Genomic DNA, 55,902 nt, shown 5'->3' with positions numbered 1-55,902 from the left:
GATGTCGTCAGTCAAGAGACGCGCAATGACGCGGTCTTGAGTCGGTGCACTGTCGTCTTCGGTCTTCGTCGCGCCCATTTCTCTCCGTTCGGCTTTCCCTGCTACCGGCACCATCCTAATCGGACAGTGCACGCGAGCAATCGATGATTGCGAATGAAATTATTATCGATAATATCGAGAATGACAAGCACCAGAAAATGGGAGTCGGAACTTGAAGCGCACCATCCTCTTTTTCGCAGCAGCCGTTGCGGCACAGCCGGCCACGGCAGGCGAACCCGCTCCTCTTCCCGGCTGTGCCGCGGCGATCGCCTATTCCGAGGCAAACTCTGGCGTGGCGCTGCTGATCCTTGAGGATGGCGAGGTTCGATGCCGTTCTGCAGATATTGCGACACCGCAGGAACTCTGGTCGGGCACCAAGAGTCTTGTCGGGCTGATGGCGGCGGCGGCCGTACAGGACGGGCTTTTGACGCTCGACGAGCGGGCATCAGAGACGCTCGCTGAGTGGAAGGGCGACGCCGAAAAGGAACAGATCACGCTTCGCCAACTGCTGTCGATGACAGGTGGTCAGGCCTCAACCGTCGGGAGACCCCAAGGGTATTTGGACTCGGTCAAGGCACCGCTCGCGGCGGCACCGGGCGGGAAATTCCAGTATGGCCCTGCTCCGATGCAAGTCGTCGGCGAAATCATGCGCCGAAAGCTCGTCGCCAAAGGCGAGGACGGCAACCCTCGCCATTATATCGAGCGTCGCATTCTAATGCCGCTAGGCGTAACGGTCGGCGATTGGCGCAGCGGCCCCGATGGCGCACCGCTCATGCCGCAGGGCCTAGTGCTGGCCGCATCCGAGTGGGCGAAGATCGGCGAGTTCGTCCGCGGGGGCGGAAAGCTCGAAGGCAGGCCACTTGTCGACGAAGCGACATTCGGCGAGATGTTCCAGGGTAGCCAGGTCAATCCTGCCTACGGTCTCACTTGGTGGCTACCCCGTAGCACGCCGGCTGTCGATATTGTTACTCGGTCCACCGATATCACCAGTCATGCCGCCGAACTACCGGCGGATATGGTCGTCGCCGCCGGCGCGGGCGATCAACGCCTCTATATCATTCCGTCGCTTCGGCTTACGATCGTGAGGCAGGCGAAACTCGACATTGCCGCCTTAGCGGCGGGGAAAAAAGGTGATTGGTCCGATTGGCGGTTCCTGTCGCTGTTGCTGAAACCAGCGAGTGAATAATTTGAAACGCGGGCGAGAACATCTCGGGGGCGATCGAACCTAAGCCGTGCCGCTGCAATATGATCATTGAGAATTGCTGGCTGAATGCAATCGCGGCCCGTGGAGTTTGCCCATGGGCCAGCATGATGACGGTCATTGACAGCCAGCGCGGCGATCGGAACCGAGAGGCGGAACCGTGCGCGCGACGGCGCAGTGGGGCGAAGAAGGATGCAGCATGTTGCGGGGATTGATGCAGGACGCGCCGCTGCTGATCAGCGGAATATTGGAATATGCAGCGCGCGCGCACGGCAAGAGGGAGATCGTCTCGAAGGCTGTCGTGGAGCCGGTTTGGCGGTATGACTGGCACCGCTGCGATCAGCGTGCGCGTCAGGCTGCGCAGGCCCTTGGCGTCCTCGGGATTGCGACGGGCGACGGCGTCTCCTCGCTCGCCTGGAACACTCCCACCGCCACCTCGAACTCTTCTATGCGGCGCCGGGCATGGGCGCCGTATTGCACACCGCCAACCCGCGTCTCAGCGACAAGCAGATCGCCTTCACTATCGCTCATGCAGGGAGCCGCATTCTCTTCTTCGAGCCCAATCTAGCCGAGCTCGTCGCACGGCTGCGTCCTCTCCTTCCGGGTATCGAGCGCTATGTCCTTCTCGCGGAGCGCGGAACGATCGCGCCAGATGTTGCCGACACGTTGAACTACGAAGCGTTGCTGGCAAGCGAGGACGGAGCCCTCACCTGGATGAGCTTCGATGAAAAGGCAGCCGCATTTCTTTGCTACACTTCGGGGACGACGGGCGACCCCAAGGGCGTCCTATACAGCCACCGCTCAATCGTTCTTCACGGGATGGCGGCCGGTCTAAGCAGTGCCTTCGGGTTCAGCGCTTTTGATGTCATCATGCCCTGCTCGTCCATGTATCATGCAACGGCATGGGGACTTCCCTTCACGGCAGCGATCAACGGCTGCAAGCTAGTGCTTCCTTGTGACAGGATGGACGGTGCCAGTCTTGCCGACCTGATCAACGAAGAGGGCGTCACCTTTTCGGGTGGTGTGCCGACGATCTGGACCTTGTACCTCGCTCATCTCGACACTACGGGGACGGGGGTCGGCAATCTCAAGCGCCTCGTGATTGGGGGCTCGGCCGTCCCCCGGGCGATGGCCGAGACATTCCGAGCCAAATATGGTGTCACTGTGCTGCAGCTCTGGGGCATGACCGAAACCAATCCGCTCGGCGTGATTTCGACGCCCTCCCCGCTCCTGATGGCCGAAGGCGAGGATTTCGCGAACGACCTCCCGCTGACGAAGCAGGGTCGCATGCAATTTGGCATCGAACTGCGCATTATCGACGGCGATGGCACGCCGCTCCCCTGGGACGGTGAGCAGGCGGGTGCGCTCCAGGTCCGCGGACCGTGGGTCGTCGATCGCTATTTCCCCGATATTGAGGGCGCCGGGAGCGATGGCTGGTACGACACCGGGGACATCGGTACGATCGATCGCTTCGGCTTTCTCCGGCTGACCGACCGCGAGAAAGATGTGATCAAGTCCGGGGGCGAATGGATCAGCTCGATTGATATCGAGAATGCGGCGGTTGGGTACCCCGGCGTCCGGGTCCCGGCGGTCGTTGGCGTATATCATCCAAAATGGGAAGAGCGCCCCCTTCTCGTGATCGAAACGCATGAAGGTCAAGCCGTCACAGCCGACGCAATTCGCGCGCATCTGGAGACGAAGGTTGTTCGTTGGTGGCTGCCGGACGACATCCTGTTCGCGACAGTACCGCTCACTGCAACGGGAAAGATCGACAAAAAGGCCTTACGCGAAGCGTATCGTAACCAACTCGCCTAGATGAGATCACACTGCGTCCATTCCGTGCGAATGGCAGCGATCCTTTCAGGCGGGATAATTTCAGCGGGCCTCGTGAGTCTTGCATAAGCCCGGGCAATCTCGGTCGGGCTGTCCAAGGCAAAGCGCTCTACGCTTGCAGCGCGGTCAAGGTATGGCCAAGATGAGGCATGGCGTCGACCCAAAAAACCAAAGAACCAGCTTCCGGACGAACAGGGAGGCCCACTCGACAAGCCTCGCAAGCACTTTCGAGGAAAATTCTCCGTGTCGCCCGCGATGTCTTCTTTGCCGACGGATTCGGTCGTTCAACGGCTGAACGGATTGCTGCAAAAGCAGGCATCTCCAAGCGCACGTTGTACGCCCGTTACGGGGACAAAAAGCTGCTTTTCGAAGCGGCAATACTCATGGAAATCGAGGATCGGCTCTCCTTCCTTGAACAGCACGTTCCCGAACATGGCGACGTTCGGCTCGAGCTTGAAGAGCTGTCCGATGAACTGCTATCCTGGATGCTTACCGACATTCACGTCGCGTTGGAACGCGTTGTAATGGCTGAGGCTGCACGTTTTCCCGCTTTAGCGCGAAACCTTTACGAATTCGGCGTAGGACGCACGACGAGATTGGTGGCAGAGGTCTTGCGCAAAGCCGAGGAGAGGGGAGAAATCAGGGTGTCAGACGCGAATTTTGCTGCGGAGCAGTTTATCTCCAGCGTCATTTTGTCACCTTTTCGTCGGGCCGCTCTTGGAGTGGGAGTGACCAGTCACAATGAAACCTCTTCAGCCCGAATGAGGCAAGCTGTCGATCTATTTGTGTACGGCTGCCGCCCCTCCCTGAAGGGGAGCCACCCATAACATTCCCGCTTCATCTTGGGCTGGGCCGTTGTCCCGACTAAGTTTCCATTGGCTTCACGCTAGTTGATCGCCGCAGCCGTCCAACTCGCGATTTCGTCGGCCATTTCAAGGCTCGCGCGATCAAAGGCTTCGACGATACTCGAAACGCTATTTGCACTTGCTGACCTATCAAGGACGATGCGCGTGACTGCCAGTGGTTCCGATTCTTTGGATCGGCTTAGTTCCACTTGCGCGGCGATGCGAATGATCGGGGCCGCGTCGGGCCCCTGGTCGTAATAGGCTGCAAAAGAAGAAAGCCGTGCGGATAGGACGTAATGATCGGAAGCAACGCTCTGGACAGGGATATATGCGTGATCGATTTTGCGCGCTACGCTTCCGGCAATAGCCTCGCGGATCATCTCGGGCGCAGGCCTCATCCACCGTGCTTTGGCCAGATACGTGACTTCGCGATTCTCGATCGTGAGGATCCTGTCTCCATCGGCCCCAGGCGGAAGCGTCGGTCGCGTAATATACACCGGAATCCACTGTCGTGCAATTTCACGCTCCGGTACGGGCGTGCTACTGATCCGGTACAACGTCGATTTGCCGCCAGTTCCCAGAATATTCCCGCAACCAGAAAGGCAAATTAGCGCGCCCATCAGCAAAAACATTCTTGCAGAGATCGTTTTCATTGGGGGAGCTTCCTTTCACGAGGGGTCCGTCGTAGCTGGCCGGCGAGCTGCTCGATTTCCTGCGCCGCGCTATCGAGCGATTTCAAAGTTGCAGCAATCCCGGAGCCGTCGGGCGCCGCCAATCCACTCGCGGCGTCATCAAGCCTGTGAATGACCACCCTCGCCTCGGCGATCCCCTCTCGAAGATCTCGAGCGGCTGCCGAGACATCGGCAAACGTCTTGCGACCGTCGCCATCGATCGCCGTGCGCGCCGATGCGGCCGCGGCCTCGATATCGGCCGCCGCCCGGTCCAGGCGTGCAAACGCTTGTTCAGCCTTGCTGAACATTCCGCGACTAGATCGCAATTCCGCCGTGGTAGCTGTTACATTCGCAATAGCAGCCGAAACATTTTCGATATTCTCGTCGGACAAGGTCCGGTTGACCCTTTCCAGGGCCTGCGAAGCATCCGCCAACAATGCGCCACCTCCATCCATCAGGGATTGTAGCGAACTTTTTTCCGCCTTAATCACTGGGAGCGCTTCCTTGGAAACCTCCTTCAACAACGGCTTAGAGGGCGTCCCCGCACTGATCTGGATGTAGCTTCCGCCGGTTATGCCTTGCGACTCCGTCGCGGCGGTAGAATCGACGCGCACAGGCGTATCCTCGCGCAGGCGCACTCCTGCAAGCACCCTGTTTGGATTTCTGGGATCAAGACTAATACGCGTGATTTCTCCCACCGGAATTCCGTTGAACTGCACCTCGCCTCCCTCGCTCAGCCCGCGGACAGGACCATCGAAAATGATCCGATACTCGTCGAAATCACGCGCGAATTGGGATTGACCGAGCCAGAGGATGAAGCCGAAAGCCGCCGCTAGCAGAGCCAGCGTCAGGCCCCCAATCAGACCGTAGTTCGCGTCGCGTTCCATTAGCGGTTCCTTTCCTTGGCGCGCTCCGCCCGCCCTCCCAAAAACGCCCTGATCCAAGGATGGTCAGACCTCTCAAGTTCCGCGATTGGCGAAACCTCGACAATTTTCTGATCCGCAACCACGGCCACGCGGTCGCTGATGGAATACAGGCTGTCGAGATCATGGGTCACCATCACGACAGTAAGCCCCAGCGTGTCGCTCAGCGTCCGTATCAGCTGGTCAAATTCCGCGGCTGCGATCGGGTCGAGGCCCGAAGTGGGTTCGTCAAGGAACAGCAATTCTGGATCGAGCGCCAAGGCCCTCGCTACGCTTACACGTTTTCGCATTCCGCCTGAAAGTTCAGCGGGCATTTGCCGGCCCACCTCGGCATCGAGTCCGACAAGGCCGATTTTCATCAGAGCCACGGCCTCGAGCCACGGCTCTCTAAGACGGGTATGTTCGATGAGAGGAGCCTCGACATTTTCTTGCACACTAAGAGAAGAAAAAAGCGCGCCATTTTGAAACATGACGCCAATTCGGTGATTAATTTCCGTACGATCAAAGCGACTCCCAATTTTTTTCTGAAAGATTTCGATTGTCCCATGGCTAGGCGCAATCAGGCCCAAAATGGTGTTCATCAGGACGGATTTTCCACTACCGGACCCTCCGACGACACCAAGAATCTCGCCACGATGGACTTCTAGGTTCAAATCCTGGTGGATAATGTGATCGCCAAATCGGGTTTTAAGATTCTCCACCCGAATAACGACGTCCGGATCGCAAATCATATTTCGAGCACGTTGAAGAGAATTGCAAAGGCGGCATCCAGAAGGATGATTGCGAATAGCGCTTGGACAACGGCGACGGTCACCCGCCCGCCCAGATCCTCAACATCTCCGCGTACCGAAAGGCCGTGGCGACATCCGGCAAGCGCAATCACAATGGCCAGCACCGGTACTTTTGCCATTCCAACCCAGAAGTGTCGGATATCGACCGCAGCCGAGAGTCGTTCGGCGAAATATGTCGGGCTCACGTCGAGTATGCCCCAGCTGACGACAAGCCCGCCGGCCAACCCAGCCAGCATGGCAACAATCGCCAGGAGGGGCATAATTACAAGCAATGCCAATACGCGTGGCACAACCAGCGCGTCGAACAGGTCGATGCCCATCACCTTCATTGCCTGCGTCTCTTGATTCATTCGCATTGCGCCGATCTGGGCCGCGAAAGTGGAAGCGGACCGACCGGCAAGTAGTATCGCGGGAATGAGGACGCCGAACTCGCGGAGGACGGATATGCCAACCAGTTCGACGACCAGTTCCGATGCACCCAATGTCTTGAGCAGATCGCTTCCTATGAGAGCCACTACTGCGCCGATAAAGAATGTCATGATCGCTATGAGTGGCAGCGCATCGAAGCCGGCCTTCTGAATTGACGACGCCAGTGCGATCAGTCGCATCCTTTTGGGATGTGCAAGAGATTTCATGAGCGCCACCTCAAGTTGCCCGAGAAATCGAGCGCTTGCGCCGATTTCCTGGACAGCTCGATAAACTTTTTGGCCAAGACGCACGTGAAATGGGGGAGTTTTGATAGACGGGACATCGCGGTCGGCCATGGCCGAGCCCACCAGCGCGAACAGATCAGCAAGATTGGCGGGCAGGTCTGCGGTAAATGCCGCATTGGGTGCGAGAGTCAGGATGGCGAGCGCGCCTGCGCTGTCTATCCTTCCCAGGTTTCCGAAGTCGCTTGAGAAGGAGAGGTTCGAGGGACTCAGAACATGCCCGGAAAGGCCTGCGATCGAAATCGCTGTCCAGTCACCTTCAACGACCAACGTTGAAATGCCATCTCCTTCGCGAACGAAGATGTTCGGTGCTGTGCGCGCATTCATCGCAGCAAGTCTCCAACCGGTGTCGGGAGAGCGGATCGCCCGTGGCAACTTCCTCTCCCATAGCCCGTCGTCGAGCGGATCATGCCAGCAAGCGGGACCACTGACCCCACACATTTAACCATGCCGATCCACACATCGCGCCTTGCCTCAATGACATTATGTAGACGTCAGCGTAGCGTTATATCAGGTCGCTTGCAAGGAGTATGCTGCGCACAAATCGGCCGACAGATCGTTTGAATAAGCACAGGATACTCTTGCTAAGGTTAGATAAAATTGTCAGGTGAAATCCCTATGAGATTCTTTCTGAACCGATATCGCACCTTGGAGTTTATATTAACAACACTCGTAGGTGACATTAAATCTTTGCTTGCATTTGCCATCCCAGGCCGAGTGATTTTTGCAGGGCGATCCATGACAGCGTGAGCGCCGCCTTTCCCCGGACGAGGTCGGTTGCCGCCTGCTCCTGTTTGCGAAGCGTGCGATTTAGGTCAGCGCGCGAGATCACTCCGCCGGCAAATCGTTGTCGATCAAGATCGGCTGCGCCATCTGCCTGGGACTTGATCTGCGCGAACGCCACCAGGGCAGAGCGCTGCTGGCCAAAGCGCGACAACGCGCGCTCGGCGTCCTGAAGTGCAGAAAGCACTGTCTGTCGATAGTTGGCAACCGCCTCGGCACGGGCGGCGCTCGCCTGATCGACCGAGGCATCGACCCTTCCGAAATCGAGGAAGTTCCACTGCAGCTGCGGAATAGCGAGAATTGACGGGTTGCTCACATCAAAGAGATCGTCTGGCGACGTTCCGCCAAGTCCCAAGATTCCCATGAATGACAGCTTCGGAAATCGTGCGGCCTCCGCAACACCGATCCGAGCCGTTGCTGCCGCCAGGCTGCGTTCGGCCGCGCGGATGTCGGGCCGACGTGCGACAAGGTTTGAGGGGTCGCCCACCGCGACCTGTTCCGGCGGGAGGGGAACATCGAAGATCTGTTTCAGCGCTTCGTCCGTTGTCCCTGGGATCTGCCCAGCTAAAATGGCAAGCGCATCGAGCAATACCGCCGTGTCAGCTTCGGCCTCGGCGAGCTGAGACTTGAGCAACTCGAGCTCGGCATTTGCATTGCCGAGAGGGAACAGGGGCAAAACGCCTTGCTGATACCGTTGATAGGTTAGCGAGAGGATTTGATGCTGCAACTCGCACTCGGTTCGGTACGCTTTGGCTCGAAACTGGGCCTCGCGCAGGTTGACATAGGCATTGGCGACTTCGGCGGTCAGCTGGACCTTGGCATCCTCCACATTGGCAACCGCTGCCGCTGCCTGAGCGTTGCCGGCCTCGATCCGTCGCTGCGTTCCTCCTGCGAAATCCAGCTCCCAGTTAGCGTTGAGCCCGAGATTGTAGACACTGAGGCTATCATCCGCCTGTCCCTGCGGACTAACAGGCGCGCTCGCCGAAGGCGGGGCACTGTTCTGAATATCAAGGCCCGGCAAGCGGCCCTGAATAGCCGTCGCCTGGGTTCCAAGCGTCGGAAATCTTCCGGCCTTCTCCTGTCTCACGGATGCCCGCGCCTGCGCGATCCGCGCTTGCGCAGCCTGAAGCGAAGGATTGTCCGATAACGCGGCCTCGATAAGCCTGTTCAATTCCGGATCGTTCAAAAGGAGCCACCAATCTGCCAGCTCGGGCTCGGCATCGCTGACGTTACCGCCGGCACGGACAAAGCCGTCATTTCGGTTCGCCGAGAATACTTCTGGAGGCCCGGCGTAGTCTGGGCCCGCGACACAACCGGCCAGCAGAAACGAGGCGAGAAGCGATATTACAGATTTTTTTATCATATCAGGCTCAGTGCATCGAAAGGGAAACATTCCTGGGAAGCGGCTTCAAAAAGATGACCAAAGGAACGGTCATCAAGGTTAGGACGCCCATCGCCAAGAACACATCATTGTAGGTCATTACGAACGCGTCCCGCTGGATGGTCCGGCCTAGCATCGACATGGCACCCTCCATCCCGCCGAAGCTTTTCGCGAGTTCATCAAGATAAATCTGGAGCGAAACACTGTTGGCATTCAGCGTTTCTTCCATGCGCCGGCTATGGTGCCAGATCCGCTGGTCCTGAAACGAAGCCAGTCCGGCCAAAGCGAAAGATCCTCCGAGATTTCGAGCGGCGTTAAAAATACCGGAGGCATCGCCAGCATCTGTATTTGCCACTGAGGCTACGGTAGCCTGGTTCAGGAACATCATGGACAGAATCATGCCAACACCCCGAATAAGCTGGCTTTCGATGAATACGGCGCCCCCGGATTCCGCGGTGAGGCTTATGCTGACGAAACAGCTGGCCGCCATCAGAAGCATTGCGACTCCGACGGCAATGCGGATGTGGAGCCTACGGATCATTAAGGGCAGGATCGGCATAAGCACAAAGGCCGGAATACCCATCCAAAATATAACGAGCCCGGTTTGAAAAGCGTTATAATCCGATATGATCGCAAGAAATTGGGGAATGACGTAGGTCGAACCATACATCACCATTCCCAAGGCGAGAGCCATCACCGCAACGCTTCCGAATTGGCGATTGAGAAGGAGGCGGAGTTTCAGGACGGGCTTGGACGCATTCAGCTGCCCGTAGATCAGTGAAGCGAAACCGATGACGGCAATGAGGGCCAGCCAGCGAATAAGAGCGGATTCAAACCATTCCTCGCGATGCCCCTCCTCAAGCAACACAGTCAAAGCGCCCAACCCCAGAATCAGGCCGGCAATGCCCGCCCAATCAGCATCGGTCAGATACTCCCACTTCGGCTCTTCGTGAGGAAGCCCGACGAATAGCAGCAGCAGCAGCACAGCGCAGATTGGAACATTGACAAAGAAGGCATAGTGCCAGCTCAAATTTTCGGTCAGCCAGCCACCGATCAGCGGCCCCATGACCGGACCCAGAATCACTGTCATGCCGAACAGCGCCATGCCGATCGGCTGTTGATGGGGCGGCAATCTTTTCGCCACGATGGTCATCGCAGTCGGTATCAGCGCACCACCCATGAAACCCTGACCCGTGCGACCGATGATCATGGTCGTGAGGTCGGTCGCCATACCGCAAAGAATTGAAAAGCCGGTGAACGCGGAAACCGCAATGATGAGCAGATTTCGCAGTCCAAAAAGGCGTTCAAGCCAGGCGCTAAGCGGAATTACCACGATTTCGGCTACGAGAAATGCGGTGGCAATCCAGGTTCCCTCGGTGCCGCTGGCTCCGATTTCGCCCTGGATCACCGGAAGCGCGGAATTGACGATAGAGATATCGAGTGTTGCGAGCATGGCGCCAAGTGCGCCCGCTGCGACCGCTATCCACGCGGTGATATCGGCATTCCGCCTGTCTGCAGTCGGAGTACCAGAGGCGCTGTTCGATGCCAACTCGGCGGTCATTTGTCGGTACTCGAGATCTCTTTCAGCTCTCCGGCAGCATTTCGCGTGTCGACAACTGCCACAACCGACATGCCCGGGACGAGCAGACGACGCACTTTGGGCGAGGCTATTATCGCGATACGAACCGTTATCCGCTGAACAATCTTGGTGAAATTCCCTGTGGCGTTTTCGGGCGGCAGGATTGAAAATTCTGCTCCGGTTCCGGGGGAGATGCTCTCAACGCGTCCGGCAATCTCAAAGTCGGGAAGTGCGTCGACCTCGAGCTTGACCGGTTGCCCCGCCCGCAAAAGGCCGACCTGCGTCTCCTTGAAATTAGCGATGACGTAGATTTCGTTTACCGGAACCACCGTCATCAATCGCTGGCCGGGCTGAACGAATTGGCCGACCCTTACTGTTAGATCGCCAACGCGACCTCCCTTGCTGGCTCGCAGCAGGGTCGATGTGACATCTAGGTCGGCCGCTTCCAGCTGCGCGCGGGCCGCGTCAGCTTGGGCTTCGGTCTGGTCGATCTGTTTGAACAAGGTGGCCCTCCGACCGTTGGCGGCAGAGACTGCTGCCTGGGCAGCAACAAAGTCGGCGTGCGCTTGCTGCGCCTGTGTCTCATATTGTTGAAGCTTTTCTCGCGGCTCCGCACCGGTCGCGGCGAGGGGGCGATACCTCGCTACCTGCTCATTGGCGAGGTCGAGCGCCGCGCGCTTGGCGGCGAGTTGGGCCCGCGCCTGTCGAATCGCTGAGTCCTGTTCGGTTACTTGCGAGCGGATTGTGTCGGCGCCGGCCAGCGTCGCCGCAATCTGCGCACGCGCCTGTTGCGCCTGGGCTCTATAATCTCGCACATCCAGTTGCACGAGCGCCTCGCCGGGACTGACCCACCCGTTCTCAGAGACGAGCACCGCGTCCACGTATCCGGCCACTTTTGATGAAACCACAACGCTGTCGGCCGCGACATAGGCGTTGTCGGTCGACTGCATGTACTGCCCATAGGTGACATGCCTGTAATACCACCAACCACCTGCAATCAGCGCAGCAGTGATGGCTATGATGAGGATGAGGCGAAATTTGGGTTGCGATTTCAGGCTGGATGCGGGCGCGCGATCCTGTTCCCGCTCATTTGGTTCGTCGGTCATCTGCCTCTTTCGAAGGATTTTGGACATGTGCTAAGTCGCTTCATGGCGTGGCGTAGACCGTTCCATCCAGTTAGTAAAATCGTTTAGTAATTTGCGTTTTGGCATTCCCACGAAACGGACTAGGCAGCGGTATGAACGCAAATCTCGACACAATGCCGCCACGGCTTCGCGAAGGCGCCCTCACCGACGACGACCGTATGCTATATTTGATGGACGAGATTAGTCGGGGGGCGAGGCGCGCTTATGACGCACGGATTGCCAAGAGCGGCCTCAATCAGACGCAGTGGCGCATCATCGGACAACTTCTCCGCGAACCATCGTTGACGCAGGCCGGAATTGCCAAGCGACTAGAGTTGGAATCCGCCACGATCGGTCAAGCCGTCGCTGGCCTTTGTGAGAAAGGATTGATGGAAAGGCGACGAGCCAAAACGGACGGCCGGGCATGGCAGCTCATCCTGACCCAGGAGCTCGACAGGTTGTTGCCCCAACTGAGAGAATCCGCGGACGGGCTGCATAGGGTCTTATGGCGGAACGCCACGCGCGACGAAAAACGGACGTTGCTGGACATTCTTGTGCGGATTGCGTCGAATCTCGATCAGAGCCGGACCGATGCGGAATAGGACATATGCCTGGGTTCCGAGATAAACCGATAGGAGACATCGCACGCGCCGCCGAGATAGGACAGATTCTTGTCCGGCACGGCGCCAAAAGCCTGGCGGGCGCGCTCGGCGTCATTCCGCATCCTGCCAATTCAATCGATCCAGGTGAATTGCGGCCGGCGGCGGTCGTCGCACTCCTGCGCGACATTGGTCCGGTCGGAATAAAGCTTGGACAGCTGCTGGCGACGCGCAGCGATCTGTTTTCCAGGTCCTGGATTGCTGCCTTCGCGACGCTCCACGATCAGGTTTCTCCGGTGCCATTCGAAGAAATCGAGCCCATCCTTGCCGCAAGCTGGGGAGCTGACTGGCGAGGGGAATTCACCCAATTCGATGAACAACCACTGGCTTCGGCTTCGGTAGCGCAGACCTACTCTGCTTCGCTGCTCGACGGCGCCGGCGTTATCATAAAGGTGCGGCGTCCGGGCACTGCTGCGCGAATGGAGGCCGATGTGCGGCTGCTGTCGCGCCTCGCCGCCGTTGCCGAGGATCGATCCCCTGAAATCGCCCGCTATCGCCCCGTAGAGTTCCTGCGAACCTTTGGCAGAAATCTTGCCTGGGAAATGGATCTGGCAGCCGAAGCTCGTGCATGCGAGCGTATCGGTGGCTATCTTGACACGCTTGGGATCAAGACTCCAACAATTCATTGGGAACTGACGGGGATACGGGTCAACGTCCAGGAGCGGCTGTATGGAACGCCCGCGTCTGCGCTCGAGGCCGGCTCGACCGACCCACGCGTGGCGGCGTTCGCGAGACAATATGCGAATGCAGTCCTGCGCATGATCATTCTGAATGGCGAATTCCATGGCGATCCGCATCCGGGCAATGTTTTCCTTATCGGGGAACAGGATGTGGGCTTTATCGACTTTGGATCGGTCGGCACTCTCACGAAGGCGAGACGCGAGGAGCTGGTGCGACTTGTCATGGCTATAGCCGACGAGGACACAGCCGACGTCGCGAACGTGTTGCTCGAATGGGCCGGAAATCCAAAAGTTGACCGTGATGGGCTCACCCAGAATTTGGACCAGCTGATAGGTGAATTCAGAGGAACCGTCCTTTCGGGGATTGAGTTCTCGCATATTTTCAGCCGCGTGTTCGATCTCCTGCGAGACTATCAGCTCGCACTTCCGCCTGATCTGGCGATCCTTCTTCGAACATTGCTCACGGCGGAGGGGTTTGCGCGTTCCTTTGCGCCTGGTTATAATATTGGGGAGGAAACACGCCCCATCATGTTGGAGCTGTTCGCGGAAAGATTCTCTCTCGGCCGAAATCAGCCCAATCTAAAAAAAGTTCGCCGAAAACTCCTCGCCTTGGCGGCGGTCATGCCCGACCTTCTCGATAACGCCGCCGTGATCGCCAAGTCCGGGTACGTGCCTGTCCAGATCGATCCGGCCAGTTTTGAACGGCTTGCAGCCATTCGCCGCGCGAGCCAGCCTGTCAAAGGTCCTGTGGCGGCCGCACTTATCGTCTCCGCGGCGCTGCTTGCGAATCAGTCCTGGGTGCTTGCAAGTGTTGCACTGGCTCTTGCCGGGTTGGTTCTTCTGCGCAAATGGCGATAAGATCGTTGCTCAGCCTGAACGGGCCAGCGTCCAATATCAGGCCAATTCAAACTGGAGTTTATGATGACCCTGCAGAAGCCAGTCAATCCGGTCCCCGCAGCCACCATGCTGTTGCTTCGCGACGAGCCGGAGTTCCAGGTGCTGATGGTCAAGCGGCATCACCAGATCGATTTTGCATCCGGCGCGCTGGTCTTTCCGGGTGGAAAGCCTTCTGCTGCCGATGAAGCGCCTGAATGGGCCGATTATTGCAGGGGTTGGAAAACGCTAGATCCTACGCAGCGCACCCTCCGGATTGCCGCGATTCGTGAAGCCTTTGAGGAAGCAGGCATCCTGCTGGCCGATCATCGCGACGGTAGCGAGTTCGAGGATATTTGCGATCTTGAAAGCCGCAAAGCCGTCGAGCGAGGCGAGCGCGAATTTTTCGACATTGTGCGTGAGGCCGATGTGCAACTGCGCCTTGATCGCCTGAGCGAGTTCGCGCGGTGGATCACGCCCAGCTTTATGCAAAAGCGCTTCGACACTCATTTCTTCGTCGTTCGCGCCCCAGAGCGCCAGATCGCAGCATGTGATGGATATGAAACCGTTGATGCGGAATGGCTTTCGCCAAGCAAAGCCCTGAAACTGGGTGTCAGCGGTGAACGAACGATCATCTTTCCTACGAGATTGAACCTGCAACTGCTAGCCGAAGCTGCGAGCGCAGACGATTGCGTCGCGCGGGCCAAGGCTCGCGAAATCGTGCCGGTCCTTCCAGAAGTCATCCAGCGAGACGGCACGAACATCCTCACTATTCCCGCCAACGCGGGATACGGCGCAGCGTATGAAATTTTAAGTTGAAAGGCACTGTTGGCACGCCCCCCTCGACTCGCGGGCGCACGAGAGCTAGGTCAGCACAGATCCGCCATTTGATGCTGGGACCTCTGAAAGGTAGCGAGTACCTCCTGGTTGAGCTCTACTCGCGATTTCAGACAGTCGAGCGTCGTGTGAAACACGCGTCACGCAGGCATGTCAGTATTGCTGCTCGGGAACATGCAGAATCAGACCTTCCACCAAGGGCTCGATGGGAATCTGGCAAGCGAGGCGACTATATTCGTTCGCCCCTTCCGCAAACTGCAGGAGGTCTGCCTCCGCACCGCCTTCGGCCAAGCGGCCGACCTTGTCGATCCAGGCCGGATCCACAAACACATGGCAGGTTGCACAAGCGCACACCCCGCCGCAATCACCGTCGATGCCCGGCACATCGTTGAACAGCGCCGCTTCGCGCGCTGTCTCACCTTCGGCTATGTCGACTGCCCTCCGCGTTCCATCGCTGGAAACGAACGTCACTTTGACCATATCAAGCTCCGCTTTTTTTGAATCAGCCAATCAGCGGGCGTGGAGCCTCACCGGCAGTTTCGTAATCCCTCGCACTAGGTTCGAGAACAGGCGCTCGGGTTCACCGGTCACTTCGATCTTCGCGAACCGCTTGTGGATCTCTTCCCAGATGATCCGTAGTTGCAGTTCTGCGAGCCGGTTGCCCATACAGCGATGAATGCCATAGCCGAAAGACAGATGATGCCGTGGGTTCTTACGGTCTATGATGAACTCGTCCGCCCTGTCGATGACCGTCTCGTCGCGGTTACCCGACAGGTACCACATCACAACCTTGTCGCCTTTTCTGATCTTCTTGCCGCCGATCTCCCAATCTTGCAGCGCCGTGCGGCGCATATGGGTCAGCGGTGTCTGCCAGCGGATGATCTCTGGCACCATGCTAGTGATGAGCCCAGGATCGTTATTCAATTTCAAATACGCGTCCGGGTTCTGGTTCAGTGCCAGGACACCACCGCTGATCGAGTTGCGCGTGGTGTCATTGCCGCCCACGATAAGCAGCAAGAGGTTGCCCAGAAACTCCAGGAAGGGCATGTCCCGTGTCGCCGGAGAATGCGCCATCATGGAGATCAGGTCATTCTTCGGCTCCGCATTGATGCGCTGCTCCCACAGACCCTTGAAATACATTGCGCATTCGATCAGCTCTGCGCGCCGCGCCTCATAGGATGCGACGATCCCAGTTTCAGGGGCGGCCGTTGTGACGTCGGACCAGCGCGTGAGCTTGCGGCGTTCCTCCCACGGGAAGTCGAACAGGGTCGCAAGGGTCATTGTGGTCAATTCGACCGCCACCTTATCAACCCAATCAATATCTTCGCCGACCGGCAAGTCGTCGAGGATTTGGCATGCTCGTTCGCGGATAGTTGGCTCAAGCAGCAGCAAGTTGGACGGCGCGACCGCACCAGTAACGGCCTTTCGTTGCTGGTTGTGCTTTGGTGGGTCCATCGCGATGAACATTTCAAGTTCAAGCGCGCTTTTCGCCGAGTGCATGTCCTCGATGGCGATACCGCCGAGCTTCGCCTCTGACGAAAATACCTTATGGTTGGTGTCCACGGCCATGATGTCGTCGAACTTTGTAATCGACCAATATGGTCCGACATAGCTTTCGCGGCAGTAGTGGACCGGCTCCTCTCGGCGAAGCCGCTCGAAGAACAGGCCGACCGTGTCTTTCTGGAAAAGGCTCGGACGCGCAACATCAATCTCGTCGATCGGGATGAAAGCGACCTTTTCGCGGATATTCGGCTCCACCATGTCGGTATCCATGTCGCGCCCTTCGTCGATAACAGCACAATTGCCCTACTTGAAATCGTAAATCCCTTCTGAGGCTCAGTCAATAATGCTTATAAGGTTTTATCATTTTTTTGCATCTGAAACATTTTTATCTCACGACCATGGACATAAACGGAACTTAAATCTTATAAGGCTTCGTGACAGGGGTGAGGCAGAGTGATGTTGCTGAAAGTCGAAAACGCGAAGAAAGCTAAGCGCGCACTCTCGCTTGCCCAGCACATCGTTCGCGATATCGAGGCAGGTGCACACGCCCCGGGCGACAGGTTGCCGCGTGAGGAAGAAATGCTTGCGCGATATGATGTCGCGCGAGCGACCTTGCGCGAAGCGCTCCGCTTCCTTGAGCTCCAGGGCGTTATCCATCTTCAGCTGGGCCGTAGCGGCGGTCCGGTGGTTGCGCGTCCGCAGACCGGCGACTTTGCAAACAGTCTCTCGCTAATTCTGCATTTCATGGACGCCGACCTCAGAGGCCTGCTCGAACTACGTGAAGCGATCGCCGCGGATGTTGCCGCCTACGCCGCCCAGCGCGCGACTACCGGCGACCTGAGCGCACTCGCCGATTGCCTCAAAGAGCTGGAACGAAATGAAGCCGGAGGCCAGTTCGAGGAACTGAACCGTCGTTTTCATGACCTTCTCGGCTGGGCCAGCGGCAATCCATTGTTCGGGCTATTAACGTCGACGCTGCATTTAATTACGCGCGAATTCTCTCACTCACTTGGCTATTCGGCGCAGGAGCGAGCGGTCCAATTGCGATTCCTCCGCCGTGTCCTCGAAGCAGTACGCACCGGGGATTCCGAAGCGGCGCGTCAGGCCATGGCCCGGCTCGTCTCGGGATCCGCGTCCTATCTGGCAGAGCGAAGCCCCGAGCTTGTATCCCAGCGTGTCAGGTGGGGGCAGATTTAGAAAATTGCGTCTGATCGGGCGCGGAACGGAGAGGGTAGGATAATGGCGCTGAAGAGCCCTGTTTGCAAAATTCTCGGGATCGAATATCCGATTCTTCTGGCTGGAATGGGCGGGGCGAGCGTGCCTGCACTCGCTGCCGCGGTGTCGAACGCAGGCGGACTTGGTGTTCTCGGCGCTGCCGCATGCTCGCCCGACCAGTTACGTAGCTGGATCAGGCAAACCCGCGAGATGACCGACATGCCTTTTGGGGTCGATACCTTGCTGCCGGCGTCTGTCAGGCGCGGTTCGGCGCCGGAGAGCGGAGGTGTAGCAGAAAACCCCCTGGCTTTGCTCGGCGAATATCAGGAGTTCACCCGCGAATTCATGGAGCGCGAGCATTTGCCCGCAGTGGACGCCGCCACGGCGATGCGCGCGGCGGGCGCCCCGGACATGGGCAAGGGCGGACTGCAGCTGTTCTCGCGGGAGTTCTTCGAAGCGCAGATGGAAGTAATCATCGAAGAAAAAGTGCCGGTCTATGCCGCAGGCCTTGGCAATCCCGAACCGTGGATGGAACGCCTTCATGCCAATGGCACCAAGGTCATGGCGGTGATCGGAAAGGTCAAGCACGCCCTGCAGGTAGTGGAATCGGGTATCGACCTGATCGTCGCGCAGGGTCACGACGGCGGCGGCCACAACTCTCCTGTCGGAACCTTCTCGCTGATTCCGCAAGTGGTTGATGCAGTCGGCGATCGTGTTCCCGTAATCGGTGCGGGAGGAATAGCCGATGGTCGCGGAGTCGCCGCAGCGATGATGCTCGGCGCCCAGGGGGCGTGGATCGGATCGGCGTTCCTCGCAACCGACGAAGCAGGTATCGAACAATTTCAGAAAGAAGCCATCACCGAAAGCGGCGATGCCGATACGGTGGTCAGCCGATCGCTAACGGGCAAGCCTGCCCGGATGATTCGGAACAAATGGGCCGATGCTTGGGTGGCGGCCGGCAAAGAGCCGCTTCCGATGCCTTATCAGTCGATGGTTTCGGGGCCTGTCATGGCTTCTGGCATCAAGGCCGCACGCAAGGACATCATGCCCGGCTTCGCAGGCCAGGGGATTGGTCTGATCGATGCGATCCGCCCAGCGGCAGTCGTGATGCGCGACCTTATAGAGGGCGCGGAGAGAGCATTGGCCGGCGCCGGAACTCATTTCTGACCGGCGAGCGAGACAGGGACGCGGCATGAATCTTTCATCCACCCTTTCCTTTGCCGACAAGGCAGCAATCACCGGGGTCGGCCAGACCGATTTCGTCAAGGGCACCGAGCGGACTGCAGTGGAAATGATGCTCACCGCCTCGCGCCGGGCCATCGCGGATGCTGGACTGAAACCCTCCGATATCGACGGCTTGGTGCCGCCGCCAATCTATACGACGTCGGAGGAGATGGCCGCCAATCTGGGCATTGATGTGCTGCGCTATGCGGCAACCGTGCACATGGGCGGCGCCAGCCCGACAACGGCACTACAGAATGCCGCCATGGCGATCGCCTGTGGTCTATGCGATCATGTGCTCGTGACACTGGGCTGGAACGGCTATTCCGCTCTCAGACCTAAGCCGGGCGCCCCGCCCACCCGGCCGATGAACATGAACACCCTGACCAATACGATCCAAGGCTACTACAGCCCCTACGGCGTATTGTTGCCGGTGCAGATGTACGCCTGGCTGGCGACCCGTCACTCGAAGCTCTACGGCGTTGGCGAAGATGCGATGGCGGCCGTGGCGCTCGCCTGCCGCCGTCATGCGCAATTGAATCCACGCGCCTTTACCTATGGCCGCGAACTCGACGCGGAAACCTATTATTCGGCGCGCTGGATATCTGAGCCGTTTCGCCTCTACGATTGCTGCCTCGAGACCGATGGCGCCTGTGCTGTCGTCCTCTCGCGCATGGACCGTGCCAAAGACATGCCGCATGTGCCCGTCAGCATCGCCGGCGCGGCCGAAGGCCATCCCTATCCCGCCGACGACATCCCTTCCCGCCCCGACCCCTTCAAGATCGGCCTCAGCGATGCCGCCCCGCGCGCATTCGATATGGCGGGCGTCACGCGCGACGACATGGACTTCCTCCAGATCTACGATTGTTTCACCTATATCGTTCTGCTGCAGCTCGAATCGCTCGGATATTGCGAGCCTGGCGCGCAGGCCGAATTTGTCGCCAATGGCCAGATCGAGCTGGGCGGGCGCTTACCGATCAACACCCATGGCGGCTTGCTTAGCGAGGCGCATGTCTGGGGTCTCAACCATGTTGTGGAAGCAGTACGACAGCTGCGCCATGACTGCGGCGAGCGTCAAGTGATCGGAGCCCAGACCGGCCTTGTGACAGGCTGGGGAGACCTTGGCGATGGCAGCATCGCGATCCTCAGGAGGTTTGCATGAGCGACGAGCATGATGTGCCTCCCAAGGCGCGGCCCTCCGCGCAGGCAACGCCGGCCAAGCCGCAGCCGCGGCCGCAGGACCCGATCGAACAGGAGTTCTGGAGGCTGTGCCAGGACGGTCAACTCTATTTCCAGCGTTGCGGAAGTTGCGGCATCTTTCGCCACCTGCCTCGCTACATGTGTGCACGATGCGGCTCGCCAGACTATTCCTGGGAACCCAGCAGCGGCAAGGGCACGCTTTTTTCCTGGACCGTGACCCATCAGGCGCTGCACCCCGCTTTTGCCGCCGACGTCCCGTTCGTGGCTGCCGTGGTGGAACTTGAGGAAGGCGTGCGCATGGCCACGCGCCTCGTGGATTGCGAGCGTGACATCCTCGCACTCGATCTGCCGGTCGAACTCGATTTCGAAATGATCGGGGGGGACTTTCGCCTTCCTGTTTTTCGTCCGCGTGAAGGGTAGAGACGACATGGATCTCGACTACGGCCCCCAATATGACGCCTTCCGCGCGGAGATCCGCGCCTTCATCAATGCGCACAGACATTTGGCGCCACCCTCCGCCACCCGGTTCTCCCGGCCCTCAGCCGAAGCTATCCGATGGCAAAAGCTATTGATCGAGCACGGCTATACGGCGCGCACGATACCGGCCGAATATGGCGGCTACGGAGCGGCGCCGGATATACTCAAATCGCGCATTATCGCGGAAGAGTTTTCGCGAGCTCGGCTTCCGAGCGGCTTGGCGAACCAGGGCATCTCAATGCTCGTCCCGACTTTGCTCGAGTTGGGCACCGATGAACAGAAGCGGCGGTGGATCGCAGCAACGCTGACGGGCGAAGTCGTGTGGTGCCAAGGATATTCCGAACCCGGTGCGGGATCGGACCTCGCCAACCTCAAGACCAGCGCGCGCATCGAAAATGGAGAATTCGTTATAAATGGCCAGAAAATCTGGACCAGCACCGCGAAGCAAGCCGACATGATCTTTTGCCTTGTGAGGACCGAACTCGAGGCCTCGAAGCATAGCGGTATCTCTTATCTGATTTTCTCGATGGACATACCGGGGATCGAGGTACGCCCCTTGAAGACGATGACCGGTCACGCCGAGTTCAACGAGACATTCTTTACTAATGTGCGGGTTCCGGTGGACCAGATCGTCGGCCAGCGAGGACAGGGCTGGTTCGTCGCGAACGCAACGCTTGGCCACGAGCGCGGAATGCTGGGCGATCCCGACGCACTCGAGAACCGGCTGCAGGCATTGATTGGCCTGATGCAGCAGGAATCCATCGGCGAAGGTCGGGCGATCGACAATGCGGTCCTGCGCGACCGGCTGGTGGCGCTCCAGGCCGAAGTGACGGCGATGAAATGTAATGGAATGCGCATTCTATCGAACAGCCTCAAGGGCGAGCCTGGCGGCATGGCGAAGCTGATCGTCAAACTGCAGAGTTGCGAGGTCGCGCATCAGATCTCTGCGCTGGCGATCGACGCGATGGGCGAGATGGGCATTTTGTATCACCGCAGCCCGCGGGAACGAGACGGAGGGGCTTGGCAATGGAACTATATGTTCCAACTCGGCCTCATAATAGGTGGCGGCACCGCGCAGATCCAGAAGAACATCATCGCCGAACGTGGCCTAGAGATGCCGCGCGAGCCGAAGCTGGCGCGGATTTCCGACGAAGCGAAGGGAGCGGCAGGCATGCAGACCGACAGGCAGGGAGCGGCGTGATGGACTTCGGCCTTTCGCAGGATCAGCAGATACTGCGCGACGCAGTTGCGCGGTGTCTTGCCGATACCTCCCCGCTTGAGCATGTCCGCGAATGTGCCGGGCGCGACAACCCGTTAAGTGACACTATTTTCGGAGCCCTCCACGATCTGGCGGTCCCAGCCATGCTTGTCCCCGAAGAGCATGGTGGCCTAGGCATGACCCTTCTCGACGCTGCGGTCGTGGCGGAACAACTCGCCTATGCGGTCACACCAGCGCCATTTCTAGCCAGCGTAGTTCTCGCCCCGATCGCGCTGAGCGAGGCAGGAACTAACAAGCAAAAGTGCCAATGGCTTCCGAAGATCGCGCGTGGCGAGGCCCGTATCGGAGTCGCGATTTCCGCGACGGTCCAGGCGCGCGACGGCGCGGGAGTTCAATTCGTCGAAGGGAAGCTTAGCGGCACCGCCCTGTTCTGCCTCGATTTCGAAGGCGCGGACGCGTATCTCGTAGCGGACGCCGGTGGCAGGCTGCACCTCGTCCCAGCCCTAGCATCGGGACTCAAGGCGACCCGCCTCACCACCATCGATCGCACGCGCAGCGTGGGAGAATTGTCCTTTGCGGCTGTCGAGACCGATCCGCTTGCCGACGACGGCGGCACAGCATCGGCTCGGCTGCGCGATGCTGGCCGCGTGATCCTTGCCGCCGACAGCTTAGGCGCAGGGCAGGCCATGATTGAAAAGGCGGTCGATTATGCTGGTCAGCGAGAGCAGTTCGGCCGCCCTATCGGCAGCTTCCAGGCGGTAAAGCACATGTGCGCCGAAATGGCCGCACGCCATGAACCGTGCCGCGCGCTGGTCTGGTACGCCGCCCATGTCTTCGATGCGCTGCCGGAGGATGCATCTCTCGCGGCTTGCCATGCGAAATCCCTCACGGGCGACGTCCACCGATTTGTCGCCCGCACCGCCACTGAAGTGCATGGCGGGATGGGGTTCACCGATCTGCTCGGCCTGCACTACTGGTTCAAACGGATCGGCTTCGATCGGCAGGTCTTGGGTGGCCCCGAAGCGGTGCGAGCCGAGGCAGCGGCTCTGCAGGGTTGGACGAGAGCAGCCTGATAGTAACGGGAGTCATGCGCCCCGATGCTGCGGCCCCGTCCAGAGAGGAGAATCAATGTGATCGACTGGAATCTCGGGGATATTCTCGACGCGATCGAGCCCTTCATGCCCGAAGATGCGCCGGCTCTGATACATGGAGACCGGATCGTCACCTGGCCCGAGATGTCGGCGCGCTCGAACAATATCGCCCGCGGGTTGCGCCAACGCGGCATCCGCGATGGCGCGAAGGTCGCCTTCTATATGCGCAACCGACCCGAATATGGCGAGTTGATGGCGGCCTGCTTCAAGGGGCGTTTGACGCATGTGAACATCAATTACCGTTATCGGGCCGAAGAGGTGTTTTATATCTTCGACGATTCCGACAGCGAGGTCATCGTTTACAGTTCGGAATTCCGCGACACTATCGTCGAACTCAACGACCGGCTTAGGAAGGTTCGCACCTTCGTCGAAATTGGCGAGCTGTCTTCAATCGCGCCCTTTGCGATCCACTATGAGACTCTCGCGCAAGAGGGGGACGGATCGGCGCTCGGCATCACACGCTCGCCCGCCGATCTGCTTTTCATCTATACGGGTGGTACGACCGGAATGCCCAAGGGCGTGATGTGGCGTCATGATGACATGCGCAAGGCCCAACTCGACGCACAGAAGTTGCTCGGCCCCGTTCCAGAGACACTCGAAGAAAATGTCGCGCTGATCGCCCGCGAAGGCCCGGGCAGGCGCACGCTTTCCTCTTGCCCGCTGATGCACGGAACGGGCTTTATCACTGCGATCGGCACGCTGATGTCTGGCGGCGCGATAGTTACGTTGGAGGCATGGTCTTTCGATGCCGAGGAACTGTGGGATACGGTGGAAAGGCACAAGGTGGAAGGTATAGCGATCGTGGGCGACGCCTTTGCCAAGCCAATGCTTTCCGCGCTCGACGACCACCCTGGCCGCTGGGATACCAGCAGCCTCGTTACAATCCTCTCTTCCGGTGTGATGTGGAGCAAGGAGGTCAAGTCCGGCCTGTGCCGGCATATTCCGCAAATCGTACTGATGGACAGTTTTGGCGCATCCGAAGGCCTCGGCTTCGGCCTTGCCGTCACCACTGCGGAGGGCGGCACGAACACCGCGAAATTTGGGATCGGCGAGTTCTGCGATGTTTTCGACGAAACCGACCAGAAAGTCGAACCGGGGAGCGGCGTGCCGGGATTTATCGCCCGGAAGGGTGCGATCCCCATAGGCTATTACAAGGACCCCGAGAAATCCGCGAAGACGTTTCGCACGATCGATGGGGTGCGCTATTCCATTCCGGGCGACTGGTGTCGGGTAGAAGCCGATGGCAGCCTGACCTTGCTCGGCCGCGGAAGCGTCTGCATCAACACGGCGGGAGAGAAAGTTTATCCCGAGGAGGTCGAGGAAGTGCTCAAGACCCATCCCGCCATCGGGGACGCGCTGGTCGTAGGCGTGCCGGATGATAAATGGGGCCAAGCCGTAACCGCGATCGTCCACCTCAACGACCACGCCCAGTTCGACGAACAAGCGGTCAAAACCCATGTGCGCGCACATTTGGCGGGATACAAAACTCCCAAGACCATAATTCCGACAGACATCCCCATGCGAGCCTCGAACGGCAAGGCCGATTATGCAACGGCAAAAGCGATTGCCGAACGATCGAATGTCGCGACGTGAGATCGACTGGCTCTCCCGATTACGATGCCGTGATCGTCGGTGCAGGCTTCAGCGGCATCTATCTGCTGCACAAATTGCGTGACGCCGGGTTCAAGGTGCTGCTGGTAGATGCGGCCGCCCAGCCCGGCGGCATTTGGTACTGGAATTGCTATCCCGGTGCCCGCGTGGACTCGCAGGTACCGCTCTATGAGTTTTCGATACCCGAGGTTTGGAAATCATGGGCCTGGAGCGAGCGCTTTCCCGGATGGAAGGAGCTCAGAGCCTATTTCCGGCATGTTTGCGATACGCTGGGCCTTTGGCCGCTTATGCGGATGGGATCGAGGGTCCAAAGCGCAAGGTTCGATGAAGAGGGACGACGGTGGCGCCTGCAGCTTGAGGGCGGGGAAGGAATATCGACACACTTCCTTCTGCCCGCTTTGGGATTCGCATCGAAGCCGTATATTCCCGATATGCGAGGAATCGCGGCGTTCGAAGGCGATTGGTGTCACACGGCGCGATGGCCGCAACAGGGTATCGATCTTTCGGGCCGCCGGATCGCCGTCATCGGCACTGGTGCGAGCGGAGTGCAGATCGCGCAGGAGGCCGCCAAATGCGCAGAAAAGCTGACCTTGTTTCAGAGGACTCCTATTCTGGGCCTGCCCATGCGCCAGGAACGGCTTACCGAAGACATTCAGCAGCGTGATAAGCAGGGCTATCCCGCCATTTTTGTTCGGCGCAAGCGAACGAACGGGGGATTCGAATGCCAGTCGCTTGACATCTCCGCGCTCGATGTAGACGCCACGACGCGCAACAACCATTTCGAGACCCTGTGGCGGCAGGGCGGCCTCAAATTCTGGTACAACAACTTTGCCGACATACTGACCAATCGCGAAGCGAACCGCTACGCCTATGAGTTCTGGCGCAAAAAGGTTCTCGCGCGGATTATCGACCCCGTTCTGGCCGAGAAACTTGCGCCTGCGGAGCCGCCGCATCCTTTCGGCACGAAAAGACCCTCGCTCGAACAGGGATATTATGAAATTTTCGAGCAGGATAATGTCGCGCTGGTCGATCTGAAGGCAAACGCGATCATCCGTATCGAGCCCCAGGCCATCAAGATGGAAGACGGTGAGGTCGAATGCGATCTGATCATTTTTGCGACCGGCTTCGATGCCGGGCGTGGCGGGTTGATCGACATGAACATCACCGGGAGGGAGGGGCTTCCCCTTTGGCAGGCGTGGGAAGACGGTGTGCGCGCCTATCTCGGCATGGCGGTGTCGGGTTTTCCCAACATGTTGTTCGCTTATGGTCCTCTCAGCCCGTCGGGTTTCGCCAATGGCCCGACAAGCGCGGAAATACAGGGCGACTGGATTTGCGATTTCATGGTCTGGTTGCGTAGGAGGGACATCGATCTTTTCGAGGGCAAACCGGCTGCCGAAACTGGCTGGACTGAAATGGTTGCCGCGGCTGGCGCGATGACGCTCTTTCCCGAGGCGGCCTCATGGTACATGGGCGCGAATATTCCGGGAAAGAAGCGCCAGCTCATCAATTTTCCGAGCGTGTCTGGCTATGCCGCGCTCTGCGACGAAGAGGCGGCCGGCAGCTATGCTGGCTTCGCTTTCGAAAAACTCACACGCAAGGACGGCCCAACAATATGAACGAGGCGGTAAAGATTGAAGATTGCCCCGAGGACATCGACGCTCTCTGGGCGGGCGATGGTTCGCATCTGCCCGAATGGTTCGTTTCCGCTCTCAGGGTGCCGCGCGAGGAAGGCTATGTAGAGATCGAGGGTGCCAAAGCGCATTACTTTCGCTGGGGCGACCGGGCGAAACCCAAGGTACTGATGACGCACGGTTTTCTCTCGCATGCCCGCTGCTTTTCCTTCATCGCGCCGTTTCTGGCCGAAGATTATGATGTGGTGGCCTTCGATCTTGCCGGCATGGGCGACAGCGAAATGCGAGGGCACGCCGACCCCTTGGCCAGGGGGCGCGAGTTCGGCGAAATTGCCGAAGCGCTTGGACTGTTTGCGGATGGCCACAAGCCCACGATCATTGCCCACAGTTTCGGTTCTGGCGCAGCGTTGACGGCCGTCACCCAATCGCCCGATACCTTCTCCGGCATTGTGGTTTGCGACCTGATGGTCATGCGACCTGCGCTCTTGCAAGCGTATTGGAATCTCCGCCGCGCCAGCCCCGGATCCGGCGACCCGGACAAAGCCAAAAGTCGCTATCCCAGCTACGACGCGGCGCGCAGTCGATACGTCCTTTCCCCACCCCAGCCTGTCGGTGAGCCATTTCTTTTGGACTATATGGCCTTTCATTCTCTGCGGCGTGACGGGGAGGGTTGGACGTGGAAATTCTCTCCCGAAGTGTTCCGGAGGAGCAACCGGCCCGACGAGTGGCTCACCATCGGCGAGCGCCTAGTGAACGCGCCGGGCCGCAAGGCTATCGTTCACGGCGAGGAGAGCCAGCTCTTCAACCGGGATTCCGTGGCATATGTTCGTGAACTGGGGGGAGGAGCCATTCCGATCATTGCCGTGCCTCAAGCCCGCCACCATCTGATGCTCGACCAGCCGCTGGCCTTTGTCACCGCGTTGAGGAGCCTTCTCCGGCTTTGGGAAGCGCCGACTTGAGCAACGTCTAGCGCGATTTTATGGTTGCATGCGACCGTAATGGCGATGCGAGAATTGCCGATCCAACATTTAGTTAAACGATGAGGCCTCTTTTGCACAGCAAGACATAAATACTAAGGCCGAGGCAGAAATAACCAAGCAGAGTTCATATGTTCTGTTTAGATCTTCTTCTCTTGCCTGTGTTGCTTGGCGCCACAAAGAAATCTATCGTGGCACAGTTGGTCGATATGCCTTCCGAGGCAAACAGCAAGGCAAGGTCATGGAGCCACAAAAGGCTGTCCAGCTTCGGCGGGACATGCGCTCGGGATCGGGCGTGCCGTACCGCAGCCGCATCCAAAAGTCGTCGGCGCGCGCTCGACCGTGCCAAGGCTGAAGCGCTGACAGCAAGCATCGGATGTATAAACTGATTTCTTCGGATCTGAGATGGAACACCTCCCAGCGCCCCGAGCAATATAATAAAGTGCCATAATAAAGTTCTTTACCAAATACCGAAAAACTGCTCAGCTTCAAGCCGGGCGGCGAGAATCTTTTCCTCTCCGGAAATCTCCTTCTGGCCACCTCTCAAACTCGGGGCAGCTCGGCGAGCTGCCCCATTTTTGAACATCGACTACCGGGGAAAAGGACGGGTTCGCGTAAGAAACTAAAAAATCGAGACAGGGAGAGAAGGGTGATGAATAACAAAGCTTATTTGTTGGCAAGCGCCGTCCTGATGGCGTTGCCACAGGTCTCAAATGCTCAGGAAGCCATAGCTGAAGAGCCAGATGGCGGTAACGATGTCATCGTCGTGACGGCGCAACGTCAGGCGCAAAGCTTGCAAGACGTGCCGATAGCTGTCAGCGCATTCAGCGCTGAGGCGCTTGAAAGCCAGCAGATCGAAAATGCCTCGGATCTACAGCTGACGCTGCCCAATGTATCTTTCTCGAAAGGCAATTTCACCTCAGCTTCATTCACTATTCGCGGCGTTGGCGACCTGTGCGTCGGCGTCACCTGCGATGCTGCGACCGCAATTCATGTCAATGGATCACCCTTGTTCGGAACACGCCTGTTCGAGACCGAATATTTCGATCTGGAACGGATTGAAGTCCTTCGCGGACCTCAAGGCACCCTGTTCGGTCGGAATGCGACCTCCGGGGTCGTGAATGTCGTGACCGCGAAACCCAAACTCTCCCGTTTCGAGGCTGAAGCGCAATTCGAGTATGGCAATTTCAACAGCATCGAAGCGCGTGGCATGGTCAATGTCCCGATCGGGGATATGATCGGCGTGAGACTGGCGGGCATATATGTGAACCGCGACGGTTATACGACGAATCTTTATGATGGATCGGACATCGACACTCGGGACCTTTACGCGTTGCGAGGCTCACTTCGTTTCGAGCCCGGTCCTGATACGACGATCGATCTCATGGGCTATTATTTCCGGGAAAAGGACACGCGCCTCAGAAACCAGAAACAAACGTGCCAACGCGATCCATTGGGCGTGCTCGGATGCCTGAACAATCGACGTGATTTCGATACCACGAACGCAAATTCCACGGTCGGTGCGACGCTCAGTTCTTCCGAGTTCTTCGCCATTCAGGGCATTCCCGCCGTACTCGGCCTTGGCAGCCTTTATGGCCCTGACGGGTTTTCCGGGTTTCAGGAGCCTGGCGATGTGCGTGTCGTCAACACGGCCTATACGCCCTTCTATTTTGCGGAAGAGCTACAGGTGCAGGCGCGCCTTGAGCAAAAATTCGGCGCGATGACCCTGACGGCCACCGGCATTTATCAGGATACTGAAGTCGATTCCAGGCAGGACTATTTTCTTGGAATTCAAAGCCGTGCCGGTTTCGCCCCGGCGCTCAATACGCTGGCCTTTTTTGCGGCTAACGGATTGCCGACGGGTCTTGCTCCGCCGGCGCCGGCCTTCATTCCCGGCTCCTCGGCCTATTTTTCGCCGATTGCCGGCGCTCTCATCCCGGACGGTCCGCAGGGCGTGCTGTGCACCTCGGATAATGATGATGGAAGCAGAGGCGCTTTCGAAGGGAACTCGCTGTGTTCCGAAACGCCGCTTTCTTTCGATCGATCTTCGGAACAACGCGAATCGTGGAGCGGAGAGCTCATCCTTACGAGTGACTTCGACGGGCCGTTCAATTTCCTGTTGGGGGGAATTTACGCGAAATCGAAAACCACCGACAATAGCTATTATGTGAACTCGTTTGCGCTCGATTACGCCAGTGCCATATTGGGTTCATTCGGCTCCTTGTCGGGCGGCCTTCCGCCATCCTATTTCGCGACGTCGATGTATCGGAACAACTCGCTGGAATCGAATCTGGAGAGCTATGGGATTTTCGGCGAGGTCTATTTCGATCTAAGCGACCGGCTGACGTTGACCGGGGGGCTGCGTTACAACAATGACAAGAAGGATGTAACGGCGCGTACGACACTGATCAGTTTCCTGAACCCTTATGCCAACGATGGAGATCCGTTCGATACCCCGATAACGCCTCTCACCGGGCCGTCTGGACTTTTCGATGCCGACCCGGGGACACCGGGCCAACAGCTCGCCCAGTTTCGCGAAGTAAGCTTCGACGAAATTACCGGACGAGCAGTTCTGGCCTTCGAGGTTACGCCGGACAATTCACTCTATGCATCTTACTCGAGGGGTTACAAATCCGGCGGTATCAATCCTCCGCTTTCTCCGATTTTCGCCGTCAGCGAGAGTTTCGGCTCTGAATCGATCGATGCCTTCGAGATTGGCTCCAAGAACGTCTTCGCAAACGGCGCGTTGCAACTGAATGCCACCGCATTTTACTACAAATATAGTGGACTGCAGCTCAGCCGCATCGTGGCAAGAACGTCTGTGAATGACACGGTTGACGCCAATATCTGGGGTGTCGAACTGGAGTCTGTCATCAGGCCGGACCCGAACTGGCTTATCAATCTGTCCTTCAGCTATCTCAATGCCAAGGTCGCCGGCGATCAATTCTTCTCCAATCCGCGTGATCCGGGCGGCGGAGATCCTGATGCCGTGATTATCAAGGACATCAGCAATGGTGCGCACTGCGCTGTCACGGGACCTGCGCCTGGCGTTGCTGATGCGTTCGTTGCGGGAGTAAATGCGGCTCTCGGCCTTCGCGCACCGCAGGAATTTCCTTCGGACGGCAATATCGCCTCCAGCGGCGCGTTCGGCATTTGCGGTGTCCTCGCGAGCGCTATCCCTGCGAACAGCGGGATCCAGGTATTGAGTCCTGGCGTCGAGGTTAACATCAAGGGCAACACATTGCCCCAAGCGCCGAATGTCAAGGTCTCGATGGGCGTGCAGTACACGGCAGAGGTTGGGAATGGTATGACACTCGTCCCCCGCGTCGACATTTCCCTTACCGGAAAGCAATATGGCAATATCTTCAACGGCAGGATTAATCGTATCGAACCTTTCGTCCAGGCAAATGCGGTTTTACAGTTGAATGGCGCCGACGAGCGCTGGTTTGTCCGGGGGTTCGTTCAGAATATTTTCGATAGCAACTCGGTTACCGGACTTTATGTCACCGATGCATCTTCCGGTAATTTTACAAACATCTATACTCTTGATCCGCGGCGTTATGGTGTCGCCATCGGAGCAAAATTCTGACGATTTAGCGGTTCCAATCTAACTCGCATAGAAATCGCGGCGTCGGAGAGACGGGGGAACCTTCTCCGACGCCGGTTTCCATGCGCCAGGCCCAAGGCACCAAACGGGGGCATCTGCGACGGAAAGAGGCAAGTCATCTGGAGCCATCTCAAGGATCTCCGAATTTCGCGGCCTGTGCTTGCGATGTCGCATGCGACCGACGCGAACGGCGCGCTGACCGTTGCCCACGGGCACTTGTAGGAAGCACGCTGGTCTCCGGCACCGCGAGCTCGCGATCAATCCGGCAGCGTTCGGAGGCGGCACGATCATCGCGGCGGTTTGTGGCCCCTGATTGCCGAGTGCAGCATGACACTCTTGGCCGCCGCATCGATCACGATATTCCCAAGCTTGCTTGCGAACCTATAATTTTTGAACAGAAAAGAGATATCCAGATCCCAATCTGGCAGCCTGGTTTGCGCGGTAATTGAGCCATTCGGCGAGCAAAACACCCATCTGACGCGCGGCGCATCTTGCCACGCGAAGGCCCAGCGGTTCCCACGCAAAGCGACGAGCATTTGACATGGGACCATCGGCGAGTTCGGGAACGCCAGTCGGAGACAGCGCGAGGCACGCGTTCATGATCGAAAAACTCATCCGCGATGGCCGAACCGATAGCGGTTGTGGGCATTTGTCTCGACACGTCCGAAACCGGAAGACCAAACTTCAGCGAGGAAGCTTATTGAGATTCACCGCGGCGATTGCAGTTGACGGCTTGAGTTCCGTGCGAGCAAAATTTCGAAGCGCTTTGGCTTCTCTGCGCGCCCGCCAAATGTGCATCATTGGCGTTAAGGTCGCGGTGGCAAACCGTCCGAGGTCGGCGTCTCGAGTTCAAGGGGGCCGACGGAGATGAGACCTTCTGGATCGGACAAGGGCCCGGTCTGGCTGACCGTGATTTCTGTTTGAGGTCCAGCCTCGCCATTGCGGTCGCTGCGCCTAACTTTCAATGCGTCGATTTCGCGTTTGCGCAGTTCCAGATAGAGGGTCCGTGTCTCGACATAGGGATCAAGGCTTTCCTGTTGCAAGCGCTGGATTTGAGCGTCGCCCTCGATGCGGTCATTGAGTTGCCTGACCACAGTTGTCGGAACGGCATATGCCGTGCGGTCGAAAGGCGCGCCGACCGCGGTCGGCACGACGAGCAAGTCAATGCTGTTGCCCGCCAGATCGCGCAATGTCGTCGACCCGATAAGCGGAAGATAGAAATAGGGACCGGGCTCGACGCCGTAGAAACCCAATGTATTGGCAAAGCCGTTGCGTCGGTAAGGCAGATTGAAAGGCATTGTCTTCGCGACATCGAAAAGGCCGCCGACACCAAATGTCGTGTTTACGGCGAAACGGCCGAGCGTCTCGGCAGCCTTGCCGATCTTGAACTGTAACAGGAAGTTCAGAAAATTGACGGGTTCGCTGAGGTTACGCAGTGCATTGCCCAGCCCGTCGCGAACAGGTTCGGGTACGATACCTTGATAGCCCATCGCGACTGGGGCCACGAGCGCCGCATCGATCGACTGGACCGCCCGATAAGAGGCAATATTGACCGCTTGAAGCGGATCTCCCGGCGGCGCATCGCCACGGGCCGTCACCACAATATCATGGGGCGCCGAGGGCATTTCGGCCATAGTCTCGTCGTCGGAGGTTGCTGGCGCGGCTAAAGAGGGATGCGGGGTGTTGCCGAGTGCTGGCACAACGATCGGCGGCTCGGGTGGGGCCGAGGGATCATCTACCCGCTGCAACTCGGTCTCAGTCTGGCTTTCGGATGCGAGGTCGGTCGGAGGCGGCGCTACCCCGGACAGAAACAGAAGCGCGGCGACGGTTGCAGGGCTCATCGCGCGCGCGATCCCGCCACCATGAGAGGGGCGAACATTAATTCCATTTGCCAAACTCCTGCTTCGGCCAAGGGCCCGAAACGACGACCGACGACGCTCCCTCCATCGACCCATGTCAGCTGACCCACGATGCGGCCAATCCAGCTTTAATACTCCCCCATGAGTAGGGAAACATAAAGAAGCTCGGCCTGCCGTTTAGCCCAGCAACGTCCGTACGGACGGGCAATGGGACCAACCTGTTCTATCAGGTACGATTTTCGCTGGAGGACCCGGCATAGGCACTTTGCCGACGGTCGCTTAGTTCCGGGCTGGGCGGAAGCGGCTCGAAAACTAACTCTGCGGACGCGCCCGGTCTCAGCGCGAGCAACAGTACCGCCGTCAAGAGCGAGCCGAACATGCTCCGGATCAATGCTTTGCCCCCAACCACATTGCGCAACCCGATGACGAAAGTATCGCACCCTGCCTGAGACGCGAGCAGTGCTTGCCCGATCGAACTATTCAGGTTGTTCAGACAACCGCGCTGCGGCTTCAAAGGCGCGGCGCGTGTTTAGCGAGATTGATCGCCGACCCACGGCATGTCCCTAAAAAAATTGGACGCTAGCCCGAGAAATCATCCTTTGGTCACCCGGTCAATTAAGGGTTGGATGTCGTCAGGAGAAATTTTTCCGGTGGCGATCCGAGGTGAGGAAGCAGGAAAATGCGGAATGTGGGGCGGTTCGGAATTTCATTGCAGCGAAGCGTGATTCCAGCAGGCCTTTTGTGCTTTCAAGGCTTCGTTGTTGGCTGCAGCGAGGCCGAGACGCGTGATCCTGACGCTAAGGGCCCGACAAAGATGCCCGAGACGGCAAGCGTTGAGGGCAGGGAGGAGGGCGTGTGGCAACCCCAGCGGGCCATCAGCAGACGCCACCGTGGCCTGGAGCGGCGCCGAACATGGAGGATGTCAAACTTCCTCCAGAGTATAGCGAAACGGCAACGAATCCGAAACGCTTCGCCGGACGTCCGGTTACCGGCGCCTTCAACGTCACTGTGCCCACTCTCACGGTGTTTCCCGCCCAACAACCAGGCAATGGCACAGCGATGCTGGTTTTTCCCGGCGGAGGATTCTCCAAGCTCGCGATCGATCTGGAAGGTAGTGAAGTTCGCGACTGGCTGACTTCAAGAGGCACCACTTGCGTGCTCGTCAAATACCATGTTCCCAAAAGCGGCCACCATTATGATGAAGACTGCCATTGTGCAGTGACGCCCAAGCACCTCCTTGCGTTGCAGGTCGCCCAGCGTGCGATACGCCTGGTGCGCTCGCGCGCCAGCGAGCTCAAGATCAACCCCCGCAAGATCGGTGTCATAGGCTTCTCAGCCGGAGGGTATCTGGTCGCGCAGACCAGCAATATATTCGAACCTGCTTATGAGCCGGTCGACGAAATAGACAAAGTGAGCAGCCGGCCCGATTTTGCCATCGCAATGTTCCCAGGCCACCTGTGCAGATCGGGGGGCTCGCTTGATCCTGGTATCAAAGTTACCAAGATGACCCCGCCAACATTTCTTCTTCAGGCTTGGGACGATCCCGTCGATCCGATTTGCAATAGCATAGTCTATGCGCGAGCGCTGGACGAGGCAGGTGTTCCAGCGGAAGTCCATCTCTTTGCCAAGGGAGGGCACGCCTTCGCCATGCGCCCGCTGCGTCATCCCGTTGAGCGATGGCCGACGCTCGTGGAAGATTGGCTAAAGGACACAGGAATTCTTTGAGCAAATAGGGCAAGAAATGACCCCCTCTCCCCGGAATGTTCGCTACTCAGGGGAATCGCTGGTCTTGGCCGATCGGAGATCGCCGGGTTTCTGACTGAAACTAACCGAAAGCCGACAACGGTTTGAGCTCCAGGGTATCTTTTGGCGCTGCCGTACAATTATCGGTCGGCTCGCGACGCTATCCGCGCGGTGCGACCCAGAAGAGCTCTTCCTTTCAGGAAACAGAGATCTTCATCTGACGCCCGCACGGTTTCGATCGCGCGGGCGTCTTTTTTTTGGCGCACCGCCGCCAGCGGTTTGAACGAACACATATGGGTGATCACGCCTGACCGACGTGAGGATGACGCCGCAGACACTCAGCGCCGCCGCCGTTCCGTCGCAAATCCACGATCGGTCGCGATAAAGCGCTCGATCATCGGCACCGCGATCTTTTCCGGCGCCATAGGCGCCGCGAGGCCATTAGCCTTCGCATGCACCTCGGCATAGACGAGCAATTCGCGATGGAGGGATCCCGTCAATTCGATCGACAGCTTCACGGGCTTGTCGTCGGCGATGGGGCCTAGGCGCAGCTTGCTCATGGGGCCGCACCCGCCGGCGGTTCGAGTATCAGATCGCGTGTGACAAGGACCCGCAAAGCGAAGCCGGGGCGGATCGTGAGGGTTGGCGGGATGTTCATCTGACGCTCGACGAGCCGCCGTCCCGACTGGTTGACCGTATCCTGCGGCCCGTCGCGAAGCGCCCGCACGAGCGCATCATCCCCGTCCGAGCCAAGTTCGGCTCCGACGCCGAGCAACGAAGAGACGAGCGCCGCGCGCAGCATCGACCCCCAATGATGGTCGGTGCGATCGGCAATCCCCGCCATGCCCCGCGCATCGGCGCCGGGCTGACGATCGAGCCGGATCGATCGGCCACCGGGCAGGATCAACCGGTTCCAGGCCAGCAAGACGCGCTCCTGCCCCACGGATATTTCGCTGTCATAGTCGCCGATCAGCCGGGCACCCTGCGGAATGAGGAGAATGCGACCCGTCGGGCTATCGTAGACATTCTGGGTCACCTGCGCCGTGACCTGTCCGGGAAGGTCGGACCTGATCCCAGTGATCAGCGCGGCCGGAATGAGACTTCCCGCCTGAAGGATGTATGGCGAAGCAGGCGCATGAAGGCGCTCGGCACTCTCGAACGGTTCGGCGGAGCCGCCCGCGAGAAAGGCGCGCCGCGCCGCCGCCGGAGTCCGCGCGCCGCCTTCGGGTGCCGACATGGTCGCGGCGGACGGTTCGATCGATCCACGCTGCGCGTCTGCCACCGGCGCGCCCGAGGTCCCTCCTCCAAGGAATATCCGGCTCGCCGTGGCGGCCTCGCGCTCCAGCCGCGCCCGATCGCGCGCCTTGTCGGCGGGTGAGCGCCCGCCGGCGGGCGGATTTCCCATCGGCGGCACCGGGATCGTCTCGCCGTTCTGCTGCGCCGAGACGATCGGTCGCCCGAGATCGCCGGGTAGCGGCGGTCCGAGCTTCGGCACCTTGCCATAGTCGGCGGGCGCACCGGTGACGACTTCGGCGCGATTCGCTCCATCGGCCGTGTAGAGATTCTCGGCGGTCTTCGGGGCTACGGGTTGCAGCGCCCAGAGCAGAGCGCCGCCGATCGCGGTGCCGCCGGCAGCGCCGATCATCGCGAGCGCCTTGCGCGAAAGCCGCATGACCCGCGGCGTGTCGCCGCGTAGCCGAAAAGGATCGACCTCCGGGCCGGGCGCCGTGCGCTCGCCCGCTTCCGGCACGTCGGCGGGCGCCACCGCCTCGCTTGCCGGCCCGGTCACGACCGCCCCCGGCGGCGCGGCATTTCACGCTTGATCCGAACGACGCGGGCCTGCTTTCCGGCGCCCAAGCGGAGTTCGCCGCGCTCGAAAAGGCGGTCGACGATCATGTAGCGGCCCTGCACCCGGTAGTTGACAAGCTCTGCCTCGCCGCTGCCGCCGATGACGAAGAGTGGCGGCATATCGCCGGTGGCGATATCCTCACCGAATTCGATGATTAGCTGGCGCGAGTCGTCGAAGGCGCGCACCGGCCGCCACGCGGCCTTGTCGCCTGCGATGCGGTAGCGGAAGTTGAGCGCGGCGAGATCGATCGCCCCGGCAACGGGCGCCACCCTCGCCGCCTCGGCCTCGGCAAGCTGCAAGGCGATCAGCTCATCGGCGGGATAGGTCCAGGATACCGATGCCATATAGGCCGCGGCGGTCGCGCGCAGCTCGACATGATAGGTGCGCCGGTCGGTGTTGATGATGAGATTCGTGGCGATATCGGATCGGGTGGGTTTCGCCAGAATATGCACGCGCCGCCGGGCCCCGGTCCCGCTGACCGTATCGCCGATGATCCAGCGCACCGTGTCGCCCGCGGCGACCGGCCCCGGGCCGACGAGCTGTTCGCCTTCCTGAAGGACGATATCGGTGACCTGCCCTGGCGCAGCATAGACCTGAAAGAGCGCGCCTTCGGACCAGGCATATTGCTGGATGGCGTTCCGATAGCCTTGCCGGTCGGGCTGCACGCGCGCCTCGGCGTTGGCGCGGCCGACGCGCTGGCGGGGATCGGCGGCCTCGCTCGCCGCGGCGGGCGCCGCAAGGAGGGACAGCATGGCTCCGAGTGCGATCGGAAGCAGAGGATATCGCGTCATTGGCTGAGTTCCTTCGACCAGTTGATAGCATTGACAAACAGCCCGATCGGGTTGCGGCGAAGCGCGTCGGGCGTGCGTGGCGGCCGGATCGCGACGGTCACGATCGCCGACCAGCGCGAACGCTCGACTAGGCTGCCGTCCTGATATCGGCGCTCGCTCCAGGCGATGCGGAAGCTGTCTTTCGAAGCCCGAATGACGCTCGACACATCGACCGCGACCTGGGCCTTGCCGACCTCGGCAAAGGGATCGTTGGTGCGGGCATAGTCATTGAGCGCCTGCGCTCCGGTCGCGGTGGTAAAGTCATAAGCGCTGAGCCAGTCGGCCCGCAGCACGACCGGATCGGCGGGAATGCTGCGAACATGTTCGATGAAGCGCGCGAGATGGAACGCGACCTGCGGATCGGTCGGTTGATAATCGCCGTCGGCCGGCGCGACCGCGCGCGCTTCACCCAGCTTGTCGACCTCGACGACCCAGGGCGTGATCGTCCCGCGGGCGGACTGCCAGACCAGGCCGCCGGCAAGACCACCGGAGATGATCAGCGCGCCGAAGAAGGCGAGCCGCCAGTTCTTGGCCTGGACCCGCGCAGAACCGATCCGATCGTCCCACACTTGCGCGGCGCGCTGGTAGGGCGTGACCGGCTCGGGCGCGCGGCCATAATGATTGGTGGGTCTTTTGAACATGGGATCAGTCCTTTTCGCTGATGTTCGGCGCCGAGCCGGCCCCGTGGCTGTCGCCGCTCTTGAGCGTCTGCGCGCCGATGGTCGCGCCATGCGTCATGGTCTGGCGCCGCCGCATCGCCGCCGCCCAGGCCGGAGGCGCGCTGGCAGCTTGCGCTGGCGCCGCGCTATCGGTGGGACCGTCGCGGCCCGACGCGAAATTCGCGCGAACCCGTTCGGCCATGCTGCGAACAGGTGAAGCTGCGCCGCTGGCTGCCGTACGTGCCACATTCGCAAGTCCCCCGCCGATGGCCTTCGCTCCGCTCTTCCCGGCCGCGCCCGCCGCATAAGCTGTCGACGCGCTCCCCGCTCCGCGGGCACCGGCAGCAGCTGTGCCGCGCGCCGCCGCTGCAGCCGCGCCGGTGGCCAGGGTCGCGCCAGCCGCCCCGGCGGCAAGCGTTGCGCCTGCGGCGACTGCGGTGCCGGCGGCGGCCCCTGCTCCGAGTTGCGGACCGCCGGCGACGATCCCGTTGGCGATCGAGGGACCGAAGATGCCGAGGCCGAGCAGCGTCAGTGCGCCGAGCGCGATCGCCATGACCTGTTCGATGTCAGGCTCCGGACCGAGGCCGGCTTGCATGAAGCGGTCGAACAGGGTCACCCCGATGCCGGTGATCACCGCGAGGACGAGCACCTTGATGCCCGAAGATATGATGTGGCCAAGCACGCGTTCGGCCATGAAGGCGGTGCGGCCGAAGAAGGCGAACGGCAGCAACACGAAGCCCGCGAGCGTCACCAGCTTGAATTCCAAGATGGTAACGAAGACCTGCACCGCGAGAATGAAGAAGGCGAGGACGACGATCACCCAGGCGATCAGCAGGATCATGATCTGCACGAAGTTGGTGAAGAGACCGACCGGGCCGACGAGGTCCGCCGACGCATCGAGCAGGGGCTGCGCCGCATCGATGCCGGTCGCGGCGACGACGCCGGGACGCATGAAGTCGCCGATCGCCATGGCGCCGCCGCTCGCCTTAAGGCCGAGGCCAGCGAAGCTTTCGAGCATGATGACGGCCAGCGCCTGGAAGTTGCCGATGATGAAGGCGAAGACGCCGATATAGAGCGTCTTCTTGACGAGCCGCTGGATGATGTCCTCGTCGGTGCCCCACGCCCAGAACAGCGCGGCAATCGTCACGTCGATGACGATGAGGGTCGAGGAGAGAAAGCCGACTTCGCCCCCGAGCAGCCCGAAGCCGCTGTCGATATAAGTCGAGAAGACCGCCAGAAACTGGTCGATAACGCCGGTGTCTTCCATCGGGCTAGTCCTTCTGTCCAAAGAAATGGCGGCGCCTGGCGTCCCAGGCCGCTTCACAGTCCGCATCGGCGACCGTGACCGTGCGGCAGCGCTCGGCCACGTCGGCGGCTGCCGGGTGTGCGCCCGCCGCGGAGATCGGGGGGGCGGGCGCACGAGGCGTAGGCGGCGATGACGCATGCAGAATTGCCAGCGTGATGAGCAGGCCGCCCAGCACCGCGACCGCCGCTATCTTCGCCGCCCGGCCCATCTCAATTGCCTTTGCGGAAGCGGCGGAAGCGCTCGCGGCCTTCGGCCTCGGCGGCGGCGCTGCGCGCCGCGTCGAGCATCTGCGCCCGGCCCTGCGCGGCGAGAGCGGCGGTGAGGTCGGAGATCTGCTGCGACTGGACGGCGAGGATCTGGTTGCCCGCCTGCGCCGCCTGCAAGGCGCCGGTCGCCGACTGGCTCGCCGAGACGAGGGTTCCGATCGACTGGCGCGTGCCGCCGATGTTGGTGACGACGCCGGCCTGCACCTTCATCGCATCCTGGAACGCGCCGACGCTGTCGTTCCAACGCGCCTCGGCGTTGGCGACCATCGCGGCCTGCGGCCCCGACAAGGCTGCGCCCTTGTAGCGGGCATCGAAAGCGGTCTGGATATCGCCGACGTCATAAGCGACGCGCTGCGCTTCACTCAGCAATTGGCGGGTGCGATCGACCTGGCCTTGCAATTCCTTCAGCGTCGAGACGGGCAGGCTGGTCAGATTGCGCGCCTCGTTCGCCAGCGACGTCGCCTGGTTTTGCAGCATGGAGATCTGATTGTTGATCTGCTCGAGGGTGCGCGCGGCGGTCAGGATATTCTGCGCATAGTTGCGCGGATCGTGAACGATGCCGCCGATCTGCGCCGCGGCGGGAACAGTCACTCCGCTCGCGATCAAGGTCGATCCGGCGAGCAGGGCAGCAAGCAGCACGCGGTTCTTCACATTCTTCATAAAAAGGACTCCTTCAGCTGGTCGGGGGTTTCGAGGTTCGCGAGCAGATCGGCGGCCCAATAGAGGCCGCGGTGACGCAGCCAGAATTCGGCAAAATCGGCGTGGCCGCGCGTCTCGATCAGCTCGCCGATCTTGATCTGGTCGGTCTTTGAAGAGGCAGCGGTGAAAGCGAGTGCGATGTCGCCGAGGCCGAGTTCGAACAGCCGGTTGCCGCGTCGCGACTGGCAATAATAGTCGCGCTTCGGCGTTGCGCGGCTCAATATCTCGATCTGGCGATCGTTGAGCCCGAAGCGTTCATAGACCCGCGCGATCTGAGGCTCGGCGGCGCGTTCGTTGGGCAGGAAAATGCGTGTCGGGCAGCTCTCGATGATCGCCGGCGCAATGCGCGAGCCCTCGATATCGGCGAGGCTTTGCGTCGCGAAGATCACGCTCGCATTTTTCTTGCGGAGCGTCTTCAGCCACTCGCGCAGCTGCGCCGCGAAGGCGGGGCTGTCGAGCACGAGCCAGCCTTCGTCGATGATGATCAGCGTCGGTGAGCCGTCGAGGCGGCCCTCGATGCGGTGGAACAGATAGGCGAGGACCGAGGCCGCCGACGAGGCGCCGACCAGCCCTTCGGTTTCGAGCGCCTGAACACGCGCATCGCCAAGATGCTCGGCCTCGGCGTCGAGCAGCCGTCCCCAGGGACCGCCCACGAGATAGGGCGAAAGCGCGAGCTTCAGCTCTTGCGATTGGAGCAGGACGGCAAGACCGGTCAGCGTGCGCTCGCGGATTGGCGCCGTCGCGAGCGACGTGAGCGCCGACCAGAGATGCTCCTTCGCGGCCGGATCGACGTCGACCCCTTCGCCCGCGAGCAAGGCGGCGAGCCATTCGGCTGCCCAGGCGCGCTCCGCGGCCTCGTCGATGCGCGCCAGCGGTTGCAGAGCGACCGACCCGGCGCTGCCGGCATCGTGCAGCGCGCCGCCAAGATCCTGCCAATCGCCGCGCATGGCAATCGCCGCGGCGCGGATCGAACCGCCATAATCGAAGGCGAATATCTGGTTGCCCTCGTAGCGGCGGAACTGGAGCGCCATCAGCGCGAGCAGGACCGACTTGCCCGCACCCGTCGGGCCGACGACGAGGCAATGACCGACGTCGCCGACGTGCAGCGAAAAGCGGAACGGGGTCGAGCCTTCGGTCTTGCCGTAAAGCAAGGGGGCATCACCGAAATGCTCGTCCCGTTCCGCCCCCGCCCACACCGCCGACAAGGGAATGAGATGGGCAAGATTAAGGGTGGAAATCGGGGGCTGGCGAACATTGGCATAGACATGGCCGGGGAGGCTCCCGAACCAGGCCTCGAGCGCATTGACGCCTTCCACCGTGCAGGTGAAGTCGCGGCTCTGAACGATTTTCTCGACGAGGCGCAGCTTCTCGGCCGCGAGCGCCGGATCGCGATCCCAGACGGTGATCGTCGCGGTGACATAGGCGATGCCCGCCTCGTCGGCGCCAAGCTCCTGCAGTGCCATGTCGGCGTCGGCCGCCTTGTTCGAGGCATCGCTGTCCATCAGGACAGAGGCCTCGTTGGTCATCACCTCCTTGAGGATCGCGGCGACCGACTTGCGCTTGGCGAACCATTGCCGCCGGATCTTGGTCAGCAGCTTGGTCGCGTCGGTCTTGTCGAGCATGATGGCGCGCGAGGACCAGCGATAGGCGAACGCTTGGCGGTTCAATTCGTCGAGCAGGCCCGGGAAGGTGACGCTCGGGAAGCCGGTGATGGTGAGGGTGCGCAGATGATGATCGCCGAGCCGCGGCTCGAGCCCGCCGACGAGCGCTTCGTCGGCGAGCAGCGCGTCGAGATAGGCAGGCGTCTCGGGCACCCGGACGTGCTGGACCTTGGTCGAGACACAGCTGTGGAGGTAGGTTAATGTCTCGCCGTCATCCAGCCATTCGGCCTCGGGCATGAAGCCCTCGACGAGATGGAGCATGCGCCCCGTGCGATCGACGAAGCTTTTCAGCAATTCCTTGGGGTCGACGCCGGTCTTCGAGCGGCCCTCATAGAGCCAGTACTCGGCGCGCGCCGCTTCCTCTGCCGGCGGCATCCACAAGAGGGTCAGATAATAGAAGCTCTCGAAATGGGCGCCTTCCTCGCGGAACTGCTCGCGGCGTTCGACATCGACCAGCTCGGACACCGCATCGGGGAACTCGGACACCGGATAGGTCACCGCGGGCACACGCTGGGCTTCGACGAAGACTGCCCAGCCCGACCCGAGGCGCCGCAGCGCGCTGTTGAGGCGCGCGGTGACCGCCACGAGTTCGGCGGGCGTGGCGCTGTCGAGGTCGGGGCCGCGGAAGCGCGCCGTGCGCTGGAACGCGCCGTCCTTGTTCAGCACCACGCCCTCCGCCACCAGGCAGACCCAAGGGAGAAAATCGGCGAGGCGGGCGGATTTCGTGCGATATTCGGAGAGATTCATCATGAGCGCATCCAGACGGGATATTTGAGGTGACGCCGGGCGACGTCGACGAACTGCGGGTCGCGGCGGGCGGCCCAGACCGAGAGGGTGTGGCCGACCGCCCATATCGCGACGCCGACGATCCAGAGCCGGAGGCCGAGACCGACGGCGCCCGCGAGCGTGCCGTTGACGATCGCGAGGCTGCGCGGCGCCCCGCCGAGGAGGATCGGCTCGGCGAGCGCCCGGTGAACCGGAGCAAAGAAGCCCGGCACTTCCCCTTCCCGGCTCATCACACGAGCGCTCCGCCGCCGAAGGAGAAAAAGGACAGGAAGAAGCTCGATGCAGCGAAGGCGATCGACAGGCCGAACACGATCTGGACCAGCCGGCGGAACCCACCCGACGTGTCGCCGAAGGCGAGGCTGAGACCGGTCACGATGATGATGATCACCGCGACGATCTTTGCGACCGGACCCTCGATGCTCTCGAGGATCGACTGCAGCGGCGCTTCCCACGGCATCGACGAGCCGCCGGCATAGGCCGGCGCGGATACCGCAAGCGCAACGAACATCGCGGTCGAACAGAGCATGGCGCGCCGTGCGCCATGCCGAAGAGCATGGATCATCGATTTTCTCCTTCAGGGGTGATGAGCGGGGTCAGCCGATATTCGAGGTTCAGCCGGTCGAACCCGTCGATGCGGGCGAGTTCGGCGAGGCGCCGGCCCGTTCCGTCGCGGACGAGCACGGCGACCAGATTGATCGTCTCGGCGAGAAGAGCGCGCGGGACGGTGATCACGGCTTCCTGGATGAGCTGCTCCATACGGCGCAGCGCGCCAAGCGCACTCCCGGCATGGATTGTTCCGACACCGCCGGGATGACCTGTGCCCCATGCTTTCAGGAGATCCAGCGCTTCGGCGCCGCGCACCTCGCCGATCGGAATGCGGTCGGGCCGGAGGCGCAGCGAGGAGCGGACGAGATCGGACAGCGATGCGACACCGTCCTTGGTGCGCATCGCGACGAGATTGGGCGCCGCGCACTGCAGTTCGCGCGTGTCCTCGATCAACACGATCCGGTCGCGGCTGCCCGCAATCTCGGCGAGCAACGCGTTGGTCAGCGTCGTCTTGCCGGTCCCGGTGCCGCCCGCAACGAGGATGTTGAGCCGGTCACGCACGCCGCAGCGAAGTATGTCCGCAGCATCCGCCGACATGATGCCCGAGTTCACATAATCGCCGAGCGTGAAGACCGCGATTGCCGGTTTGCGGATCGCAAAGGTCGGCGCGGCAACGACCGGCGGCAACAATCCCTCGAAACGCTCGCCTCCTTCGGGCAGCTCGGCCGATACGCGCGGCGCGCTGCCATGCACTTCGGCGCCGACATGATGCGCGACGAGACGAATGATGCGCTCGCCATCGGCGGCGCTCAGTGTTTCACCGCTGTCCTCGATCCCTTGGCCGAGGCGGTCGACCCACAGCCGACCGTCGGGATTGAGCATGATTTCGATGACCTCGCGGTCGGCGAGCCAATCCGCGATCGCACCGCCCATCGCGGTGCGCAGCATGCGCGCGCTGCGGTGACGTGCCTCCAGCCGGATTGGTTCTGCGCCCATCGGGAACCCCGTTTCATGAGCCTTGGCGATGATGCCCGGCTCGACGGGGATGAGTAAGAGACGCAGAGAAAACCCAAATTCAACAAGGTTTTCGCGCCGTCGTACCGTCTCGTAGAAAGACAGGCCGTGGCGTAGGTCGATCCGCATCGGAACGGATAAAAATCATGGTGGAACTTGTGAAACGCCCGATTTTGACAACAGTGTAACAATGACTGATTCGGTGTCGCAGCCGTCAGAGGATGAATTGTGCTGGGCGCGGCTCACGGACAAGCAGCGCGCTTGTCTCGATCTTGTGCTTGAGCATCAGACCTCAAAGCAGATTGCGCGGCGGCTCGACATCTCGAAACAGGCCGTCGATCTCAGGCTCACGACCGCGCGCGATATTCTGGGAGCGGACAGTAGAGCCGAGGCGGCCGTCCGCTATGCGCGTCTCAAACGGACCTATGACCGAATACCATGGGATCCGATCATACTACCGCCGCAGGCCAGACTGATGCCATCCGATTTCCCGGACGGAGAGCCGGCCGCATTGGCGCTGAACGATCATGCATCGCTCGCCAAGCATCCCAATGCGGTCGACCCGCCGTTCAAGGGTCTCTGGAGGCGCGATCACGCGCGTTCGAGCAAAGTCTGGATCATGGCGGCGATGTTCGCCGGATTGATCCTGCTGACGCTGGCGGGGGTGACGATCGGTGAAACGCTCACCCGTCTGATTTCCGGCTGATCCTTTCATCCTGTCTGTCACCAATAGGCCGGAGCGATGCTTCCGGCAGAGGAGAAGTCATGTCCCAAGCACTTACAATCACGGCAGCCCGTCTGATCCGCGACGTACCCGCCGCCGAAGTCAGGATCGACGATGCACTCATCGCAGTGTCTTCGCTGATGACCAGCGTCGTCACCGCGCGGCGCGACACCGCCGGGGTGCCGGCGACCAGAGGGCAGGCAACGATCCGCCGATTGATGAAGGCGCAAATGGCGCTGGTCGATGTCAGCGGCGATATTCTGCGGGTTCATGGCGAACTCGCCGATATCGGGCGCGAGACGGCGGGTTATGACCTCCATGAATGCCCGTCGATCGCGGAGGCGGGAACGAGCGTGCGGGCGGCCGCAGCCTGACGCCGGTTGACCGGGAGCGACAGCCGTGAAAGTTTCAGGGCATGCGCATCGCCTTGTTTCTCGCTTTCTTGGCTGTTGCTGTCGGCTATGCCGCCTGGAAGGGCGGCGGGCCGGAACGGACGATGGCGGCGATCGCAGCAACGATGGTGGGCTTGGATCAATTGCTCCACCTGTTCGTTCCGCCGACCTTCGCTTCACTCGACACCGGTCATCTCGCGATCGACCTGTTTGGAGCCGCATCCACCGTCACGCTCGCGCTGTTTGCGCATCGCTTCTGGCCCATGTGCATCGCCGTCTTGCACATGGTCCCGCTCCTTGCGCACTCGAGCCGGATTCTCGACGTGGCGCTGCATCCGGCAGCCTATCTCGCGATGCAGGTGGCGACGTCCTGGCCGGTGCCGGCGATCCTCATCCTCGCAACCTGGCGCCACCAGCGTCGGCTGGCGCGCGGCGCCAACGAGCCATGCTGGCAGATCTCGTCGCGGCCATCGATCCCGAGCATTGCGAGTCCCTAGCCGAGCGACTGCTCGCGGAACATCGGACACTCGCACGCCTTTTCGCCCAGTCCCCCGAAGCGCTGGCGCGAACGCTCGGCAAGGACAGCCCGGTCGGCGCGATGCTCGTCGCCGCACGGTGCGCGACATTGGAGGCCATGCGCGAAGAGCTGAGCGGTCGCGGCATCGACCCCGACAATCCCAAATTGCTGCGTTATCTCAGGGCATCGATGGGCGCGCTTCCCGATGAGGCGCTGCGCGTGCTGTTCCTTGACCCGTCGCATCGCCTCATCGCGGATGAACAATTACAGCGCGGAACGCTCGGCCATCTCGCAATCTATCCCCGCACGATATTTCGGCGAGCGATCGAACTCGACGCCGCCGCGATCATTCTCGTCCATAACCATCCTAGTGGCGACCCAGCGCCCAGCCGGTGCGATATCGAGGCAACTGAACGCCTGGCTACGATCGGACAAGCGCTCGACGTCGAGGTGCTGGAACATATCATTGTCGCGCTCCGAGGGCATCGGATGATCCTCCGGGGACGACCTGCCTCCGGTCGGACGTCTTCGCCCGGCACGCTACTTCGCGACAGAATTGCCGATTGGCGGAACTCACCCGATGCCGAGTTGGCGCTCGCCAACGCGCAGCGCGTATGGCGGCGGCGCCTTCTGCGCCGACAACTTGTCGGCGCAGAAGGCCTGTTCGGCGAACCGGCTTGGGATATGCTCATCGATCTCTTCATCCATGAGGCAGCGGCGAAATCAGTATCGACCAGCTCGCTTTGTATCGCGTCGGGCCTTCCGAGAACGACGGCCCTCAGGCTGCTGCAGCGCCTTTGCGACGAGGGACTGTTGGCGCGGGAGCCGGATCGCCACGACGGAAGACGCAATTTCATCCGGCTGGCCCCCGATCTCGCGCAACGCCTCCTGGCCTATTTCGCGGCGGGCGACGAATGATCGCCGTCCACGTCGCGGGACAATTCGTCACCAAGCTTCGGCCCGAGCTCCATCCGGCGGCTCAGCGAATCGACAAAGGCCTCCCACCGTTTCTTGCCAGTCACTTGCGCCGCCCGGAGTGCCGCGTCAGGGAGCGGGGGATTGTTGATCAGCCAGGAGCGGACGAACAGCGCGAAGCCTTCGTTCGACAATTCGACATGCCATTCGAGCCGGTCGAGTTGCCGCGACAGCCGATCGAGCCGCCGCGTCAGCACGGCCTCAAGTCGCTCCTCATGATCGGGAGTGAGCAAAGATGCGAGCGCGGCCTCGACGATGTCGGTGCGCGTGATGCGGCGGCTGCTCGCGCGTTCGTCGAGCTGGCGCGCCAGCACGCTATCGATCCGGAAGGTCCGCTTGACCGACGACTTCCTCATAGTTCGATCCCGTCGTCCGGATCCTGCGACGCCAGGCGGGCGCCGCGGCGCATCGCACCGTCGATCGCCTTGCGCTCGCGGACGGGGTCATCCTCTCGTTCCTCGGTTGCGAAATCGAACTCGCTGACATCCGGGCGAGCCTCAGATACGATATTCTCATGGTCGGCCATCGCCGGCTCCTGCCGGATACCGCTGTTGGCGTCGCTATCGTCCTCCTCGCCGTCGCTCGCATCGGGGATCTCATCATGAACTGCGATCTCGACCTTCCCGCCGGACAGGTCTTTCGGTCGTTCCAACGCGCTCCAGTCGTCGGGACGGCTTTCGCCGACTTGCGGCGGCGCGGGCGGCGGCAGGATCCGCGCCATCAATCGGGGGTCGGCATAGTATTTGGCCTTGCTCGCCCGGATCGGCGCGACGCCGGCGACCATGACGATTTCCTGATCGGGCGGCAGTTGCATGACCTCGCCGGGCGTCAGCAAGGCGCGGGCCGTCTCGGTCCGCGAGACCATCAGATGGCCAAGCCAGGGCGATAGCCGGTGCCCGGCATAATTTTTCATTGCGCGCATTTCGGTGGCGGTGCCGAGCGCGTCCGAGATCCGCTTGGCCGTCCGCTCGTCGTTTGTCGCGAAGCTGACTCGGACGTGACAATTGTCGAGGATGGCGTTGTTCTGGCCGTAAGCCTTCTCGATCTGATTCAAGGACTGGGCGATCAGAAACGCCTTGATCCCATAGCCGGCCATGAAGGCGAGCGCGCTCTCGAAGAAATCGAGCCGCCCCAGCGCCGGAAATTCATCGAGCATGAGAAGAAGGCGCTGCGACCGCGCACGCGGATTAAGTTCCTCGGTGAGCCGCCGCCCGATCTGATTGAGGATCAGACGAATGAGCGGCTTGGTGCGGCTGATGTCGCCGGGCGGCACGACGAGATAGAGCGAGGTCGCCGTCTCCCCCGCCACAAGGTCGGCGATGCGCCAGTCCGACCGCCGCGTCACCGCAGCGATGACGGGGTCGCGGTAAAGCCCTAGAAAGGACATGGCGGTCGAAAGGACGCCCGACCGCTCATTGGCCGACTTGTTGAGCAGATCCTGCGCCGCCGCCGCGACGACGGGATGGATACCCTTCTCGCCGAGATGTGCCGTCGACTGCATGATGCGCAGGGTCGAGGCGATACCGCGCCGCGGATCGGAGAGGAAGGCCGCGACGCCTGCGAGCGATTTATCCTCTTCGGCATAAAGAACATGCAGGATGGCTCCGACGAGAAGCGAGTGGCTCGTTTTCTCCCAATGGTTGCGCTTCTCGAGGCTGCCTTCCGGATCGACAAGTACGTCGGCGACATTCTGGACGTCGCGCACCTCCCACGCGCCGCGCCGCACTTCGAGGAGAGGATTGTAAGCGGCCGACGCGATATTGGTGGGATCGAAGAGCAGGACGCGCCCATGCTGGGCCCGGAACCCCGACGTCAGCTGCCAATTCTCGCCCTTGATGTCATGCACGATGCAGCTGCCCGGCCAGGTGAGCAGCGTCGGCACGACAAGCCCGACGCCCTTGCCCGACCGTGTCGGCGCGAAGCATAGGATATGTTCGGCGCCGTCATGGCGAAGATAGCTCCGACCAAAGCGCCCCAAGATGACCCCAGCCTCGTCGAGCATGCCTGCGCGGCGGATATCGCCAGCCTCGGCCCAGCGCGCTGAACCATAGGTCTCGGCGCGCTGCCGCTCACGGGCCCTCCACACCGACATGGAAATCGCGACAATGATCGAGGCGAAGCCGCCCGACGCCGCGATCATGGCGCCGCGGTAGAAAATCGGCGGCGCATAGGCATCATAGGCAAACCACCACCAGAAGAAGGCGGGCGGCGGATAGACCGGATAGTCACCGATGCGGAACCAGGGCGCGCCGAGCGCCGGCTGAAATCCAAGCGCGCCCGCGGTCCACTGCGTTGCTGCCCAGACCGCGAAGATCACGATCGAACCGACCGCAGTAATCTGTCCCCAGAGGATCTTGTCGTTCATTGCAAAATGCCTTTCTAAATGCCTTTCTAGATGCCGATGCCCCGGCCCAGCGCCCAATCGACCGAGCCGCCGGGGGACATGGTGCCGGTGATGTGCTGGCCGAGATGGCGGTCGAGCGCGGGGCGCCAGGGGACGAGCTGGAAACCCAGCCCGTCGTCGATCATGGCGAAGCGCCCCGATGCGAGCGTCACGCGCTCGCGGTAGACGCCGCTCACATAGTCGCCGGCAGCCGACGATTTGTGGGCAAGGCCGGTCCGCTCGGCAATCGATGCGGTCGCGGCTTCCAGTTCGCGCGAAGCGAGCTTGTCGATGAGCCCGGATGACAGGGTCAGCCGGTCCCCGGCGCGCGACGCCAATCCCTGCTCGACGAGATAGCGCGCCCGCTTCTCCATCGCCTGGCGGATTTCGAGACCGAAGCCATTCCCGCACGCGACCGGTTCACGGGCGACGAGTTGGCGGTCGAGCCAGGTCGCGCCGGGCGCGGTGACCTGCGACGCGAGCGGGAGGTCCGAGCGCGTCGCAAGCGACATATGCGCGCGCCCCTTGCCATCCTCCCAACTGCGGAGCTCGACGATCGAGCCCGGCCTGGCATCACCGGTCATCTCCATGTAGTTGAAGCGGATGTGATGGGTTCGCCCGTCGGCGCCGTCGACGATCGCATAGGCGCTGCCGGCAAGTTCGTCATGCAACCCCCGCTCGACAAGGCGGCCCACGATCGCGGTCTCGGGCGCGCCGTCGTGAAGCGCGAGCGCGGCGGGATCGAAGCGGCGCCCGCCGCGCGACAGCGCGCGGTGCATCGTCTTGATGATATCGCCGCGCACCGCGACCTCGCGCAGCGCCGGCTCGGCGCCGGCCCCGAGCGCCCAAAGGCCGGCGCCCTGCCGCTCGGCGAGACCCATCTGCTCGAGCCGGGCGGCGCGGCCGACCAGCAGGCCGTGCATATGCCGGTCTTCGTTCGCTGCGGGGCGCAGATCGATGACTCCGCCCGCTTCGTCGGCGAGCCTCTGCAGTCGGGCATCGAGACTTGTCCAGCGATCGGCATCGACTTCGCGCGCGAGCGCGCTTTGCATGTCGAGCTCACTGCGTGGACCGAGTTCGAGCGTTGCAAGTGCTTCGGCCCGTCCGCGAATGCCTGCGGCGATATAGCCGCGGTCGATGACGAGATCGGCGCCATCATCGGTGACGCCGCGCACGAGGATATGGATATGCGGATTGTCGGTGTTCCAATGATCGACCGCGACCCAGTCGAGGCGGGTCTGGAGATCGCGTCCCATGTCCGTCATGAGATCGCGCGTGAAGGAACGGAGATCGCCGAGATCCGCGGCGTCCTCCGGGCTCACGATCAGCCGGAAGTGATGCCGGTCGTCTTCGCAGCGCGCGGCGAAGGCATCGCGATCGGCGGCGTCGCCGCCCGCATCGAACATGCTCGCGTCGCGGCCGTCACGGGTCACGCCTTCCCGCTCGAGATAGGAGATATGACGCGCCAGCGGCGCGGCGCGAAACCGCGCGCCTTGGTGGCGGACGACGCGCGCCATGACCGTGACGCGCCGGGCGCCAGGCTGACGGCGCATCGCCGCCATGGCCCGCCGGCCCCGTCCATGCGTGCCGGTCCCGCCGCCAGCGCCGCGGCCAGGCCGCGAGCGGGTGTAGCCCGACCGCGAGGCTGCTTTGCGCACCTGCGTAGCGAGCCGCTTGCCCTTGCCTGCCGACCCTGCCCCGCGATCGCGGCTCCGTCCCGGCCTGATGCGGAAATCATGGTCGTCACCGCGCATCGGGGGCGGTGCCATACGAAAAGTTGGGAGAAAACGGCGCGTTCAACGCGATGATATGGCAGATTTCGGCAGAGCCATACGCGCAAACCCGCAGAAAACCGACCATGGAGTGCCCGAAGCTGGCACGGCTTTTATCTTGCCCTCCCCCATGTCCCTTCCAGCAAGCGACCACCGGCCCTGAGCAGAGCCTGTCAAAAAACCCAGCGGCCCCGCCGTCCGTCACCGGTCACGGCCATCGGACAAGGGAATGAAAATGGAAGCACCTGCAGCCCGGGCAGGCGCAGCCGTTCCCGACGGGCTTGCAGGTTGTGCGTCGTCAGACGGCAAATTTCGCTCAGCGAAGAGCGCCGCATCGCGCCATCCCGGCGCGGGCGACAGCATCGACGGAGCAGTTGCGGCGCTGCCTGATACATGCAATTCGGGTGCGATCTTGGCGACATAGGCGATCGTCTCAGCGGGCAGACCGCGGCGCCCCGATGCGAAGGCATCGGCGCGGCCCGGCCCCGCGTTGTACGCCGCGAGCATCAACTGAACGTCGCCATAGCGGTCCCACATCGCGCGCAGATAGGCTGCACCGGCGAGGATATTGGCGCGCGGGTCGAACGGATCCGCCCCGAGCCGATGGCGCGCGGTCAGCGACGCCCAGGTTCCGGGCATGATCTGCATCAGCCCCATCGCCCCGGCGTGCGAAACCGCACCAACCTTGCCGCGGCTTTCGGCGTGCATCACGCGCCAGATCCAAAGCTCCGGAATGCCGAAGCGCTGTGCGGCTTCGGCGACCGGTGCGGCATGAGGATGGCGCGCCGGTTGCACCGCCGCGGCAGCGGGCGGGCAAGCCAGAGGCATCGCGAATGACGCAAGAAACGCGCCGCAAGGCACGCTGACGCGAAGCGCGAACCCACCCACGAAGCGCAGCAGCAGCCCCATGGCTCAGTTCCCGGCCTGCGGTTCGGGGCGCGAACAGAGAATAGACAAATCGCCGTCGTCTGGGCCCAGGCGAACCAGATTTGCGCGCAACGGCGCAGCAAGGCTCGGGTCGTCGATCTGCAGCGCAATATATAAACCGCGCGGACCCGTGCGATCCCAACCGGCCCCGATCTCCGCACCGAGTGCGGGATCTCCGATCAGTAAGCGCCAACCTGGCGCATTCTCTTTTTCAGAATAGGCTGCCGGTGCGAGCTCGATTTGCGCGTCGAACGCGAGCGTCTTGATCGAGCCGGAATATCCTCCCGTCGTATTCCGGCGCATTGTCCCGATGATCATGATGACGTCTCCTTGCTGCGTGATGGCGGGTGGTCGGGTTCGGCGGAGCCCCAGCGAAGCGCCGCCGTCGGATGCGAGCGGGTGAGGATCGGGTGCGCGGTGCCGAGCAGACCAGCTGCCGGCATCGCCCCGAAATAGCGGCCGTCGAGGCTGTCGCGCGCCGCATTGACGAGAAAGAGTTCGTCACCGCCGACGATCCGGCAACCCGTCCAGACGGGGAGCGGACGACCGGCCCGATCGCGCGCCAGCGCGCGGGCGGCCGCGACGCCATCGAGCGTGACGAAGACGCCGGAACGACAGACGAGCGCGCCGGGAAGACCGGCGACCCGCTTCAGCATCGGCACGTCGCGCGGCAAATATCCGCGCTGCGCAAGGAATGTCCCGAGTGCGGACGGCGGGGCGATGGCGACAAGGTCGCCGAGCCGCGGCGGCGCGCCCACATCGACCCAATAGAGGCCGGTCGGAGCGCTGGCGCTCACATTCCAGAGGAAGCGCGGCGCGGGCTTGAGCCACGCAACCGCGACGAACGATGTGCTGAAGATCGCCGCGGCCGCCGCCGTGGCGCGAAGTGCCCGGCGGCTCATAACTCGACCGCCCGGCGGCGCAGCCATGCCGTATGGCGGTCACGGGAATATGGCCGGAATGGCAGCCCCGCCGAAATCCGGCTGCCGACATGGCGCCAATGATCGGGCGCCGCATCGCAGGCATCGATGCCGGTCGCTTCGACCGCGTCGATCGCCTCAAGCGCCTGTTGCACTTTCGGCCAGCCGTCGATCCGCGCGAGGATATCCGCGCCGGGATGGACGAACGGCAGCGTTGCATAAGCTTCGCCAGGCACAACCGCCGCGGCAATCGCGATGGTCGAATGGATCGTCCCGAAGTCGTTCGACGTCCAGCGCACGTAAGCAAAGACGGCGCCGGGCCGGAACGCCGCGACGCGCTTGGCGCGGCTCAAGATGCGCTCGGCTGCGATGCGGCCGAAGCGGATCCACTGCTCGTGTCGCCCCTCGATCCAGGTCATTTCGACCTCAGTGAGCGCGGTGTCACGCGGCGACGGGTGTGTGCCAGCGTTGCAATTAGCGGTTAGCCGCGGGCGCAGCGCCCGTTCAAAATCGACGCCGCGCATTAGCGCTGCACCTGCCGCGCCGGGTGCACGGTGCCGGTGCCGGGATCGGACGTCGACGAACGCCGGCCAAGTTCGACCCAGGCATCGAGTTCGTCGATCGCATAGACGACCCGGCCGCCAAGCTTGCGATAGGCGGGACCCGTTCCATAGCAGCGATGCTTCTCCAGCGTCCGGTGCGAGAGGCCGACCCGCTTTGCGGCATCGGGGGTCGTCAGAAAACGCGGTGGGTGACCGGTGGTCATGGGGGGCTCCTTCCAGCGGCCGGACCGGAAAGCGCGGGCCGGCGGGCGATGTCGCGTGGTGGCGCGAAAGCGCGCGCGCGGGGGAGCGGCAGAATTGCGGCGCTATTTTTGTCGCCCCGCCCGGTCTGCCAGCAGCGCGCGGTATCCGCCCGCCGCCAGCGCCTCGGCTTCGCGGATGAGCCGCTGGGTCCGGCGCCGCTCGGGAGAGGATTTCCACGCCGAGCCGCGGCCGACATCCAGGCGTGGATAGATGAGCCGGCGGGCGACCTCATGGCTGGTCACGTCCAGTTCGCCGCGAAGATCGAGAATCGACAGAAGCAAATCGAGGCGCTGTGCCTGGTAGGATGTCGGCCGAGACACGGCCGACGCCGACGATATGCCGCGGAGCCATCGTTCCAGATCCGCTACCGCCTGTAGGCGCGTCTCGGCCATGCCATCGCACGGAATCAGCGCAGCAAGCGCACCGTGAGCTGGATCGCAGCGCAGCCAGATCCGGTGCATGATGCGGTTTTCGCCCAATATATAATGACCGCCGTCAAGCGCGATCCGAGAGCAAAGGCGATGCGTCCAGCGAGCCGGATCGAGGCGCAGGTCAGCGGCAAAAGTCGGCGGTGCAGCGTCGAGGATCACGATATAGGGGCAGACCGCCGCGTCCCAGAAGGCTGGCGCGTCGAGCGCGGAAACACGCGGATCGACCGGGAAAGCAGAGGCCCCATCGCCGGGCCATGCCCTCCTGCGACGCCGGATCGGCCTTGCGATCCGACATCACGCTTCGATAGTCACGGCGATAGTCCGGACTGCGGCGCAGAAACTCCTGGGCGTAGCCGGGAAAGTCGAGGCGCAGCGGCCCTTCGCTTTTTGCCGTCGTCTCGATCGCCATAACAGCCTCCGGGGAGACCGAAGAGTTGGCGATATGCGGGCATGCGCCAATTCCAAGACGCGGGGATATCCATCCCCAGTAATGGGTATCCCGCCCGGCGCTGCCGGGCGGGTCCCTGCGGCTCAGTCGCCGCGGCGGGTCTGGCGGCTCCAGACCAGGTCGTGCTCTTCGCCTTCGCCCGCGAACAGTTGCGCGAAGATCGGGGCGGTGAAGCTCGGATCGTCGAGCTTGACCGAAAGATAGGGGCGCTTGTCCTGCGTCTGCTTTTCCCAGGCTGCGCCGACTTCGACGTCTCCAACGAAAACACGGTGGCTGGGAGCATTGCCGCTGGGGTCTTTTTCGGGTGCGATGCGAACCGATTTCGCCTGCACCGAGAGAGTGGTGATTTGACCCCGATATTCTCCGGAGACTTTCTTGAACGTGCCGATCTTGGCCATGTCGCATTCCTTCCTTGGCTCGGGCCGCACCATCGCGGCCTCGATGCGCATCGGTCGTCAGCGGGGGACCGGCGGTGCAGCCGCAGGCCCGCAGCGCAGCGGAGGATCGCGCCGTTCGTCTTTCTTGTTTCGCGAGGAATGGCGGCACGCCAGGGGAAGAAAGTCGAACGGCGCGGTTGCACCAAGCCGGGCCAGCGAAGCGGCGCGCTGACAGATGGCGCATGTCGAGAGGCCGCGATGGGACGGCTCTGCGGACGGTTGCGTTGCCGGTCGGCCGGGAAGCGAAGACGATGAGAGGCGGGCGAACGCCTAGCTGTGCAGCGCTGGTCGCTCGATCCCACCCCCCGGCGACAGGAGATCACGCCAACCGGCATAGCCGGTGACGACGGCGGTCAGGATGGACATGCCGCGCTGCGTCCAGGGATTGAGGTCGGCCAGCATCGCGAGCGCGACCCCAACCTGAAAGCCAGCAGCCGCGGCGGCGCCAACGAAAATCAGGATGACGCCAAGCCTGACGGCGAGCGGAGCCGAGCCGCGCGCCAGGTGCCGGCCGAGGGTATGGACGGAGACACCCGCGAGCAATCCCACCGCTAAAATGACCATCCAGCCGAAACCTTGGTCCCGAAGCGTGAAGGCCAGACCAAGCCCGGCGAAGAGTGGCAGCGCGTAAGTCGCGCAGCGAAAGAGCAGGAGAAGGCCATAAAATGCCGCAACCGCGCCAAGGATCAGCATCAGGGTCATGAACGTCCTCCCATCGGACGCGCCCGCCACCACCTCCGCAGCGCAACCTGCAGGCACAGCATAGCCAAAGCCAGCTCGGGGGAGACCCCGAACCGGCTCCAATCTGGAACCAATTCCAGACGCTTAGCGATTGAACGGGTCATATTCGCTGACGATCGTTTCGGGGTCGCCGTCGAACTCATCGAGCGGCATGACCGAATATCCGGCGCTGGTCTCGATGAGGATGATCACGGTCATCATGGTCCGGGCGAGGCTCCATCCGAGCGACTGGGCGGTGGAAAGCGGCATGGGATCAACTCCTGTCCTTGGGAGCGGGCCATTCCCGCTCGACAGGCGCCCCGCCGGACGGGGACAGGCCGCAATCACCGCGCGCGAAGCCGCGGCCCGAGCGAAGCGTGGGGACCCTTCACGGGTTGATTGAAGGAGGCCTGGCCTCGGCCAAGGGATCAGCGGCAATCGAGAGCGGGTATGGCCCGATCCCATGCGGCAGAGCCCCCACGCCCCACCCG

57 protein-coding genes (1 of these 57 only partly in view) are annotated in these 55,902 nt (G+C 61.5%); 21 read left to right on the top strand and 36 right to left on the bottom strand.

Annotation, left to right across the window (positions count from 1 at the left end):
- Window positions 1-15 carry the beginning of a GntR family transcriptional regulator gene (locus ATE70_RS17590; RefSeq protein WP_197411506.1) on the bottom strand. 663 nt of this gene lie to the left of the window's left edge, so the window shows 15 of its 678 coding nt (coding positions 1-15); the start codon lies at window positions 13-15; the stop codon falls past the left edge of the window.
- 196 nt (window positions 16-211) lie between these two features.
- Between ATE70_RS17590 and ATE70_RS17585 the strand changes: the two genes are divergently transcribed.
- From ATE70_RS17585 to ATE70_RS17575, 3 genes are all read left to right on the top strand, one after another.
- On the top strand, window positions 212-1,225 hold the full coding sequence (locus tag ATE70_RS17585) for a serine hydrolase domain-containing protein (protein ID WP_037557614.1): 1,014 nt from the start codon (window positions 212-214) through the stop codon (window positions 1,223-1,225).
- Between the two features lie 477 nt (window positions 1,226-1,702).
- Window positions 1,703-3,055: an AMP-binding protein gene (locus ATE70_RS17580; protein ID WP_231732773.1), complete on the top strand. Its 1,353-nt coding sequence runs from the start codon at window positions 1,703-1,705 to the stop codon at window positions 3,053-3,055.
- Window positions 3,056-3,222: 167 nt separating this feature from the next.
- The gene (locus tag ATE70_RS17575) at window positions 3,223-3,900 is read left to right on the top strand and encodes a TetR/AcrR family transcriptional regulator (protein WP_037557613.1); all 678 of its coding nucleotides are present in this window, start codon (window positions 3,223-3,225) and stop codon (window positions 3,898-3,900) included.
- 59 nt (window positions 3,901-3,959) lie between these two features.
- On the opposite strand, the gene ATE70_RS17570 is transcribed toward ATE70_RS17575, so the two are convergent.
- From ATE70_RS17570 to ATE70_RS17540, 7 genes are all read right to left on the bottom strand, one after another.
- Window positions 3,960-4,571 (bottom strand): ABC-type transport auxiliary lipoprotein family protein, encoded by a 612-nt coding sequence (locus ATE70_RS17570; protein ID WP_058801017.1) that lies wholly within the window; start codon window positions 4,569-4,571, stop codon window positions 3,960-3,962.
- The gene (locus ATE70_RS17565) at window positions 4,568-5,476 is read right to left on the bottom strand and encodes an MlaD family protein (protein WP_037557611.1); all 909 of its coding nucleotides are present in this window, start codon (window positions 5,474-5,476) and stop codon (window positions 4,568-4,570) included. Before ATE70_RS17565 ends, ATE70_RS17570 begins: the two co-directional genes overlap by 4 nt.
- Entirely contained in the window at window positions 5,476-6,243 is a 768-nt protein-coding gene (locus ATE70_RS17560) for an ABC transporter ATP-binding protein (RefSeq protein WP_037557610.1), read from the bottom strand. The genes ATE70_RS17565 and ATE70_RS17560 overlap by 1 nt, the downstream gene beginning before the upstream one ends.
- Window positions 6,240-7,340, bottom strand: coding sequence for an MlaE family ABC transporter permease (locus ATE70_RS17555; RefSeq protein ID WP_037557609.1), 1,101 nt, complete (start codon window positions 7,338-7,340; stop codon window positions 6,240-6,242). The genes ATE70_RS17560 and ATE70_RS17555 overlap by 4 nt, the downstream gene beginning before the upstream one ends.
- Window positions 7,341-7,695: 355 nt before the next feature.
- Window positions 7,696-9,159 carry an efflux transporter outer membrane subunit gene (locus ATE70_RS17550; RefSeq protein ID WP_037557608.1) on the bottom strand — a complete coding sequence of 488 codons (1,464 nt, stop codon included), beginning with the start codon at window positions 9,157-9,159 and terminating at the stop codon, window positions 7,696-7,698.
- Between the two features lie 7 nt (window positions 9,160-9,166).
- Window positions 9,167-10,738: an MDR family MFS transporter gene (locus tag ATE70_RS17545; RefSeq protein ID WP_137752007.1), complete on the bottom strand. Its 1,572-nt coding sequence runs from the start codon at window positions 10,736-10,738 to the stop codon at window positions 9,167-9,169.
- Window positions 10,735-11,862: an HlyD family secretion protein gene (locus ATE70_RS17540; protein WP_037557697.1), complete on the bottom strand. Its 1,128-nt coding sequence runs from the start codon at window positions 11,860-11,862 to the stop codon at window positions 10,735-10,737. The genes ATE70_RS17545 and ATE70_RS17540 overlap by 4 nt, the downstream gene beginning before the upstream one ends.
- A gap of 131 nt (window positions 11,863-11,993) precedes the next feature.
- On the opposite strand from ATE70_RS17540, the gene ATE70_RS17535 reads away from it, so the two are divergent.
- The 3 genes from ATE70_RS17535 to ATE70_RS24390 are packed head-to-tail and all read left to right on the top strand — an operon-like array spanning window position 11,994 to window position 14,911.
- Window positions 11,994-12,482 carry a MarR family winged helix-turn-helix transcriptional regulator gene (locus ATE70_RS17535; protein ID WP_052182484.1) on the top strand — a complete coding sequence of 163 codons (489 nt, stop codon included), beginning with the start codon at window positions 11,994-11,996 and terminating at the stop codon, window positions 12,480-12,482.
- Window positions 12,483-12,487: 5 nt separating this feature from the next.
- Window positions 12,488-14,077, top strand: a complete 1,590-nt coding sequence (locus tag ATE70_RS17530; RefSeq protein WP_037557607.1) for an ABC1 kinase family protein — start codon at window positions 12,488-12,490, stop codon at window positions 14,075-14,077.
- A gap of 60 nt (window positions 14,078-14,137) precedes the next feature.
- Window positions 14,138-14,911 carry an NUDIX domain-containing protein gene (locus ATE70_RS24390; RefSeq protein ID WP_197410089.1) on the top strand — a complete coding sequence of 258 codons (774 nt, stop codon included), beginning with the start codon at window positions 14,138-14,140 and terminating at the stop codon, window positions 14,909-14,911.
- A gap of 171 nt (window positions 14,912-15,082) precedes the next feature.
- Here ATE70_RS24390 and ATE70_RS24385 read toward each other — a convergent pair whose 3' ends face one another.
- Both ATE70_RS24385 and ATE70_RS17515 read right to left on the bottom strand, forming a co-directional pair.
- Entirely contained in the window at window positions 15,083-15,439 is a 357-nt protein-coding gene (locus ATE70_RS24385) for a 2Fe-2S iron-sulfur cluster-binding protein (protein ID WP_231729244.1), read from the bottom strand.
- Window positions 15,440-16,702, bottom strand: a complete 1,263-nt coding sequence (locus ATE70_RS17515; protein ID WP_037557605.1) for a cytochrome P450 — start codon at window positions 16,700-16,702, stop codon at window positions 15,440-15,442.
- Window positions 16,703-16,888: 186 nt separating this feature from the next.
- On the opposite strand from ATE70_RS17515, the gene ATE70_RS17510 reads away from it, so the two are divergent.
- From ATE70_RS17510 to ATE70_RS17465, 10 genes are all read left to right on the top strand, one after another.
- Window positions 16,889-17,629 (top strand): FadR/GntR family transcriptional regulator, encoded by a 741-nt coding sequence (locus tag ATE70_RS17510; protein ID WP_037557604.1) that lies wholly within the window; start codon window positions 16,889-16,891, stop codon window positions 17,627-17,629.
- Between the two features lie 42 nt (window positions 17,630-17,671).
- Window positions 17,672-18,814, top strand: coding sequence for an NAD(P)H-dependent flavin oxidoreductase (locus ATE70_RS17505; RefSeq protein WP_037557602.1), 1,143 nt, complete (start codon window positions 17,672-17,674; stop codon window positions 18,812-18,814).
- 25 nt (window positions 18,815-18,839) lie between these two features.
- Complete coding sequence (locus tag ATE70_RS17500; RefSeq protein ID WP_058539112.1) at window positions 18,840-20,030, top strand: thiolase C-terminal domain-containing protein; 1,191 nt, start codon at window positions 18,840-18,842, stop codon at window positions 20,028-20,030.
- Window positions 20,027-20,488 carry a Zn-ribbon domain-containing OB-fold protein gene (locus ATE70_RS17495; RefSeq protein ID WP_037557599.1) on the top strand — a complete coding sequence of 154 codons (462 nt, stop codon included), beginning with the start codon at window positions 20,027-20,029 and terminating at the stop codon, window positions 20,486-20,488. Before ATE70_RS17500 ends, ATE70_RS17495 begins: the two co-directional genes overlap by 4 nt.
- Window positions 20,489-20,495: 7 nt before the next feature.
- Window positions 20,496-21,746, top strand: a complete 1,251-nt coding sequence (locus tag ATE70_RS17490; RefSeq protein ID WP_037557597.1) for an acyl-CoA dehydrogenase family protein — start codon at window positions 20,496-20,498, stop codon at window positions 21,744-21,746.
- Complete coding sequence (locus ATE70_RS17485) at window positions 21,746-22,837, top strand: acyl-CoA dehydrogenase family protein (protein WP_037557595.1); 1,092 nt, start codon at window positions 21,746-21,748, stop codon at window positions 22,835-22,837. Before ATE70_RS17490 ends, ATE70_RS17485 begins: the two co-directional genes overlap by 1 nt.
- A gap of 57 nt (window positions 22,838-22,894) precedes the next feature.
- Window positions 22,895-24,508 (top strand): acyl-CoA synthetase, encoded by a 1,614-nt coding sequence (locus ATE70_RS17480; protein ID WP_037557593.1) that lies wholly within the window; start codon window positions 22,895-22,897, stop codon window positions 24,506-24,508.
- A gap of 29 nt (window positions 24,509-24,537) precedes the next feature.
- Window positions 24,538-26,142 carry a flavin-containing monooxygenase gene (locus ATE70_RS17475; RefSeq protein ID WP_231729160.1) on the top strand — a complete coding sequence of 535 codons (1,605 nt, stop codon included), beginning with the start codon at window positions 24,538-24,540 and terminating at the stop codon, window positions 26,140-26,142.
- Window positions 26,139-27,116, top strand: coding sequence for an alpha/beta fold hydrolase (locus ATE70_RS17470; protein ID WP_037557592.1), 978 nt, complete (start codon window positions 26,139-26,141; stop codon window positions 27,114-27,116). The genes ATE70_RS17475 and ATE70_RS17470 overlap by 4 nt, the downstream gene beginning before the upstream one ends.
- A gap of 670 nt (window positions 27,117-27,786) precedes the next feature.
- Window positions 27,787-30,723 (top strand): TonB-dependent receptor, encoded by a 2,937-nt coding sequence (locus ATE70_RS17465; protein WP_137752008.1) that lies wholly within the window; start codon window positions 27,787-27,789, stop codon window positions 30,721-30,723.
- 399 nt (window positions 30,724-31,122) lie between these two features.
- On the opposite strand, the gene ATE70_RS25255 is transcribed toward ATE70_RS17465, so the two are convergent.
- Both ATE70_RS25255 and ATE70_RS17460 read right to left on the bottom strand, forming a co-directional pair.
- Window positions 31,123-31,356: a hypothetical protein gene (locus tag ATE70_RS25255; protein ID WP_152567707.1), complete on the bottom strand. Its 234-nt coding sequence runs from the start codon at window positions 31,354-31,356 to the stop codon at window positions 31,123-31,125.
- Between the two features lie 191 nt (window positions 31,357-31,547).
- Complete coding sequence (locus ATE70_RS17460; protein WP_161786577.1) at window positions 31,548-32,582, bottom strand: MlaA family lipoprotein; 1,035 nt, start codon at window positions 32,580-32,582, stop codon at window positions 31,548-31,550.
- Window positions 32,583-33,512: 930 nt separating this feature from the next.
- On the opposite strand from ATE70_RS17460, the gene ATE70_RS17455 reads away from it, so the two are divergent.
- Window positions 33,513-34,325 (top strand): alpha/beta hydrolase, encoded by an 813-nt coding sequence (locus tag ATE70_RS17455; protein ID WP_037557590.1) that lies wholly within the window; start codon window positions 33,513-33,515, stop codon window positions 34,323-34,325.
- A gap of 356 nt (window positions 34,326-34,681) precedes the next feature.
- On the opposite strand, the gene ATE70_RS17450 is transcribed toward ATE70_RS17455, so the two are convergent.
- The 11 genes from ATE70_RS17450 to trbB are packed head-to-tail and all read right to left on the bottom strand — an operon-like array spanning window position 34,682 to window position 43,941.
- A complete protein-coding gene (locus ATE70_RS17450) occupies window positions 34,682-34,903 on the bottom strand; it encodes a DUF2274 domain-containing protein (RefSeq protein ID WP_037557589.1) in 222 nt (73 codons plus the stop codon).
- The gene (locus tag ATE70_RS17445) at window positions 34,900-36,132 is read right to left on the bottom strand and encodes a TrbI/VirB10 family protein (RefSeq protein WP_374046498.1); all 1,233 of its coding nucleotides are present in this window, start codon (window positions 36,130-36,132) and stop codon (window positions 34,900-34,902) included. The genes ATE70_RS17450 and ATE70_RS17445 overlap by 4 nt, the downstream gene beginning before the upstream one ends.
- Window positions 36,129-36,944, bottom strand: a complete 816-nt coding sequence (trbG, locus tag ATE70_RS17440) for a P-type conjugative transfer protein TrbG (protein WP_327523827.1) — start codon at window positions 36,942-36,944, stop codon at window positions 36,129-36,131. The genes ATE70_RS17445 and trbG overlap by 4 nt, the downstream gene beginning before the upstream one ends.
- Window positions 36,945-36,979: 35 nt before the next feature.
- Window positions 36,980-37,663: a conjugal transfer protein TrbF gene (gene trbF / locus ATE70_RS17435; protein WP_037557588.1), complete on the bottom strand. Its 684-nt coding sequence runs from the start codon at window positions 37,661-37,663 to the stop codon at window positions 36,980-36,982.
- A 4-nt stretch (window positions 37,664-37,667) separates the two neighbouring features.
- Window positions 37,668-38,948 carry a P-type conjugative transfer protein TrbL gene (gene trbL / locus ATE70_RS17430; RefSeq protein WP_037557587.1) on the bottom strand — a complete coding sequence of 427 codons (1,281 nt, stop codon included), beginning with the start codon at window positions 38,946-38,948 and terminating at the stop codon, window positions 37,668-37,670.
- Window positions 38,949-38,952: 4 nt separating this feature from the next.
- The gene (trbK-alt, locus tag ATE70_RS17425) at window positions 38,953-39,195 is read right to left on the bottom strand and encodes a putative entry exclusion protein TrbK-alt (protein ID WP_037557586.1); all 243 of its coding nucleotides are present in this window, start codon (window positions 39,193-39,195) and stop codon (window positions 38,953-38,955) included.
- Window position 39,196: 1 nt separating this feature from the next.
- Window positions 39,197-39,913 carry a P-type conjugative transfer protein TrbJ gene (trbJ, locus tag ATE70_RS17420; RefSeq protein WP_037557585.1) on the bottom strand — a complete coding sequence of 239 codons (717 nt, stop codon included), beginning with the start codon at window positions 39,911-39,913 and terminating at the stop codon, window positions 39,197-39,199.
- On the bottom strand, window positions 39,910-42,363 hold the full coding sequence (trbE, locus tag ATE70_RS17415; RefSeq protein WP_037557584.1) for a conjugal transfer protein TrbE: 2,454 nt from the start codon (window positions 42,361-42,363) through the stop codon (window positions 39,910-39,912). The genes trbJ and trbE overlap by 4 nt, the downstream gene beginning before the upstream one ends.
- Window positions 42,360-42,629: a VirB3 family type IV secretion system protein gene (locus ATE70_RS17410; RefSeq protein WP_037557583.1), complete on the bottom strand. Its 270-nt coding sequence runs from the start codon at window positions 42,627-42,629 to the stop codon at window positions 42,360-42,362. Before ATE70_RS17410 ends, trbE begins: the two co-directional genes overlap by 4 nt.
- Complete coding sequence (locus tag ATE70_RS17405) at window positions 42,629-42,961, bottom strand: TrbC/VirB2 family protein (RefSeq protein ID WP_037557582.1); 333 nt, start codon at window positions 42,959-42,961, stop codon at window positions 42,629-42,631. The genes ATE70_RS17410 and ATE70_RS17405 overlap by 1 nt, the downstream gene beginning before the upstream one ends.
- Window positions 42,958-43,941 carry a P-type conjugative transfer ATPase TrbB gene (trbB, locus tag ATE70_RS17400; protein ID WP_037557689.1) on the bottom strand — a complete coding sequence of 328 codons (984 nt, stop codon included), beginning with the start codon at window positions 43,939-43,941 and terminating at the stop codon, window positions 42,958-42,960. Before trbB ends, ATE70_RS17405 begins: the two co-directional genes overlap by 4 nt.
- A gap of 208 nt (window positions 43,942-44,149) precedes the next feature.
- On the opposite strand from trbB, the gene ATE70_RS17395 reads away from it, so the two are divergent.
- Genes ATE70_RS17395 through ATE70_RS24380 form a run of 4 tightly spaced genes read left to right on the top strand, consistent with a single transcriptional unit; the run spans window position 44,150 to window position 46,510 of the window.
- Window positions 44,150-44,665, top strand: a complete 516-nt coding sequence (locus ATE70_RS17395; RefSeq protein ID WP_081933239.1) for a helix-turn-helix transcriptional regulator — start codon at window positions 44,150-44,152, stop codon at window positions 44,663-44,665.
- Window positions 44,666-44,724: 59 nt separating this feature from the next.
- Window positions 44,725-45,057 carry a hypothetical protein gene (locus ATE70_RS17390; protein ID WP_037557580.1) on the top strand — a complete coding sequence of 111 codons (333 nt, stop codon included), beginning with the start codon at window positions 44,725-44,727 and terminating at the stop codon, window positions 45,055-45,057.
- A 41-nt stretch (window positions 45,058-45,098) separates the two neighbouring features.
- Complete coding sequence (locus ATE70_RS17385) at window positions 45,099-45,572, top strand: hypothetical protein (RefSeq protein WP_037557579.1); 474 nt, start codon at window positions 45,099-45,101, stop codon at window positions 45,570-45,572.
- Window positions 45,521-46,510 carry a JAB domain-containing protein gene (locus ATE70_RS24380; protein WP_082639844.1) on the top strand — a complete coding sequence of 330 codons (990 nt, stop codon included), beginning with the start codon at window positions 45,521-45,523 and terminating at the stop codon, window positions 46,508-46,510. Before ATE70_RS17385 ends, ATE70_RS24380 begins: the two co-directional genes overlap by 52 nt.
- Here ATE70_RS24380 and ATE70_RS17375 read toward each other — a convergent pair.
- From ATE70_RS17375 to ATE70_RS25250, 13 genes are all read right to left on the bottom strand, one after another.
- Window positions 46,486-46,923 carry a hypothetical protein gene (locus ATE70_RS17375; RefSeq protein ID WP_037557578.1) on the bottom strand — a complete coding sequence of 146 codons (438 nt, stop codon included), beginning with the start codon at window positions 46,921-46,923 and terminating at the stop codon, window positions 46,486-46,488. The genes ATE70_RS24380 and ATE70_RS17375 overlap by 25 nt on opposite strands.
- On the bottom strand, window positions 46,920-48,932 hold the full coding sequence (locus tag ATE70_RS17370; protein WP_037557577.1) for a conjugal transfer protein TraG: 2,013 nt from the start codon (window positions 48,930-48,932) through the stop codon (window positions 46,920-46,922). The genes ATE70_RS17375 and ATE70_RS17370 overlap by 4 nt, the downstream gene beginning before the upstream one ends.
- Window positions 48,933-48,958: 26 nt before the next feature.
- A complete protein-coding gene (locus ATE70_RS17365) occupies window positions 48,959-50,704 on the bottom strand; it encodes a relaxase/mobilization nuclease domain-containing protein (RefSeq protein WP_037557686.1) in 1,746 nt (581 codons plus the stop codon).
- Window positions 50,705-50,923: 219 nt separating this feature from the next.
- On the bottom strand, window positions 50,924-51,631 hold the full coding sequence (locus tag ATE70_RS17360) for a lytic transglycosylase domain-containing protein (RefSeq protein ID WP_443027710.1): 708 nt from the start codon (window positions 51,629-51,631) through the stop codon (window positions 50,924-50,926).
- Between the two features lie 3 nt (window positions 51,632-51,634).
- Window positions 51,635-51,967, bottom strand: coding sequence for a DUF736 domain-containing protein (locus ATE70_RS17355; RefSeq protein WP_037557576.1), 333 nt, complete (start codon window positions 51,965-51,967; stop codon window positions 51,635-51,637).
- Entirely contained in the window at window positions 51,964-52,551 is a 588-nt protein-coding gene (locus ATE70_RS17350; RefSeq protein ID WP_037557575.1) for a S26 family signal peptidase, read from the bottom strand. The genes ATE70_RS17355 and ATE70_RS17350 overlap by 4 nt, the downstream gene beginning before the upstream one ends.
- Window positions 52,548-53,066, bottom strand: a complete 519-nt coding sequence (locus ATE70_RS17345) for a DUF2840 domain-containing protein (RefSeq protein WP_037557683.1) — start codon at window positions 53,064-53,066, stop codon at window positions 52,548-52,550. The genes ATE70_RS17350 and ATE70_RS17345 overlap by 4 nt, the downstream gene beginning before the upstream one ends.
- A 26-nt stretch (window positions 53,067-53,092) precedes the next feature.
- Window positions 53,093-53,335 carry a helix-turn-helix transcriptional regulator gene (locus ATE70_RS17340; protein ID WP_037557574.1) on the bottom strand — a complete coding sequence of 81 codons (243 nt, stop codon included), beginning with the start codon at window positions 53,333-53,335 and terminating at the stop codon, window positions 53,093-53,095.
- Window positions 53,336-53,437: 102 nt separating this feature from the next.
- The gene (locus tag ATE70_RS25485; RefSeq protein ID WP_052182480.1) at window positions 53,438-53,965 is read right to left on the bottom strand and encodes a DNA -binding domain-containing protein; all 528 of its coding nucleotides are present in this window, start codon (window positions 53,963-53,965) and stop codon (window positions 53,438-53,440) included.
- A complete protein-coding gene (locus tag ATE70_RS24370; RefSeq protein ID WP_197411505.1) occupies window positions 53,928-54,215 on the bottom strand; it encodes a transcriptional regulator domain-containing protein in 288 nt (95 codons plus the stop codon). Before ATE70_RS24370 ends, ATE70_RS25485 begins: the two co-directional genes overlap by 38 nt.
- A gap of 122 nt (window positions 54,216-54,337) precedes the next feature.
- Window positions 54,338-54,652 (bottom strand): DUF736 domain-containing protein, encoded by a 315-nt coding sequence (locus ATE70_RS17330; RefSeq protein WP_037557681.1) that lies wholly within the window; start codon window positions 54,650-54,652, stop codon window positions 54,338-54,340.
- A gap of 309 nt (window positions 54,653-54,961) precedes the next feature.
- Window positions 54,962-55,393, bottom strand: coding sequence for a hypothetical protein (locus ATE70_RS17325; protein WP_058539111.1), 432 nt, complete (start codon window positions 55,391-55,393; stop codon window positions 54,962-54,964).
- 123 nt (window positions 55,394-55,516) lie between these two features.
- The gene (locus ATE70_RS25250; protein WP_167919412.1) at window positions 55,517-55,681 is read right to left on the bottom strand and encodes a hypothetical protein; all 165 of its coding nucleotides are present in this window, start codon (window positions 55,679-55,681) and stop codon (window positions 55,517-55,519) included.
- Window positions 55,682-55,902 lie beyond the last annotated feature (221 nt).

It is taken from the genome of Sphingopyxis sp. H053 (genome assembly GCF_001468225.1).
Lineage (GTDB): Bacteria > Pseudomonadota > Alphaproteobacteria > Sphingomonadales > Sphingomonadaceae > Sphingopyxis.
This window is presented reverse-complemented; position numbering and strand designations above follow the sequence as displayed.

Bases quoted from the DNA above. Each gene is read 5' to 3' on its own strand.
- ATE70_RS17330 (WP_037557681.1), bottom strand. From the start codon at position 54,652: ATGGCCAAGATCGGCACGTTCAAGAAAGTCTCCGGAGAATATCGGGGT.
- ATE70_RS17390 (WP_037557580.1), top strand. From the start codon at position 44,725: ATGTCCCAAGCACTTACAATCACGGCAGCCCGTCTGATCCGCGACGTA.
- ATE70_RS17490 (WP_037557597.1), top strand. From the start codon at position 20,496: ATGGATCTCGACTACGGCCCCCAATATGACGCCTTCCGCGCGGAGATC.
- ATE70_RS17515 (WP_037557605.1), bottom strand. From the start codon at position 16,702: ATGGATACCGACATGGTGGAGCCGAATATCCGCGAAAAGGTCGCTTTC.
- ATE70_RS17550 (WP_037557608.1), bottom strand. From the start codon at position 9,159: ATGATAAAAAAATCTGTAATATCGCTTCTCGCCTCGTTTCTGCTGGCC.
- ATE70_RS17495 (WP_037557599.1), top strand. From the start codon at position 20,027: ATGAGCGACGAGCATGATGTGCCTCCCAAGGCGCGGCCCTCCGCGCAG.
- trbG (WP_327523827.1), bottom strand. From the start codon at position 36,944: ATGCTGTCCCTCCTTGCGGCGCCCGCCGCGGCGAGCGAGGCCGCCGAT.
- ATE70_RS17565 (WP_037557611.1), bottom strand. From the start codon at position 5,476: ATGGAACGCGACGCGAACTACGGTCTGATTGGGGGCCTGACGCTGGCT.
- ATE70_RS17560 (WP_037557610.1), bottom strand. From the start codon at position 6,243: ATGATTTGCGATCCGGACGTCGTTATTCGGGTGGAGAATCTTAAAACC.
- ATE70_RS17505 (WP_037557602.1), top strand. From the start codon at position 17,672: ATGGCGCTGAAGAGCCCTGTTTGCAAAATTCTCGGGATCGAATATCCG.
- trbL (WP_037557587.1), bottom strand. From the start codon at position 38,948: ATGGAAGACACCGGCGTTATCGACCAGTTTCTGGCGGTCTTCTCGACT.
- ATE70_RS17535 (WP_052182484.1), top strand. From the start codon at position 11,994: ATGAACGCAAATCTCGACACAATGCCGCCACGGCTTCGCGAAGGCGCC.
- ATE70_RS17465 (WP_137752008.1), top strand. From the start codon at position 27,787: ATGAATAACAAAGCTTATTTGTTGGCAAGCGCCGTCCTGATGGCGTTG.
- ATE70_RS17350 (WP_037557575.1), bottom strand. From the start codon at position 52,551: ATGAGCCGCCGGGCACTTCGCGCCACGGCGGCGGCCGCGGCGATCTTC.
- trbJ (WP_037557585.1), bottom strand. From the start codon at position 39,913: ATGAAGAATGTGAAGAACCGCGTGCTGCTTGCTGCCCTGCTCGCCGGA.
- trbK-alt (WP_037557586.1), bottom strand. From the start codon at position 39,195: ATGGGCCGGGCGGCGAAGATAGCGGCGGTCGCGGTGCTGGGCGGCCTG.
- ATE70_RS17510 (WP_037557604.1), top strand. From the start codon at position 16,889: ATGTTGCTGAAAGTCGAAAACGCGAAGAAAGCTAAGCGCGCACTCTCG.
- ATE70_RS17325 (WP_058539111.1), bottom strand. From the start codon at position 55,393: ATGACCCTGATGCTGATCCTTGGCGCGGTTGCGGCATTTTATGGCCTT.
- ATE70_RS17555 (WP_037557609.1), bottom strand. From the start codon at position 7,340: ATGAATGCGCGCACAGCACCGAACATCTTCGTTCGCGAAGGAGATGGC.
- ATE70_RS17575 (WP_037557613.1), top strand. From the start codon at position 3,223: ATGGCGTCGACCCAAAAAACCAAAGAACCAGCTTCCGGACGAACAGGG.
- ATE70_RS17410 (WP_037557583.1), bottom strand. From the start codon at position 42,629: ATGAGCCGGGAAGGGGAAGTGCCGGGCTTCTTTGCTCCGGTTCACCGG.
- trbE (WP_037557584.1), bottom strand. From the start codon at position 42,363: ATGATGAATCTCTCCGAATATCGCACGAAATCCGCCCGCCTCGCCGAT.
- ATE70_RS17530 (WP_037557607.1), top strand. From the start codon at position 12,488: ATGCCTGGGTTCCGAGATAAACCGATAGGAGACATCGCACGCGCCGCC.
- ATE70_RS17340 (WP_037557574.1), bottom strand. From the start codon at position 53,335: ATGACCACCGGTCACCCACCGCGTTTTCTGACGACCCCCGATGCCGCA.
- trbF (WP_037557588.1), bottom strand. From the start codon at position 37,663: ATGTTCAAAAGACCCACCAATCATTATGGCCGCGCGCCCGAGCCGGTC.
- ATE70_RS17450 (WP_037557589.1), bottom strand. From the start codon at position 34,903: ATGAGCAAGCTGCGCCTAGGCCCCATCGCCGACGACAAGCCCGTGAAG.
- ATE70_RS25250 (WP_167919412.1), bottom strand. From the start codon at position 55,681: ATGCCGCTTTCCACCGCCCAGTCGCTCGGATGGAGCCTCGCCCGGACC.
- ATE70_RS17580 (WP_231732773.1), top strand. From the start codon at position 1,703: ATGGGCGCCGTATTGCACACCGCCAACCCGCGTCTCAGCGACAAGCAG.
- ATE70_RS17570 (WP_058801017.1), bottom strand. From the start codon at position 4,571: ATGAAAACGATCTCTGCAAGAATGTTTTTGCTGATGGGCGCGCTAATT.
- ATE70_RS17485 (WP_037557595.1), top strand. From the start codon at position 21,746: ATGGACTTCGGCCTTTCGCAGGATCAGCAGATACTGCGCGACGCAGTT.
- ATE70_RS17395 (WP_081933239.1), top strand. From the start codon at position 44,150: ATGACTGATTCGGTGTCGCAGCCGTCAGAGGATGAATTGTGCTGGGCG.
- ATE70_RS17375 (WP_037557578.1), bottom strand. From the start codon at position 46,923: ATGAGGAAGTCGTCGGTCAAGCGGACCTTCCGGATCGATAGCGTGCTG.
- ATE70_RS24380 (WP_082639844.1), top strand. From the start codon at position 45,521: ATGCTGGCAGATCTCGTCGCGGCCATCGATCCCGAGCATTGCGAGTCC.
- ATE70_RS17355 (WP_037557576.1), bottom strand. From the start codon at position 51,967: ATGATCATCGGGACAATGCGCCGGAATACGACGGGAGGATATTCCGGC.
- ATE70_RS17405 (WP_037557582.1), bottom strand. From the start codon at position 42,961: ATGATCCATGCTCTTCGGCATGGCGCACGGCGCGCCATGCTCTGTTCG.
- trbB (WP_037557689.1), bottom strand. From the start codon at position 43,941: ATGGGCGCAGAACCAATCCGGCTGGAGGCACGTCACCGCAGCGCGCGC.
- ATE70_RS24370 (WP_197411505.1), bottom strand. From the start codon at position 54,215: ATGGCGATCGAGACGACGGCAAAAAGCGAAGGGCCGCTGCGCCTCGAC.
- ATE70_RS24390 (WP_197410089.1), top strand. From the start codon at position 14,138: ATGATGACCCTGCAGAAGCCAGTCAATCCGGTCCCCGCAGCCACCATG.
- ATE70_RS17455 (WP_037557590.1), top strand. From the start codon at position 33,513: ATGGAGGATGTCAAACTTCCTCCAGAGTATAGCGAAACGGCAACGAAT.
- ATE70_RS17460 (WP_161786577.1), bottom strand. From the start codon at position 32,582: ATGAGCCCTGCAACCGTCGCCGCGCTTCTGTTTCTGTCCGGGGTAGCG.
- ATE70_RS17385 (WP_037557579.1), top strand. From the start codon at position 45,099: ATGCGCATCGCCTTGTTTCTCGCTTTCTTGGCTGTTGCTGTCGGCTAT.
- ATE70_RS17500 (WP_058539112.1), top strand. From the start codon at position 18,840: ATGAATCTTTCATCCACCCTTTCCTTTGCCGACAAGGCAGCAATCACC.
- ATE70_RS17365 (WP_037557686.1), bottom strand. From the start codon at position 50,704: ATGCGCGGTGACGACCATGATTTCCGCATCAGGCCGGGACGGAGCCGC.
- ATE70_RS25255 (WP_152567707.1), bottom strand. From the start codon at position 31,356: ATGAGTTTTTCGATCATGAACGCGTGCCTCGCGCTGTCTCCGACTGGC.
- ATE70_RS17545 (WP_137752007.1), bottom strand. From the start codon at position 10,738: ATGACCGCCGAGTTGGCATCGAACAGCGCCTCTGGTACTCCGACTGCA.
- ATE70_RS17360 (WP_443027710.1), bottom strand. From the start codon at position 51,631: ATGGGGCTGCTGCTGCGCTTCGTGGGTGGGTTCGCGCTTCGCGTCAGC.
- ATE70_RS17540 (WP_037557697.1), bottom strand. From the start codon at position 11,862: ATGACCGACGAACCAAATGAGCGGGAACAGGATCGCGCGCCCGCATCC.
- ATE70_RS17370 (WP_037557577.1), bottom strand. From the start codon at position 48,932: ATGAACGACAAGATCCTCTGGGGACAGATTACTGCGGTCGGTTCGATC.
- ATE70_RS17470 (WP_037557592.1), top strand. From the start codon at position 26,139: ATGAACGAGGCGGTAAAGATTGAAGATTGCCCCGAGGACATCGACGCT.